We start from the raw sequence: 57671 nt of genomic DNA on the forward strand, positions 1-57671 counted from the left end.
CTCGTACAGGAATTCCTGAAGCATTTTAGCCGTTAACCGCCGGTTCGCCTCCTCCCAGTGCAGCTGTTGGACAGATTCCGCGGACTCCGCCGTATATGAATTCATCTGCTTTCTTCCTTTCTTTTTAATATTATGGCGCTCAGCTTCACACGATAGCCCCGGCCGTTTTTCTCTTAAACTCCTGAAAGACATTTTCAGACCGGACGGGGTAAACTTCCCGGTTTGCGATTTGATTAATAATAACCGCGTTCCGGTGCGCTCCAAGCCCGAGGTCCGGCGCTCCAACACCATGCGTGTGCATCTCGCCGTTTTGAATAAAAACATAGCGGTTCTGCTCAGCCTGCACTGCACGGTACTTTTCATCAATTTGCATCCGCCCGTATTCATCACGCTGCAAATAAGCTTCGATTCCTCTTAGAAATGGCTGAGGGGATGGCTGGTAGCCTGTCGCAGCGATCAGTGCTTCTGTTTCTTCTGTATGCTCTGTGCCGTAGTTAATCTCCTTCAAAAACAGCTTTATATCGCCAGCCGGCGTACTATCCATACTCGTAAGTTCCGTATTTGCCTGAAGCACTATGCCCTGGCTTTCCCCTCCGATTGTCTGCTCATACAGCTCGTCGTATACGGCCGCAATCGTATCAGCGCTGATCCCTTTATACAGCAGATCCTGCTTCTTGAGCAGCTGCTCCTTTGTGTAAGGGTCAAGGTGGTAAAAATAACCAGTATAATCCGGCGAAAAATGTTCAAGTCCGAGCTTGGAATATTCCATCGGGAAAAATCCCGATGACCTCGTATACCAGCGGAGGCTGTATCCATATTCCGGCCGTTTCTTTAACAGATCGAGAAAAACTTCAGCGGCGCTCTGACCGGAGCCTGCCACTGTGATGCTCTGCTTTTGGAGCAGTTCCTTCCGGCGGTAACGGTAGTCTGCAGAGTGGCAAACATCTCTTCCGCTTTCCATCCATGAGGGAAGCGCCGGCTTCGTACCGGTACCCATTACCACATGCCGGGAATAGAAGCACCTACTTTTCCCTGTGCCAGTATTTTCTGTTTCTACTTTATACAGCCCGTTCTCCTTCAAAAATTCCATCTGGACAACCCGCTGCCCAAACCGGCAGGAGGAAAGCTTTTCAGCTGCCCACCGGCAGTAGTCATTGTATTCGCGGCGCGGAATATGAAATTTCTCATAGAAATAAAAATGATATAATCTTTCCTTTTCCTGCAAGTAATTTAAAAAGGAATAAGGACTCTTTGGATCAGCCAGCGTGACCAAATCCGCAAGAAATGGAACCTGAAGGCTGGTGCCTTCGAGCAGCATACCGCCGTGCCATTCAAATCTATCGTTTTCATCCAAAAATAGACCCTTCACTTCCGGTACATTTTCCACAAGTGCCGCCATCCCCAGGTTAAACGGTCCAATTCCTACCCCTAATACATCGTATATTTCCTCAGCCATCGCGGTCTCCTCCTTCATATGTCCCGCGGGTGCAGACCATTAAAAGTCCACGTTTGTCAGGCAGATCCACCGGCTTTACAGGCTCAAATCCCGCTTTTTTAAACACATGAATCATTTTGCCGTTGGTAATATCGGGCTCAGCGATCACCCGATTTGTTCCAGGATGGTTAAACTGCATCGAAAGCATAGCTTTTAAAAGCGGCAAGGCAAGTCCCCTGCCTGTTTCTTCAGGGGGCCCAATCAAAAGGTGAACGCCCTGATCCTCCGGCTCCGCTTTGTAATAGGAACCAATTATGTCGTCTGCTGCCCAATACACCTCCCAGTAGCTGATCGGGCGGCCATCAAGCTCCCCGACATATAGCGATTGATGATTATCCGCCAGTGCCTTTCGAAGATGCGCTTGATAGCTGCTTTTACTTATATTCAGCTGCCAGAATGGTACGACATGCGCCTCGTGCATCCACCCGTGCAGAAGATCCAGATCAGATTGTTCATCCACATCACGAAACTGAAGACGTTCATCCATCTCTTCTACCGGATCCCGGCTAAAAATATGGTAATTAGATTGCCTCGTTTTCATGCTGCATGCACTCCTTTGCAGTCAGTGGATTTGAAATATGAATATAGACAGACTGTTCGGCCAGGGAGCCGACCAATTCGTCCATGTCGAAAAAGCGGGTCAGCAGATTGCCCTTGGACAGGATGCTTTTGTATTCAAGAAGACTTTGGGTCAGGCGGGAACGGCCGAATGCTTTTTCCGCATCTTCAAGCTCCTCTCGGAGTATTTGCAGCAGTTCCGCTTCTTCAATCAGGCCTGAAGCTCCGAAGCCGTTAATCAGCCCAAATAAATGGTTGATGAAAAAGTAATAGCGGAAGCGTTCATCTGCAATATCATCTGCGCATACAGTGTCGCTTGAAGCATTCAGCTCCGGCACATACTTTTTCAAGTGCGCTTCCTTTGAGTGGGCAAAATAGTAGCCCTGATTGTCCCGGTAATAAAACACTTTCGGATAGCCGCCGGTAAAACGAACGACAGAATTCTGCTGGTGGGCTTCAAGCGCAATGCCGTGAGTCATATACAGCCAGAGCATAGGATGCAGGGATATTGATAAGTACCGCCGGAACCAGTCCCTGCTTACTTCGGCAGTGCTCCGGTTTTCCGCCCGGGCGAGACCTCGAATCATGTTGCTGAGCATACTGCCTTCCCCGTACGCGTCGTGGACAAGCCCTGCGGCCAGTGACACCTGGTCATCCATATTTTCCTGAAAAGGATTGCGCCGGATAATCGTTTCCAGGCCTGTTTCTTCTTCACCTTTAAGGGTGATATATGCTGGATCACGTATAATTTCAAACCCCGGGAAAAACTGTGCTGCATCTTTTCCAATCCGGCTCTGCATCAGCTTTTCCACTTCTATGCCGCGAGCCAGTTCTTTTTTTTGATTGGCACGCAGTGAATTAGTAACCTTCACCGGAATTGAAACTTTAAACATATACGGTGACTGCTCGTGATAAAGGGTCCGGATCGAGGAAGTCGCTGTGAAGCTTCGGCCTGCCGGGCCAAGATAATCTAATTCTCCGTGTTCCATTTTCCGTTGAATCGACTCCTCGCAGAGCATAGCTTCTGCCTGAAGCGGATGTACCGGCAGCAGGGCATATCCATCATCCAGACGGCAGTAGTGTTTTTTAAATAATTCCTCTGTCTCCGGGGCATTTTGAAGATCTTTTTTTACGATATCTGCCGCTTTTTCTTCTTCCATCGAGGCTTCCTCTACCTGGGCTGACGGAGCCCGGAAAAAATGCAGCTGAAAACGTCCTTTTGTTTCCGGGGAATACAGTTCAGTTTCCTCCTTACGTTCCATACCCTGCCGGCTTTTAGGGGTCGGGTGCAGCAGGTGCCCGAGCAAAAGGCTCTGCTCTGAATCAATGTAGCGGGAGATAACTTCTCCTTTATCCTCCCTGCGTGCTTCTAAAAACAGCTCTATGAGTTCAAAGCTTTGGAGTACACGCTGCATCATTTCTTCCTGCCCTCCCTTATTAGCGTATGCAAGCGAAAGTTCCTTCAAAAGCAAAGCCCCGGTGGTCAGCACATCCAGTTCAACTAGAGAACTGCTTTCGCTGGTTCTATAATAAAGTGGAAAACGGAAAAGATGACGATGTGTCAGGGACCGGTATTTAACCGGGAGTATCAGCTCTATCTCTTGATGAGAAAGCTCCACACGGCATTCCTTCTCTCCCCAGGCACCGCTTCCGGTCTCGCGCAAGTAACAATTAAGAAGGCTCTGCATCGAAGCCTCTGCTGCTGTTTGTTTAGTATTCACTTCTTCTGCCCCTTTCGTATGGTTTCAATTTCCCGGCCCATTTCAATCACGGCCTGAATCACGTGATCAATATCCTCCTCTTCCGCTAAAGGATTGATCAGCGTGCACTTTAAAAACTGCCTGCCGTCTACTTTCGTTTTGGCAATGACTGCTTCACCTGAAGCATACAACCGCTGCTGAATTTCTTTATTGACCTCGTCTTCTTCCCTTTCTTCAAAGGAGCTTTCTGTGCAGTATTTAAACACTACTGCATTCATTTCTGGTTTCATTACTAGATACAGGTTCGGCTCATCGTTAATTTTTTCCGCGAGACGCCCCGCCTGTCTTAAGCCCTTCCCGATCATTTCCGCCCATTTTTCCGTGCCCAGGGTCCGGAGCGTCATCAATATTTTAAGTGCATCAAAGCGCCGGGTCGTCTGCATCGAATAGTCCACGAGGTTAGTAAAGCCCTCCTCGCTGTCGTCTTCTGGGTTCAAATAGTCCGCCCTGTGTCTGATAAAACGAAAAGTGTCCTGGCTCTTAACCAAAAAAGCCCCGCAGCTGACTGGCTGATAGAATAATTTGTGAAAATCCACCGCCAGGGAATCTGCTTTATGCACCCCGTCGAGCTTTACAGCCTGATTGCTGCTGAGCGCCAAAGCTCCGCCGAAGGCGGCGTCCACATGCATCCATAGATTTTCTTTGTCTGCTGTACGTCGAATCTCCTGGAGTGGGTCAATGCTTCCAAAATCAGTAGTGCCGGCTGTAGCCACTACGGCAATGGGATGGTTACCGGACTCCCTTGCCTCCTGAATGAAGGCTTCAAGCTTACCGGCGTTCATTTTTTTGTGCTCATCTGTCGGCACCCCTACTACTGACCGCTCTCCGAGGCCAAGCTGAACAGCCGATTTTTTGATGGTAAAGTGCGCCTCCTCTGAACAAAAAATCTTGAATCTGGATGCTTCCGGAGGAAGGCCATCGGCTTTCACATCATGTGACAACTCCCGGGCGCAGTATTGGTCTCTTGCAAGCAGCAGCCCCATAAAATTCGACTGAGTCCCTCCAGTCGTAAATGTTCCTGCAGCGGTTTGAGGCAGCTGATACAATTCACACAGCCAGTTCACCACCTCTGTCTCTACTGTTGTCGCTGCCGGGCTTTGATCCCAGGAATCCATCGATTGATTTAGAGCGCTCACGATCAAATCTGCACACACCCCGGATAAAAGCGGCGGGCAGTGCAGATGTGCCATCGCATGAGGATGGCTGATGTTTAAGGAGCGTTTCATAATATGCTCCATTACTTCGTCAAGCACACTATCAAAAGTATGTTCATGCTCTATGCCGTGAAAGAATTGTTTTACCTGCGGTTCTTCTTCTGCGGCCACAGGGCTTTCATTTTCATTAAAAAAATCCGCTATATAGGCAGAAGTCTGGGTTAACATTTCGAGCGTTCTTTGCTTATCACCGATGTTTGTTAGAAATTCATTATCAAATGCGGTGTGCGACCCTTCCTTTACAACCGGCATATCGTCTCCTCCATGATCTGTTATTTATAGATAATGAAAATCATTATCAATTAATCTGAAAAAATAAAAGCTCTGTTTCAAGCTGTTAATTACAATGTACACACTAATTGAAAATGATTATCAAAGTCAACAACTGCTGTGGAATTGATACAAAGGTTGGTATCGGCCCGTTGAACGGTTTAGGTCTATTACCCTTTCTCCCATCCAAATTGTGACTTAATATTCACCCGCTTTTAAGAGCTAACGTCGTTAGTTTAAAAACACCCCTATGAGGTAATAAGCCGTATATCAACAACTATCATCAGGAGGTGCAGCAATTGCTCGTACGCACAAAAGATTTTCAGGCATTTTGGATCTCAGCCACCGATGAAGAAGCAATCGGCTCCATTTCCGACGTCTATTTCGATTCCAGAGGCGAATGGAAGGTACGGTTTCTCGTCGCTGATACCCGCACGTGGTTTGTGGGAGGAAAGGTTCTGCTCAGCCCCCAGCTGATCAGCCGTCTCGACCTTGCCGGCCAGGCCATTCAGATGAATGCCTCGAAAGACCAGATTAAAGACAGTCCGAAGCCGGATGAACACGAACCTATTTCCCGTTCCTACGAAGCTTCTGTTTTAAATTATTACAACTTAGAGCCTTACTGGATTCCAACAGCCGGAAGTACCGGAACCGGGCCGGTTATGCCTGTAGGCGGCCCGTTCGCCCCTAACGATGATGACGATAATAACGCACGTCCCGCCCATGACACTGCCGTTACCGGTGCGGAAGAAAACGAAATGGAAGCTGCCCGGAACAAAGAAGACTACTACCTGCAGAGTACGAAGGATCTTCGCGGCTATGATGTCGATGCAGGAGGTGAAAGTATCGGCACGATCTCTGACGTGGTTTTTGACACAAACGACTGGAGCGTTCAGTTCATCGAGGTTGATACTGCCGGTGCACTGTCAAGTGACCACTCTCTCGTTCCAGTGGAATGGTTTAATCAGTTCAGTGCCATGGACGAAAGTGCCACCACCAGTGTGAGCCGCGAAGCGGTGGAAAATTCACCTGATTACGAAGCATCCATGACATTAACCGATGATTACGGTGAAGAAATCCGCCGTCACTTCGGCAGCCCCTCGAATAGATAAATGAAAGTTGTCCGCTGTTTAAAAGCAGCGGGCTTTTTTATATCTGCCGAATCCGGAACCGCTGTAATATGTTAAAATAAATAAGCTAATAACCCTTCAAACAGCTCAAGAGTGGACTACCTATGGATAAAAAAGATATTGCCGACCTTCGAAGGCAGTTAAAAACAGACAATGATCTGCTCACGATCTCCGACATCTTTAACGTTTACATAATGAAAGAAACGACCGATATTTATCACCATCAGAGTCAGCCGTTCGAAATGCTCGACAGCGACCAGCAGGAGCTGTTTATGGCCAATTTTAAAAAAGTTCTCACCGGGCAGCTGGATGAAAAATTATTCGAGCTGAAATTTCAGCAGGACGTTGAAGATTCCAGCCAGCTCATTCTCCACAAAGGTCTTTTAAGCCGTAATGTTGAAGACTGGAAGGAACAGATGCTTCGCATGACCGAAAAAATGATTGAAGACCACCCGTATGAAAAAGACACCGTAATCACCTTTATCCGTGCCGATTATTTAAAACCGGCCAAACAGCGGAATGAGGAAGCAGAAACGAGCGACCGCGATGCAGTATATTCCAATTCCTTTATTCTCTGCAGCATCAATAAGACAGAAGAGCCGAAAAAAGAAATGCAGTTTGATTACATTGAGAAGGAATTCAAATACAAGGTCGAGGCCGATCCGGTCATTGATCTTAAACATCCATTGGCCGGCTTTTTGTTTCCCGCGATGACGGAAGGGGCCGCTGACGTCAATCATGTGCTCTATGCAGCTTCAAAGCCCAACGAACCCGACTACCGGTTTATCGAAGATGTGCTGAACGGCGAAGAGATCGTCACCGCCAAAGAAAACAAAACAGTATTTGAGGATATAGTAAGAGACGTGGTCGGCGACCAGATGAACCCCACCACACTTGCGAACGTCTACGGCGAAATTCACCGGGTCGTCGAAGAAAATGAAGAGGATACCCCGCCGACGCTCGACTATAAAGATGTCGAACGGGTGCTTCAGCAGAGCGGCGAGCAGGTGGAGACCGACAAAGTAAAAACAGCGTTTCAGCGGGTGACCGATAACGAAACCTATGAGCTGAAAGCAAACAGCATCGTGCCGAAATACAATTCCAAATCCATTAAAATCAACACGAAAATCGCCAATATTGCGATCAGCCCGCAGGACCTCGAATACGTAAGACAGGTCAACTATCAGGGAAAACGCTGTATTATGATTGAGATTGAAGAGGACGCAGAGATCGAAGGCTTTAAAATGCTGCCGGAGGCTTTTGGCGAAGATACTCAGTAATAACACAAGGAAGGCCCCGGGCGGGACCTTCCTTGTTTTTAATATACAGCTGGGCCGGAGGCTTTTTTTTGCATACTCCCTCTTACTTTCGCACTAATTTTGTGGCCACTTCCACATGCGTTGTCTGCGGGAACATATCCACCGGCTGGGCTTCTACGACCTCGTATCCGCCCTCCACGAGGTGCTTTAAATCGCGGGCGAGTGTCGCCGGGTTACAGGAAACATATACGATACGTTCGGGAGCAACCTCAAGCATCGTATCAAGTAACTGTTCGTCGCAGCCCTTCCGCGGCGGATCCACAACAACAACGTCCGGTCGCAGCCCGTTTGCTTTTACCCACCACGGCATCACTTCCTCTGCTTTTCCTGTCGCAAAGGTTACGTTATCAAAATGATTCAGCTGGGCGTTTCGCTTAGCGTCACTCACGGCCTGAGGAACTACCTCCACGCCGTACACTTCACGCGCTTTTTCTGCGAGAAACAGCGAGATGGTTCCGATGCCGCAGTAGGCATCAATAACCGTTTCATGACCGCGCAGGTCCGCGTACTCCAGTGCTTTGTCATACAGCGTTTTTGTCTGGACCGGGTTCACCTGGTAAAAGGAACGCGCGGAGATCGCAAACTTCACATCGCCAATGTGGTCGTAAATGTAGTCTTCGCCCCACAGCGTCTTCGTGCGGTCACCGAAGATGACATTCGTTCGTTTCGTATTCACGTTTTGAACGATGCTTGCCGTATCCTTAACTTCACTGCGCACAGCCTCGATAAAAGCCTGCTCGTCCGGTATTTTCTTGCCGTTTGTAATAAGGACAATCATCAGCTGGCCGGTAGTCGGGGCGTACCGCGTCACGACGTGGCGGAGAAAGCCGCGTCCGCTTTCTTCATCATAGGCGCTCATGCCAAATCGGTCGGCAATGTCTTTTACCTGCTGAACGGCAGCGTCGTTTTCCTTCTGCTGAATGATACACTCATCCATATCAATAATGTTATGTGTCCGTTTTTGGTAAAAGCCCGCTTTTAACCGGCCGTCCTCTTTTACACCAAGCGGCACCTGGGCCTTGTTGCGGTAGCGCCACGGTTCCTCCATCCCGATCGTATCGTGGACCACTGTTTCGTCGAGGCCGCCGATCCGTTCAAACGCATCCTTCACCTGTTTATGCTTATAGCGGAGCTGGGCATCGTAGGTCATATGCTGCAGCTGGCAGCCTCCGCATTTCACATAAATCGGGCACGGCGCTTCCGTTCGTTCGCTGCTTTCTTCAAGAACAGTAATAAGCTTGCCAAAGCCGTAGCCTTTTTTTGTTTTAATAATCTTTGCCTGAATACGCTCACCGGGCAGGGCATACGGGATAAACAGCGCATACCCGTCGATTCTTCCGACCCCGTGACCTTCGTGAGTTAAATCCTCGATCGTCGTCTCTATTAATTCATTTTTTTCTACCGGGGCTTCCGGCTTATTTTGCTTGCTCATTATTTCGTTCCTTCCGTTCATTCTAGTCTGTCAAAAAAATTGTAACACAGGAGTGGTTTGGCGTCCGTCTGTTCGCACGCTATAATATAGGAATACTATAAGCAAATGAAAAAGAACGGAGAGATACATATGGACATCCGTCTGATTGAACCATCGGATGCGAAGGTTCACCTGGCGTTCAGTCAGCAGCTCGATAATGAAACATCTTATATGCTGATGGAGCCAGGAGAGCGAAAGCCAACAGCCGAGCAGCATCAGCATATGGTGAACGAGTTTATTATGAAGGATCATCTTGTGCTTTTTATTGTGGAAGATGCGGGTGTGGTGATTGGCCACGCGATGGGCGTCGGCGGCAGCACCATCCGCAACTGCCTGACCGCCTCTGTCGTTATAGGGATCCTGCCCGCTTATCACCGCCTGGGTCTTGGAAGACGGCTCCTTGAGCATATCGAAGCATGGGCCGGAAAGCGCGGGCTTCACCGTCTGGAGCTGACCGTAATAGAAGAAAATACCGGGGCGCGTGTACTCTATGAACGCTTCGGCTTTCAGATTGAAGGCGTTAAACAGGAGTCGCTTTTCGCCCACGGGACATACGTCAATGAAATTATGATGGCTAAGCTGCTGTAGAAAGGAGCACCAACCTTGCGCATTTCATTTGAAGCAATTTATGAGCTGATTCTTGCCGCTCTCTTAATATTTTCCTTAACGGTAGATCTGCCGCCTGACCAATCCAGGGCGCTTGATATATTTATTTATGTTTTATTTGTAATTGATTTCAGCGTCCGCTTTTTTGCGAGCGACAGCAAGTGGCAGTACATCAAAAGCAATCCGCTCGAGCTGATCGCCATTTTGCCGCTAGGGGAAATCTTCCGGGCTGCCCGTCTCATCCGTCTGTTGAAAATTCTGCGTCTGATCGTGCTGTTCAGCCGTCGGCATTCCCTGCTTGATGTCTTTTTCTCTAAATATCAGGTGGACCGGGCAGTGATCATTGTCGGCGTGCTGCTGTTTGCGGCCAGTCTCTCAATGCGCTGGATTGAACCTGACTTTCATACATACGAAGAAGCGCTCTGGTGGGCCGTCGTGACAACGACTACGGTCGGGTACGGCGACTTTTATCCGGTAACGACTGCCGGCCGGATTATTGCAAGCATCCTGATGATCGTCGGCATCGGACTAATCGGCATTGTTACCGGTACTGTAGCTGCCTTTTTCTCTCATGATCACCGTACGCTTCCGCCGGAAGCCCGGCACGTACAGGAAACGCTGAACCGCTATCCGGAGCTTACAGCAAAAGAGATGGATGATATGATCGCTTCGCTTGAAAAGTGGAAGGAACGCTACAAAAAAGAGGAAGATCAATCATCGTAATTGTCTTCCTCTTCCACGCCCACCACCTGGCTGCGGCGTTCAAGCAGCACCACGTCGCGCCAGCGTCCCTGCATCTTGCCGATACGCTCCCGTACACCTACCTCTCGGAACCCTTTGCGTCGATGAATACGCAGGCTATAGTCATTTTCAGGAAAAATGCCGGCCTGCAGCATCCAGTAGCCTTCTGCTTCCGCTTTTTCAATTAATGCTTCCAGAAGCGTTCCACCCACACCGCGGCCGCGTTCATCCTGGTGAATATAGACACTCGTTTCGCCTACGCCTTCATATACTTCCCGGCCGGAAACCGGGGCGAGCGCTGCCCAGCCGATTACTTTTTCAGTTGTAGTGTCGATAGCAACGAGACGGCAGGCCAGATCGTGCGTCGCTGACCAAAGCTCCCATGACGGCGCCTCCGTTTCAAATGTCGCATGCTCACTCATAATTCCCATTTCGTATATGTCCCGGACTTCAGGCCAATGCTCCTTTTGCATTCTCGCTATGTAATAGTCCACGTGCATCTACCCCTTATCCTGCTTTTTTTCCTAGAATAACATACCTGTTTTTCTTTTGTTTATTTCAGCGTCCGCCTGCAAATTGTTTACAATTTAATGAACAAAGGAATACCTTTCACGTAACCTATCTCTCTGCCGCAGGGAATTATACTTATGAAAAGGACGTGTTCGCATGAAGTACCGTCGATTAGGGAACTCCGGCGTAAAAGTAAGTGAAATAGGCCTTGGCAGCTGGCTTACCTACGGCTCCTCCGTGGAGGACCAGACTGCTGGTAACATTATTCACCATGCGTATGAAAATGGCATTAATTTCTTTGACACGGCGAACGTCTACAATAAAGGAGAAGCGGAAAAGGTCGTAGGCAAAGCTTTAAGCTCCTACAACCGGGACAGCTACGTGCTGGCTTCGAAGGTGTATTTTCCAATGGGAGACGGTCCGAACGACCGCGGACTCTCCCGCAAGCACATCATGGAGCAGTGCGATGCCAGCCTGCAGCGGCTCGGTACGGATTACATGGATCTGTATCAATGCCACCGCTATGATCCCGATACTCCGCTGGAGGAAACGCTGATGGCGCTTGATGACCTTGTGCGCCAGGGCAAAATTTTGTACTATGGCTTCAGCGAATGGTCAGGTGCCCAGATCAGCGATGCGGCACATATTGCTGATAAACGAAATCTTCACCGGCCGGTATCGAACCAGCCCATCTACAATATGCTCGTACGCTATATTGAAAAAGAGGTCCTTCCGATCAGCGAACGTGAAGGGCTCGGACAGGTCGTCTTTTCCCCGCTTGCCCAGGGCATTTTAACCGGCAAATACCGTCCGGGCGAGCAGCCTCCGTCCGACAGCCGTGCTGCCAATTCAGATATTAATTTCGCTATGGAACGCTTTATGGATGACCGGATTCTCGAAAACGTCATAAAACTGGAGAATTTAGCCCGTAACGAGCTCGGCGTTAAGCTTTCCCAGCTCGCCCTCGCCTGGATTCTCCGAAAGCCTGGCGTAAGCTCTACCATTGTTGGAGCGAGCCGTCCCGAACAGCTCGAAGAAAATTTAAAAGCTGCAGAGCTTGAACTTCCGGACAATCTGCTCGATGAAATCGACAGCACCCTTCAGGAAATCGAAGATGTGACCTCCAGGCTTCATTAAACACTATCCCGCCGCAGCCGGCGGGATTATTTTTATATTCAGAACTTCTATATTTTCATTATTTTTAAATGGTGCTATAATGAACTTGTGTAAGCGTTTCCAATTTTTCTCTAAAACGAAGGAGGATTTTGCATGAGATACGATGCACCAAACACCCCCGAAAGCCTCGTACATTTTAAAAACAAATACGATAACTTTATTGGAGGCGAATACAGAGCGCCGGCCCAGGGCGAATATTTTGATAACGTCAGTCCGGTTACCGGTACCGTTTTCTGTCAGATTGCCCGTTCAACGAAAGAGGACGTTGATGCGGCAGTGGAAGCAGCCAATAAAGCAAAAGAAGCGTGGGGCAAAACGTCCACGACCGAACGCTCCAATATTTTAAATAAAATGGCGAACCGGATGGAAGAAAACCTTGAAATGCTGGCCGTTGCCGAAACATGGGAAAACGGCAAAGCTGTCAGGGAAACACTGAATGCTGATATCCCTCTTGCCATCGATCATCTTCGCTACTTCGCAGGCGTTATTCGTGCCCAGGAAGGAACAATCGGCCAGATCGACGATGACACTGTAGCATATCATTTCCATGAGCCGCTCGGCGTTGTCGGCCAGATTATTCCGTGGAATTTCCCGATTCTTATGGGGATCTGGAAGATCGCTCCTGCACTTGCTGCCGGCAACTGCATCGTTCTCAAACCGGCCGAACAGACACCAGCGTCGATTTACAAGGTGCTTGAGCTCGTTGAAGACCTTCTGCCGCCAGGCGTTCTGAACGTAGTGAGCGGCTTTGGGGTTGAAGCCGGCAAACCGCTTGCCCAGCACGAAGGCATTGATAAAGTGGCATTCACCGGGGAAACGACGACCGGACGACTGATTATGCAGTACGCTTCGGAAAATATAATTCCGGTAACGCTCGAGCTTGGCGGCAAATCACCGAATATTTTCTTTGAAGACGTAATGGCCGAGGACGATTCGTATCTCGACAAAGCAATCGAAGGCTTCGTCATGTTCGCCTTGAACCAGGGGGAAGTGTGCACGTGTCCATCCCGTGCTCTCATTCAGGAATCCATTTACGATAAATTTATTGAACGGGCTATTGAACGCGTTAAAGCCATCAACGTCGGTCATCCGCTCGACACCGACACGATGATGGGCGCCCAGGCTTCCAAGGAACAGCTCGATAAAATCCTTTCCTACCTGGACATTGGGAAACAGGAGGGTGCAGAGGTTCTGGTCGGAGGCGAAGCAGCCCAGGTCGACGATGAAGACCGTTCACAGGGATATTATGTGCAGCCGACCGTATTTAAAGGCCATAACAAAATGCGCGTGTTCCAGGAAGAAATCTTCGGACCTGTGCTGAGTGTGACTACCTTTAAAACGAAGGAAGAAGCGATGGAAATCGCCAACGATACGCTGTACGGACTTGGGGCCGGCGTCTGGTCGCGTGATATGAACACCGCATACCGGTTCGGACGCGCGATCCAGGCCGGCCGTGTATGGACGAACTGCTTCCATGACTATCCGGCGCATGCTGCGTTCGGCGGCTATAAAAAATCAGGTATTGGCCGGGAGAACCACAAAATGATGCTCGACCATTACCAGCAGACGAAAAACCTTCTGGTCAGCTACAGCGAACAGCCGAAAGGATTCTTTTAAGCGGCCGGAAGCATTAAAAAGGAGGATGTCTCATGGCAGTAGAGCGTGTAACCGCTACTGACGCTGCCCTTGAACTAATCAACAGATTGACAAAACGGCACGGTCCGTTAATGTTTCACCAGTCCGGCGGCTGCTGCGACGGCAGCGCCCCGATGTGCTACCCGGAAGGTGACTTTAAAACGGGCAACAGTGATATGTATATGGGAGATATCGGCGGAGCACCGTTTTATATGTCGAAGGATCAATTTGAATACTGGAAGCACACACAGCTGATTATTGATGTTGTCGACGGCCGGGGTGGGATGTTTTCTCTAGAAGGACCGGAGGGTAAACGGTTTTTAACCCGCTCCCGGGTATTTTCCGAAGAAGAACGCACAGAGCTCGAACACAATTCTACTGTTTAAACATTCAGGCATTCTGCATTTGCGCAGAATGCCTGTTTTCTGTTCAGTGTGCCTATTGTCATTTTAGGTATTTCTTATTATTCTATAATTAACAAAGAAATAAGCACCGTTTGAGGGCGCGCTACAGTAAAGGATGAAGGCCTATGCATCATTCATCAACATCACCGTTCAGACCCTTCCCCACCCTGGAAACGTCAAGGCTCCGGCTACGGGCCTTGCGTTATTCAGATCTTGAAGATATTTACGAATACGCCTCCAATCCGCTGGTCTCACGCAACGTTTTGTGGGACACCCACAGAAGCCGCGGAGAAACAAAAGATTTTCTGGATATCACGATGAACTCCTATAAATACGGCGACCGGGCGCCATTTGGCATCGAACGAAAGGACTCCGGCAAAGTAATCGGCACCATCGATTTTGTGCATTGGGACCGGGGCCATGCCGCCGGGGAAATTGGCTACACGCTCGCTCCGGATCATTGGAATCAGGGGTTCGGGTCGGAAGCGGCACGGGAAATTATCCGCTTCGGCTTTGAAGATATGGGCCTGCATCGGATTGAAGCCCGGTGTTTCACCGAAAATACAGCCTCTGCCAAGGTGATGGAAAAGGTTGGCATGGTGCATGAAGGCACACTGCGCCGCTCACTGTTGATTCAGGGGGTACGGCGGGATGTGATGATTTACGCTATTTTAAAAACAGAATGGAAAAGCTATTAAAAAAACAGCCGGCAATTCGGCTGTTTTTTTATGGGCAGAACAGTTCAATATGCTGGTACAAATTTTCAAACGTCGCCGGCAGATGGCCGCCGTATTCCCCGTCAAGATTCAGCTGCATGTCTTCTTTTGCCTCAATACGAAGCTGTTTTGCTTTAAAATATTTAATTTTGGGATTTTCCAGATGCCTCCCGCGCAGAGCCTGGCGCAGCAGCTGGCTGAATTCAAACATCGTCATTTTCTGTACGATCAGCACATCAAAATAACCGTCGTTGTATTCTGCCTGTGGTAGAAGTTTTTCAAAACCACCGACGGAGTTAGTGTTGGATACGAGAAACATTGTAATTTCTTCCTCGAGAAGCTTTCCATCGTATTCAACAGTCGTCATCTGCGGGTGCAGAGACCAGAATTTCTCAAATCCTTTAATGAAATAGGCGGCCTGCCCCAGCGCCGTTTTCAGCCCCTTCGGAGTGTCATAGGTGAGCTCCGTCAGCTTTCCCCCTGCAGCAATATTAATAAAGTACGAGCCGTTCGCCTTTCCTACATCAATGCCCTGGGTGCGCCCGCGCGCAAATACGTCGCAGACCTCCTTGATTTCTTTCCCCTGCAGTCCAAGGGCTCGGGCAAAATCATTCGTCGTTCCGGCCGGAATAAGGCCTACTTTGGGGCGCCACTCCTGTTCAGCGATCCCATTAATGACCTCAAAAATCGTTCCGTCCCCGCCTGCGGCAATTACAGCTTCGAACCCATCCTGTGAAGCGCGCCGTGCCTCATCCCGGGCGTCACCCTCTCCCCGGGTCATAAAGGCTGATGTTTCGTAACCTGCCTGCTCCATCCGGTCTAATATATAAGGCACCTGCCGCTCCATCTGCTCTCTTCCAGACGTTGGATTGTAGATTACTCTCGCTCGTTTTCGCATATTATAACCCCTATTACATCGAAGATTTCAATTCATTTGGCTAATATATAAAAGAACTATCTTTGTCCGTCATTGTTACATGCATTACTAATTAATTGTATACTATTGTTAATTCATTAAACAGTAGCGGCTGTGGGGTCGATACTGCCCGGTTGAAAATATGGCCGCTGTGCCAGGGCTGCACGCTGAAAACGTAAATAATTTTGAAGAATAAAATCATAGAAAATTGTCTGGCCTTTTTCTTCTAAATAAAATAAGGATTTCTCCATACAACGCAACGCTTCTTTTATATTACCTAAATAGTACAAACATATTCCTTTTTGATAATATAATTCTCCTAATAAGTATAAGGATTCCTGCTCATATACGTTTTTGATTCCTTCATCAACAACTTTTAACCCTTTTTTAAATTTATTAGAGTTTGCATAAACTACACATGTATTGAAATATATTTTTGTTTGCATCGGCCCCCATTGATCTATCGGTAGCTTTTTATATAAAGTTCGCGCTTCATCAAAATATTTAACTGCTTTATTAAATTCCTTTGTGTCCATAAAAATAGTACCAAAATTTATAATAATGCCTACGTCTTCTTCTGTAATACTCAAGGTTTCTGTCTTAAGATCTCGGGCTAATTGCAATAATTCTAAAGCTTCTTCTTTTTCATTTGTTAATTTAAAATGTAAAATAGCTCTTTTCCACAATAAAAACTTTTTATGCACTGGCTTCCTAAAAAGAGGATTTTTTAACTCTTCTCTTATGATATTCATCGCCTCAATAAAGTCATAGTCGCGGATTAACTTATCAATTTTATCTTTAGTGTCTCGAATGTAATTAAATCGTGGAGCTTCATGATCGTCAAAAAAATAACTTATCTTAACCCCTAATTTTATAGCTATTAAATTTAAAATTTCTGCAGTCGGTTGCATTTCATCTCTTTCAATTTTGGAAATAGCTTTTTGTGAGCATATACTTTTAGCTAGTTCACTTTGGCTAATTTCATAGTATTGTCTTAAATCTTTAAGTTTTGTACCTAAAGTTAATATTTCCATAGCAACCTCCTGTTTAGTACTATAGTTCTTAACATTTCTATTGTAGCATGAATACCGGACCTTAAGACAGTTAATCTCTTCTAAAGCCCGAATTCTCGGAATACACTTTTTTATTAATTGTGTAATAATATGGATAGAGCTTGATTAACTAGTCTTTAGGAGGTATGCAGTAATGTCCAAAGCTTATTTATTTAGAATAGCAACTTTTGCCGTAATGGCATCATTTGCAGCTGCTGCTGGGGATTTCCAAACTCTAGTCAACCTGCCTGGAGTAGCTTAATATCTAAGTTCTAAGTGTAAACCGTCACCCTCGACACACGTTTCACACCATTAACCAAGCTTACCCCTGTTATATTTTTTGTATCCCTTGCAGTTTAGCTGGCAGGGGATTCTTTTTTTTACTTATTAACTGACCATTTATCGGCATTGGAGGAGCAGCCATGCATCCGGATCAACATATTGCTTACTTTGTAGATCAATTTTTGTACCAGCTGGATCATGCAGATGATCCAGCCGAGCTCTGCCAGCTCCGCGATCAGGTGTTTGAACAAGTCGCCTTTATTGGTGTTCGTCTCCCTTATATTGAAATGATGGGTACACTCTGGCACAAACACCCTGCCATCCTTAAGGAAGCACTAGAGGAAGAGCCTGTTTGTTATGGTCTTTTAATTGATACGTTTCAGCACGTTTCTCCGAATCAGTTTGTGTACATGCGCTGGCGGCTGCACGAATGGGCCAGGCTTTCTGCGTGAACAGAAAATGGGTTATATTCGGCAAAATATCGGGAAAATACTCTCCACCTATAGTTTACGGAGGGGATAAAAAATGGCTGAGTTTACCGTGGATTCCCAAATATACCTTCGTCCGTTTAAAGATAAGGACGCTGCCGATTATCTGCAGCTAGTGGATGATAATCGTTCATACCTGCGTCATTGGCTGCCCTGGGTGGATAAGACACGCGAGCTGCGCGATGTACTCCGTTTTTTTGAACACCGGGCTAAACTTGCCCGCCGGGGCACCTCCTACACGTTTGGTATCTGGTACGAAGGCAGGCTCGCCGGGGCGATCAGCTTCAACCACGTGTACCGACTCACCCGGCGCACTGTCATTGGCTACTGGCTCGCCGCCCCCTTTCAGGGAAGAGGCATTATGACCCGGGCGGTACAGACATTGACTGATTATGCCTTTCGGGATATTCATCTCCGGCGTGTGGATATTTGTGTCGCTCCAAACAACCGTCCCAGTCGTTCAATTCCGGAGCGGCTCGGCTTTGAAAAATATAAATATGTGCGCAATGCTGAATGGCTTTACGACCATTATGTCGATCACGTTGTCTATACGATGCGTTCGCGCTTCTGGCTTCCAGCTATTCTCGGTCCCGGAATGGAGCATACAAAAACCCCGCAGGTTTAAATCTGCGGGGTTTTCTGTTTAGCGCTGTTCCATGCCTTCAAGAATTAAAGAGTTTACCATCTGCGGATTGGCTTTCCCTTTCGTTTCCTTCATCACCTGGCCGACTAAGAAGCCGAGCGCTTTGTCTTTTCCATTTTTGTAGTCTTCAATCGACTGCGGATTGTTATCCAATATGCCGTCAACTACCTGCTTCAGCTCTCCTTCATCAGAGATCTGCATAAGTCCTTTATCTTTTACGATCTGTTCCGGATCGCCGCCCTGCTCCATTACATCTGCAAAAACCTGCTTGGCAATTTTGCTTGAAATGGTGCCTTTTTCAATGAGTTCAATCAGCTTGGCAAGCGACTCCGGCGTGAGAGCCGTCTCATCGATATCCATATCGTTGTTGTTTAAATAGCCGCTTATCTCGCCCATCAGCCAGTTGGCTGTAAGCTTGCTGTCCGCTCCGGCATCAACAGTTTCCTGGAAAAAGTCTGCGATGGCCTTGGACTGCACCAATACTGATGCATCGTATTCGGAAAGACCGAAGTCCTCGATATAACGCTTCTTCCGTGCGTCGGGAAGTTCAGGAATTGATGACATGATTCGTGATTTCCAGTCTTCGTCGATATAGTACGTGACCAGATCCGGTTCCGGGAAGTAACGGTAATCATCCGAGCCTTCTTTGATACGCATCAGAATTGTTTCTTTTTTCGCGTCATCCCACCGGCGCGTTTCCTGCAGTACTTCCCCGCCAGAAAGCAGTTCTTTTTCCTGACGTTCTTCTTCAAATGCCAGTCCTTTTTGCACATTCGTAAATGAGTTCAGGTTCTTCAGCTCAGTTTTCGTGCCAAATTCCTCCTGGCCTGCCGGACGGATGGAAATGTTCGCATCACAACGGAGCGATCCTTCTTCCATTTTGCAGTCGGAAACGTCGGTATACTGCAGAATCGCTTTTAATTTTTCCAAATAAGCGTAGCCTTCCTCCGGCGTCGTAATATCCGGCTCTGACACAATTTCAATCAGAGGTGTGCCAACACGGTTAAAGTCAACCAGAGAGTGGCCGCCGTCTTCGTCGTGCGTGAGTTTTCCGGCATCTTCTTCCATGTGAATACGGGTAATACCGATACGCTTCGGTCCGTTTTCTTCTGTTTCAATGTCAATCCACCCGTTTTCTCCGATTGGCTGGTCAAACTGGGAAATTTGATAAGCTTTCGGATTGTCGGGATAAAAGTAGTTTTTACGGTCGAATTTCGTTTCTGCGGCGATATCGCAGTTTAATGCAAGCGCTGCTTTCATGGCATAGTTGACCGCCTGCTCATTCAAAACCGGCAGCACTCCTGGATGGCCCAGGCAGACCGGGCACGTATGCGTATTCGGAGGAGCACCAAATTCGGTTGAGCAGTTGCAGAAAATCTTTGTATTTGTTTTTAACTCTGCATGGACTTCGAGTCCAATGATTGTTTCAAAGTTCATGGTCCTGGTTCCTCCCCTATAATTCCGGTCTGGCTTTATGGTGTTCAGTTGCCTGTTCAAAGGCGTGGGCAACTGTATAGATCGTTTCTTCAGCAAACGGCTTGGCTATAATCTGCAGGCCAACCGGCATATTGTCCGAGAAGCCGCACGGCACAGAAATCGCCGGAATACCAGCCAAGTTTACAGGAATGGTTAGAATGTCGTTGGCGTACATCGTGAGCGGATCATCAAGCTGCTCCCCGAGTTTAAACGCAGTTGTCGGCGCTGTCGGCCCGACAATAACATCATAGTCGGCAAACACTTTTTCAAAGTCCCGTCGGATGAGTGTACGTACCTGCTGGGCCTTCTTGTAGTACGCATCATAATAACCGGCGCTCAAAGCAAAGGTTCCAAGCATAATCCGGCGCTTCACTTCTTCGCCGAAGCCTTTGCTGCGGGTTTCTTTGTACATTTCCACCAGGTCCTTCGCGTTTTCATCGCGAACGCCGTAGCGGACACCGTCAAAGCGGGCCAGGTTGGCTGAAGCCTCTGAAGAAGCAATTAAATAGTACGCAGCGACTGCGTATTTTGAATGCGGAAGGGAGACTTCCTCCCATACTGCTCCCTGTTCTTCGAGGACTTTCAAAGCTTCAAGCACACGCTCTTTAACGCCTTCATCCACGCCTTCCCCGATGTATTCGGACGGCACGCCAATTTTCAGGCCTTTGACGTCCCTGCCGAGTGCCTCCAGATAATTTGGCACCTGCACATCTGCGGAGGTCGAATCATTTTCCGAATGACCGGCAATCTGCTGCAGTACGTAAGCATTATCTTCAACCGAACGGGTAAGCGGTCCGATCTGATCCAGGGAAGAAGCAAAAGCAACAAGACCGTAACGAGATACGCGTCCGTAGGTAGGCTTCAAGCCGACAACTCCGCAATAGGAAGCGGGCTGGCGGATGGATCCTCCTGTATCAGAGCCTAACGAAAACAGCACTTCGCCGGCTGCCACAGAGGCTGCTGAGCCGCCGCTCGAACCGCCCGGAACGTAATCGGTGTTCCACGGGTTTCTCGTTTCCTGCACGCCGGAGTTTTCCGTCGAGGACCCCATGGCGAATTCGTCCATGTTCAGTTTCCCGACGGTGACCGTTTCTGCTTCTCCGAGTTTATCCATCACGGTCGCATTATGAACCGGATCAAAGTTTGCAAGCAGCTGACTTGCGCAGGTGGTCCGAAGGTCCTCGGTGATAATATTGTCTTTAATACCTGCCGGCATGCCAAACAAAAACGGCACCTCGCCACCGTTTTGAATAAGCTTGTCGAGCTTTTCAGCCTGCTCGAGTGCCCGTTCTTCATTTAACGTTAAAAACGCTTTTACGTCTGTATCTACTTCACGGATACGGGCAAATGAAGCTTCCACCAGTTCGGTGACAGTTACTTCCTGGTTTTTTATCTTCGTATGTAACGACGCTACACTTTCTTCCAAAATGGACATACGTTATCTCCCTTCTTTTACTCCAGCACGGATGGTACTTTCACCTGGCCGTCTTTTTGGTCCGGCGCATTTTTTAATGCTTCCTCCCGGTCAAGCGATGGTTGAATGGTATCTTCACGCAGTACGTTGTGAATATCCAATACGTGGGATGTCGGCTCCACGTCAGTCGTGTCGAGTTCATCAAGCTGTTCAGCAAATCCAATGATCGCATCAAGCTCTTCGGTCAGTTTTTCCAAATCCTCATCAGAAACGGAAAGTCGTGCGAGATGGGCCACGTGCTCCACATCTTCTTTTGAAATATGAGCCATCAGTTTTTCCTCCTTTAAATGCTTCTATCGGTCTTCTGTTGGGACAATACTTTGATCATATCAAAGAAAAAGGAAAGCGGGCAACTGTGCCCACTTCCCGCGCTCACAAATTACTCATTGTATACGTGAACGTACATATCTTCTCCCGGTTCATTCGTAATTAACGCTTCCTGACCGGAGGAGGAATTAATATTCACTTCCACTTCAAGACCATTTGGAAAAATGTCTTCTGTCTTATCCGCCACGTGCTGGGTGAAGGCAATAATTTCTGTTTTACTGTAAAATTGAATTGGAATATCAATCGTCAGGCTGTCGAGTTCACCATTAACGTAATGACCTTCTCCAACTACACCGACTGTATTGTCAAAAAAGCTGTTCACTTCATTACTAAACTCATCGAACATTTCGGAATCAGAACGGTTATTTTCTTCTGCTTCCGAAGACGGGAACAAATAGTTTGATTCATTTAATTCATTCCAGTTTCCGGGCTCCTGTCCCGGATCAGCCATACCGGTTGCAATAAACGTTCCCGGCACGCTCGAGTCTCTCGGTGCCTCCTGGAAGACGGTAAACATGATCGGCACTTCTTCAATCTGGTCTGCATTATCGCGTTCGTCGTTTCGCAGGCGCTGGGTAATTTCCTCTGCAATACGCTGCGCGTCCTCAAGAGCGTTTTCTTCACTGATGGACTCTTCAAGCCACGGGCCGTATGTACCGTCTTCATATTCCTCGCGGAAGTAATATGTTTCATTCATCGACAGCCCAATGACAATACCGCCAAGTTCAAGGCCGTCGCTTCCCTCTTCCATGTAGTTATGTTCAAGCAGGTTGGACATTGTTCTCGGTTCACCGCGTTCGCGCTCCTCAAACTCGTCTCCTTCACTCCCGGCAAGCGGCGGATTCAGCCCTCTCGGTCTCGTCGTTGGTTCCCCGTCGCCTTCTTCGCCTTCCCGCAGCAGCCAGTTATTTAACTCACTGCGTTCAATGACCTGGCCTTCCCGGAAATAGTAGTTATCCTGACTGAACTCTTCCGAAGCAAGCTCCTGCATGCCTATTTCCATCCGCTCCAGATCAAAGCGGTTATAAACAATGGAATTACTGAGCCCCCGGGATTCCCCTGTGACGTACTGGCCATCGTCAGTGAGCACCGCCCGGTAGTACTCATCCAGACTTGGAATGCCGGCGCTCAGCGACAGTTCTTCCTCTGATTCCGGCTGAGAATTCTCTGATTCTGATTCACCCCCGCCAAACAACCCGCATCCTGATAATGCAAACACGGAAGCAGCTATAACAAGGCCGGCTCTTTTCCGCATAATATCATTTCCTCCATTCCCGGCGTTTCCTTCCAGATATTTTTCCTCTTTTGTGCGTCCAGAGGCTTACATTTTTTTCTTTCCCATCTCTATCTTAGAAGGTATGCCCGAGTGAAACAAGCTACTTTTATCTTCTTTTTATTCACTTGTCTGCTCAATTAACTGCTGTTCGTTCCAGACGGTCACGTCCAGTTCTCTCGCTTTTTCCAATTTAGAGCCGGCTTCTTCTCCTGCCACCACGATATCCGTATTGCTGCTGACGCTGCCGGTAACCTTTCCACCCAGCGCCTCAATACGTTCCTTGGCGTCCTTGCGGGTTAATTCCTGCAGCTTGCCGGTAAGAACGACCGTTTTACCGCTGAACACTGTATCTGTTGCCTGTTCAGATTTCCGCGGGCCTTTATATTCCATATTCAGCCCGAGCCGGCGCAGCTCGCCGAGCAATACCGAAACGTTTTCCTGTTCAAAATAACTGACAATGGAATCTGCTACCTTCTCACCAATATCATAAATGGCAAGAAGCTGGTCTTTATCTGCCTGTTCAAGTGCCTCCATCGTACCGAATTCTTCCGCCAGCGTCCGGGCCGCTTTGGAGCCGACAAATCGGATGCCAAGGCCGAACAGCAAGCGTTCCAGTGAATTTTCCTTGGACGCTTCAATCGCTCTCAAAAGATTATCAACGGATTTTTCTCCCATGCGTTCAAGCTCAAGCAGTTCATTCCGGTCGAGCTTATAAATGTCTTCAATCCCAGAGACTAATTGATGCGAAAACAGCTGTTGAATCACCTTTTCTCCGAGGCCATCGATATTCATCGCCCCCCGGGAGACAAAATGAATCAACGCTTCCTGCAGCTGTGCCGGGCAGTTTGGATTCATGCAGCGAAGAGCCACTTCCTCTTCGAGACGTACAAGCTCTGTCCCGCAGGAGGGGCATTCTGTGGGCATTTCAAATTCCCGTTCATTTCCTTCGCGGAGCTCGGTTAGCACCCGCACGACCTCCGGAATAATATCTCCGGCTTTTTTAACGACAATCTGGTCTCCGAGTTTGATTCCCTTTTCCCGTATCAGATCTTCATTATGAAGCGAAGCCCGCTGCACTGTCGTTCCTGCCACCTGAACCGGCGTCAGCTTCGCCGTTGGGGTCACTACTCCGGTACGTCCAACGCTTAAAATAATATCCTCGAGCGTCGTCACCTTTTCTTCTGCCGGAAATTTATAGGCCGTCGCCCAGCGTGGACTTTTTGCTGTAAAGCCCAGGTCCTCCCGTTGGCCTAGATCGTCCACCTTGATAACGATGCCATCGATTTCATAGGAGAGCCCGTTGCGGTTTTCCGTCCAGTAGTCTACAAATTCCAGTACTTCTTCAATGGTTCGGCATTTTTTCGTTTCCGGGTTCACTTTGAATCCGAGCTGATCCATAAAATCAAGCGATTCGGCGTGCGTATTCACGTCCAGCTCATCATCGTTGCCGGCACCATACAGAAAAATATCCAGGTTTCGCTTGGCCGCAATTTTCGGGTCAAGCTGCCTGAGGGAACCCGCAGCTGCGTTGCGCGGGTTGGCAAACGGCTCTTCTCCATTCTTTTCCTTGTCTTCATTCAGACTGAGAAACGAGCGCTCCGGCATAAACACTTCTCCGCGCACTTCAATATCCACTGCTTCTTCAAGACGCAGAGGGATCGCCCGGACCGTTTTCAGGTTATGGGTAATATCCTCTCCGGTTGTGCCGTCGCCCCGGGTCGCCCCGAGCACAAAGCGTCCATCCTCATAGGAAAGCGATACGGCCAGGCCGTCTATTTTCAGCTCGCACACGTATTCCACATTGTCACCGGTCACCTGGCGCACCCGCCTGTCAAAGTCACGCACATCCTGTTCGTTGAAGGCATTTCCGAGGCTCAGCATCGGAATCCGGTGCTGCACCTTGCGAAAGCCTTCCAGGGGCGCTCCTCCAACCCGGACCGTCGGAGAATCGGGAGCCTGCAGATCCGGAAAATCATTTTCAAGCTGGATCAGCTCCTGCAGCCGTTCATCGTATTCAGCATCCGGCACGATTGGATTATCTTTGACATAGTAATAATAGCCGTATTTATCCAACAGCTCACGGAGTTGTTCTACACGTTCTTCTGCTTGCTTTCTCTCCATCGGCTTCGTCCTTTCTACGCTTTTTCAATTGGGGCAAACGTGGCCATCAGCCGCTTGACACCTTCGCTCGGAAAAGCAATATCGAGTTCCATGTCGTTGCCTTCACCTCGTACGCTGACAACGGTGCCGGTTCCCCATTTTTTGTGCTTAGCCTTGTCGCCAATATTCCAGGAAAGGTCACTGCCGCCGCTTGGCGTCGGTGCTTTGCTTTCCCGGGGTGCAGCCGTCGCGGCCTGGCGCTTCCGTTCAAACGGGGAAGCCGTTTTCCCGCCGGCGGAATTCTGCTGCTTTTCTTCACGCCCGGAAATCAGCTCCTGTGGGAGCTCCTGAATGAACCGCGACATTGGGTTTGCCTGCGTTCGTCCGTACTGCATCCGCATGGAAGCGTGGGTCAGGTGAAGCTCCTGCTCGGCCCGGGTCATTCCAACGTAGGCGAGCCTGCGCTCCTCTTCCATCTCTTCGGGCTCAAACAGTGAGCGATTGTGCGGGAAGATTCCTTCTTCCATCCCAATAAGAAATACGGTCGGGAATTCCAGTCCCTTGGCGGAGTGCAGGGTCATCATAGCTACCTTGTCCCGCACGTCGGTGTCATCATTTTCATTTAGGTCAGCCACAAGTGCCAGATCCGTTAAAAAGGAAATTAACGATTTGTCCTCGCTCCGTTTTTCAAATTCCTGGGCGACTGTCATAAATTCTTCGAGGTTCTCGAGGCGGCTCTGCGACTCCAGCGAGCGTTCATTTTTCAATGCTTCCCGGTAGCCGGTTTTCTCCAGCAGTTCTTCGACCAGTTCGGTGACCGAAAGGTAGTCCTGCATCTGCATCCAATGCTTCATCTGCTCGGCAAAGGACTGCAGCTTTTTGACCGGCCCGGCGCCGAGACCAATCTGATCGGCCTCCTGCAGCGCATCAATAAGGGAAATATCCTGACTCGCAGCATACTTTGTCACCTTTTCCATCGTGGAAGCTCCGATGCCTCTTTTAGGCACATTTACAATCCGCCCGAGGCTGATGTCGTCATCCGGATTTGCCACCGTCCGCAGATAGCCGAGCAGGTCTTTGATTTCTTTTCGGTCATAGAACTTGGTGCCGCCAATCATGTTGTACTCCACGCCTGATTTTACAAACATTTCCTCAATCACGCGGGACTGCGCGTTTGTCCGGTATAAAACGGCAATATCACCGTGGCGTATATCCTTCTTTCTCGTAATTTCTTTGATTTTATCCACTACGTAATACGCTTCGTCGCGTTCGTTGGAGGCCTGAAAATAGTAGATATTTTCCCCGTCCGGATTCGACGTCCAAAGCGTTTTTTCTTTACGCCCGGCATTATTTTTAATCACTTCATTTGCCGCGCGCAGAATCGTTTTCGTCGACCGGTAGTTCTGTTCGAGGAAAATAGTGACTGCTTCCGAATAGTCCCGCTCAAAGGAAAGGATATTTTGTATATCCGCCCCGCGCCATTTGTAGATGGACTGGTCTGAATCCCCTACAACGCAGAGGTTGTGACGCTTTGCTGCGAGCATATTCACGAGCATGTACTGCGCCCGGTTGGTATCCTGGTATTCGTCCACATGAATGTACTGGAATTTCCGCTGATAAAACTCCAGCACCTCCGGCACGTCTTCAAACAGCTGGATCGTTTTCATGATCAGATCGTCAAAGTCAAGGGCGTGGTTGTTCCGGAGCCGCCGCTGGTACTCTTTATACACATCCGCTGCAATTTCTTCGAACGGCCCTTCTGCTCTTTCTGCAAACTGATTCGGTGTTTCAAGCACATTTTTATTGGACGAAATCATGCCAAGGATCGCCCGTGGTTCAAATTTTTTCGAGTCGATATTCTGATCCTTTAAGATTTGCTTGATAACAGACAGCTGGTCGCTTGAATCCAGTATCGAAAAGTTCCGGTTATAGCCGATCCGGTCGATATCCCGGCGGAGAATGCGGACGCACATCGAGTGAAAGGTCGACATCCAAATATCCTCGGCCACCGGTCCGACGAGTTTGCCGACACGCTCCTTCATTTCTTTGGCAGCTTTATTTGTAAAAGTAATCGCAAGAATTGCGTAGGGCGGGATCATTTTTTCTCTAATTAAGTAAGCAATCCGGTGGGTCAACACCCGGGTTTTTCCGCTTCCTGCCCCGGCCATAACCAGAAGCGGACCTTCTGTGTGCTGCACCGCTTGTTTCTGCGGCTCGTTCATTCCGGATAACATGCGCTCAATGATTTGTCGCTGCATGATGCCACCGCCTTTCATAAGTATTCAGGAACATATGTTCCTGTTTTAGTATACCGAATATTTTTGATTCACGCTACGGCCTGACCGCTTTGACGGTCTGCACTGCTCTCTTTACATCCTCATACACAATATCTCCGACTACGATGGTATCTGCGTAAGCAGCCATTTCCGCTGCCTGCTCTTTCGAACGGATACCACCGCCGTAAAAGAGCCTTGCTTCGTGTAACGCTTCCCGTGCTTTCTGAACCATTCGCACGTCGCCATATGTGCCGCTGTATTCTATATAAAAAATTGGAAGATGAAACAGCCGGTCAGCCATCGCGGCATATGCTTCAATATCTTCGTCCGTCTGTTCCGTCCTAGCCTCTGTTAATGCTGCTGCCTTGGCATCCGGATTTAAAATACAGTATCCTTCCGCGAGTACTTCCTCCTGCTCGAGCGCGGGGCCCATTTCCTTAAGTGCCTGCTGATGCAGCCCAGTAATCCAGCGGGCATCTCCTGCGTTTAACACCGTCGGCACGAGGTAGCAGTCAAAGCCGGGGGTCACCGCTTCTATATTTGAGATTTCAAGCGCACAGGCAACTGGAAACCGACGCACCCGGGCCAGAAGATTCAATGTATTATCAAGGGTAACCCCGTCGCTTCCTCCCACAATGACCGCATCTGTTCCCGACTCACATATTTTTTCTAAATTCTCGTCGCTGATCGCTTTCGCCGGATCCAGCTTAAAGACATGTTTCCATTCTGAATATGATAGCATCCTGACGTACTCCCTTTATGCAAATAGATAAGCCCAGAGAGGCTCCGATTTGAAGCTGCTAAGATTTGAAACGGCCAAACCTTCCGGGCCTTTCCGCTTTTCGTTCCTCAGTCTTTCATTATACCAAATCCACCGCTGTTCCTAAATAAACTTATTCCGTTTCCCCCGCAAAAAAACTCCCATCCGGCAGTCCGGCGGGAGTTTTATACGCGTCTGTCTGTACGCTCTATTGTGAGTCCTGTTCCTGTTTTTCATCATGCACACGGTCGAGAGTCATTTGATAACTGTCGTTTCCATAATTCAGGCACCGTTTCACCCTTGATATGGTTGCGGTGCTTGCACCGGTTTCCAGTTCAATTTTGTGATACGTATATCCGTGCTGAAGCATTCTTGCTACTTCAAGCCGCTGGGCAAGTGATTGAATTTCATTAATCGTGCATAGATCGTCAAAAAATTCATAGCACTCATCGATATTTTTTAACGAAAGGATCGCCTGAAAGAGCTGATCGAGCTCTTTCCCCCTTAATTTGTCAATCTGCAACACACTACACTCCTTTTTGGCTACGTGACAGACGAAGGTATTTATTCATAAAGCGACGCGCAAAACAGTTTCATCCAGGCTGAAACTAGCTGATATCAGTACCTACTTTTACAGTTTAACGCATAATGGCAGGAAAGAGTACCATTTTTTTATGAACGTCATATATACCTTTTTGCGTAACCCTGATATACGGGAGATGAGTCGCTGCAAAAAATAAGAGAGAATAAACCGGATCCTCATGCGGATAGCCCCGGGTTTTCAGCGCGGCTACCATTTTTTCATGCTCAACAATAACCTCTTCCATCGGCTTCGAGGACATCAGGCCGAAAATATCCAGGGAAATATGCTCCACTACTTCCCCCTTCTCGACGAGAAAAATCCCGCCTTTATTTTTGATGAGTTCTTCGGCTGCTTTTTGCATATCTTCCTTATGCTTGCCGATCATAATAATATCACCATTGTTATTAAAGGAGGACGCGAATCCGTCCACCTTGGTTGCAAACCCTTTTAAGATCGTATTAACGCGCCATTTTCCGTACCGGTCAACGACCATGAAAAAGGACTCGTCGTGGGTTTTCCACAGCTCATCATTGTTTGCTTCAATACCGATATGGTAAGGCTTTAAAATAACGGAATTCATCAGCTCGATTCCCATCGGCATCGAAAAGTGAAAGTCGCTGTCCTTTAATTCCCAGTCAATTTCAAGCGGGGTCACCCCGTACTTTTCCCATTCGAAGGGCTTTTTCGGATACAGGTTCGTTTCATTCCTGTATACCCACTGGCCTTTAGCAAGCACAGCTTCAGGCTTAGGCTCGCGTTTATCCGATAAAATATTCAGATGGGCAAGCCGCCCCGGGGCAATCATGCCGATCAAATTATCGAGACCCAGGTGAACCGCCGCATTATACGAGCCCATTTCATACGCATCGATTTCGGGCACGCCCTTGTCCAGGCAGATTTGAATGGTCCGGTCAATAACACCTTCTTTATAAAAGGCCGGGGTGGACCCGTCAGTATTCAGCGTAAAACGGCGAAAGTCCGTGATTCCGGCCTCAAGCAGCCCTTCGATCATGTCCGGAAGGTCCGGCCGGATCGAAGAGTAGCGCAGCGATGTGACGAGACCTGCGTCCAGCCGGCGAAGCGCTTCCTCTGCTGTCATCGCTTCATGCTCGCCGTCCACGCCGAGCAGTGCCATCTGCGTAATCGTCGATACCGAGGAGCCCGGAAGGTGTCCTTCAATCGGCTTATTCAGTTCCTTCGTGTATTGCATCCAGTGCAGGATCGTATCGTTACCCGTCATCACTTTAGGCCACGAGGTCAGTTCTCCCCCCTGGACGACGAGCGGATGCTCCAGCCAGTCCTTCATGTTCGACGGCGAAAACCACCGGTCTTCTTCCTCCAGCTCTGTCTGGGAATCGTACCGGGCCCACCAGAACATGGACGTAGGAAGCTCCCCAAGATCTTCAATGGCAGAAAGCGCCTGGTATTTCTCCATATTTAAAAACAAAAACAAATTATCGTTCACAAGTGTAGTCGTTCCACGCACGGACGCATACTCCGCCAGTGTCTGCGGGCTGTACAGCTGGAATGGGTGGGCATGTGGTTCAATATAACCCGGCACCACCCATTTTTCGCTGCAGTCGACGATTTCCGATCCGTCTGTTTTCTCCGGCCATTCAGGCCCGGCGTACATAATACGGTCGTCATATATCCATATGTGACCGCGGCTCCAGCTTTTGCGGGCACTATTTAAGTATGTTGCATCTTTTAAAATAATAGAGGGAGCTGTTTCGCCCCTCATCACGGAAAGATGGTCTCTCAATGTTGATTTGCTCCAATGATACAGCTTATTTGCCATCCAAACATCTCTCCTCCTGCACACAGTTCGTTGCTCGATTTCATTTTCCCTATCATATCACAAATGTAAACGCTTTTTTATATTTTCAGGTGACAATTTTGAAACGTTTTCCTTTTTTACAACTGTTTTCATGATTTCACAAAAATAGTGAAACAGTTTCAGTTAATTGTCAGAATTCACTTAAAATATTAGGAAATTTTATTAAAAGACCGATAAAACTGTACTAATATTTTTATCCTGCTCATTGTAACAGAATCCTTTGCCCGGGAGAAAGAAAATGACAGGAAATATAACATAAATTTCATATTCGCTTTGCAAAGCTCATAAAAAAACTGTTTCTGCTGACGGCAGAAACAGTTTTGCTTTTCAATATTGCAGAGCCCGGAAACCAATATCGGTGCGGTAAAATAAATTACTCGTATCAAGTTCCTTCATTTTTTCATATACCTGCGCCTTCGCTTCCCCGAGGGTCGCAGCTTTCTCTGAAAGCAGCAGCACCCGGCCGCCGCTGTTTACATATACGCCGTTCTTTTTTTCCACTCCAGCGAAAAAAAGAAGAGGGCTTTCCGGCACATGATGGATGGGACGGTTCTTTTCATAGGTGCCCGGATAGCCTTTAGAAGCAGCCACTACTCCGAGTACCGCTTTTTCCGACCAGACTGGCTCCGGCCTGCCTCCATCGAGGAGGGTTACCAAAAGCTCCGCCAGATCCGATTCGAGTCGCGGAAGCACGACCTGCGCCTCCGGGTCACCAAACCTCGCATTAAACTCAATCACTTTCGGTCCTGCAGACGTCATCATTAATCCGGCATACAGGACACCGGTGAACGGCGCGCCTTCCTCCATCAGGCCGGAGGCTGCCGGCTGGAGTACTTTTTCCACCGCTTCATCGATGTCTTTTTGAGTAAATTGAGGAACGGGACTGTAAGCACCCATTCCTCCGGTATTGGGCCCTTCGTCGTTATCATATGCACGTTTATGGTCCTGCGCAGCTACCATTGGCACGACCGTTTCACCGTGTACAAAAGCCATTAAAGACAGTTCTTCGCCCTCTAAAAATTCTTCAATGACTACTTCGGCTCCCGCTTCGCCGAACTTGTGGTCTTTCAGTACTTCTTCGAGCGCCTGCAGCGCTTCGGCTTCGGTCATCGCCACGGTGACCCCTTTCCCGGCAGCCAGACCGTCTGCTTTAATAACAATCGGCGCTCCCTGGCGGCGTACATAAGCCTCTGCTTCTTCATATTTTGAAAATGAAGCATAGGCGCCGGTCGGAATATGATAGCGTTCCATGACTTCTTTCGCGTAGGATTTACTTCCTTCAATCATAGCTGCTTTCTCACCCGGACCAAACACACGCAGCCCTTCCTGCTCAAAACGGTCGGCAAGCCCGGCCAAAAGCGGGGATTCCGGCCCGATCACAGTCAGCTCCACCTTCTTTTCCTTTGCGAAGGCAACCAGGCTTTCCTGATCACTTTCCGCTATGTTCACGCATTCCGCATAATTCTCCATACCGTCATTACCCGGTGCTGCATACACGCGGGTCACACTCGCACTTTTTGCAAAGGCATAAGCGAGGGCATGCTCCCGGCCGCCTGCTCCTACTACTAAGACATTCATCGCCATCCTCCTGTTCGAAAACCGTTATATTCATGCTTCACTGGTTTCAAATAAAAGCCCGGGAAGCCATTTCCCGGACCTTTCTGCCGATTTTAATGCTTAAAATGGCGCATACCGGTAAACACCATAGTGATTCCCAACTCGTTGGCCCGGTCGATGGACTCCTGGTCCCGGATCGAGCCGCCCGGCTGAATAATCGCTGAAATCCCCGCTTCCCCGGCTGTTTCCACCGTATCCTGCATCGGGAAAAAGGCGTCGGAGCCAAGTGCGCTTTGCACCGCTTCTTCCCCAGCCTGGTCAATGGCAATCCCCGCCGAGCCGACCCGGTTCATCTGACCGGCCCCAATGCCTATCGTCTGGACATTTTTCGTCAATACAATCGCGTTGGATTTAACATGCTTTACTACCTTCCAGGCGAGCTTCAGGTCTTCCCATTCGGCCTCTGTCGGTTCCCGCTCCGTTACCACCCGCACGTCTGCGTCCAGAAATCCTCCGGTATCCTCATCCTGCACAAGCAGACCGCCGTGAATGGATGTTAGCTGCGAACGCGGCTCTGCAAATCCCTCGAGCGTTACCGTCAGCAGACGGATATTTTTCTTCTGCGTCAGCAGATCAAGAGCTTCCTGGGAAAAACTCGGGGCGATGACAATTTCAAGGAATATTTCCTTGAGCTTCTCTGCGATGGCCTCAGTCACTTCACCGTTAAACGCAACAATGCCGCCGAATATCGAGACTGGATCTGCGGCATACGTTTTGTCGTAAGCTTCTTCGAGTGTTTCCCCAATCGCGACCCCACACGGATTCATATGCTTCACGGCTACCGAAGCCGGGTGCGTAAACTCACGGATCATGCTGAGCGCTGCTTCAGCATCATTAATATTGTTGTAGGAGAGCTCTTTGCCGTGCAGCTGGAAAGCATTTGCAATCGAGCTGAGCGGCCCGATCGGCTCCCGGTAAAAGGCTGCCTCCTGGTGAGGATTTTCGCCGTAGCGCAGATCCTGCTTTTTCTCATACGTCACGGTATACATTTCGGGATGCTTTTCTCCGGCTTCCCGGGTTAAATAATCCGCAATTAACGCGTCATAGGAGGCAGTGTGCCGGAAAACCTTAGCCGCAAGTTTTTTGTTCGTCTCAGCTGACACCGCTCCGCTGTCGTTTAATTCTGTAAGCACAAGCTCATAATCATCCGGATCCACGACGACCGTAACGTCTTCGAAGTTTTTCGCCGCGGCCCTGAGCATCGTCGGGCCGCCGATGTCGATGTTTTCAATGGCGTCCTCAAACGACTTGTCCGGGTTTTCGATCGTTTTTTTGAACGGGTACAGATTTACTACCACCAGGTCAATCGGTTCGATGCTGTGCTCCTTCAGCTGGGCTGTATGAGCATCATCGCTGCGGCGGGCAAGCAGTCCGCTATGTATGTTCGGATGCAGCGTCTTCACCCGGCCGTCAAGTATTTCCGGAAAGCCGGTAACGTCTGAAATACCCGTGATCTGCACACCACTTTCCTCAAGTACGCGGCTCGTTCCTCCTGTGGAGATAATTTCAATTCCCTGCTTTTCAAGGCTTTTGGCCAGGGGAACAATGCCCTCTTTATCTGACACACTAATTAATGCTCGTTTCATGAATGGTTGGCTCCCTCCGTGTTGGTTTGCACTGTTTTAAGGGGACGGGCAATCCACTGCTGGACAATTTCCGGATAGAGCCGGTGTTCGACAGCCTGGATACCGGCTGTGAGTGTCCCCAGCGAATCCGTCTCTTTTACATGCAACGGTTCCTGCGCAATGATGCTTCCAGTATCCATGCCTTCATCGACATAATGAACCGTGACCCCGGTCACTTTTACTCCGGCATCCCACGCCTGCCTGATGGCATCTTTTCCAGGAAAAGCCGGAAGCAGTGACGGATGAACATTAATCATACGCCCGCCGTATTCCGTAAGCAGCGTATCGCCGATTAACCGCATGTAGCCTGCAAGCACGATCCGCTCCGCCCCTTTAGCATATAATTCCTTTACGATTTCAGTTTCAAACGCCGCCTTGTTTTCGTATTCCTTCGGCGAAAAAGCGAACACCGGAATGTCTTCTTCTTCGGCAAAGGCAACGACCGGGGCTTGAGGCTTGTCACAGACAATCAGCACAAATTCCGCTTCGAGCCTCTGCTCCCGGGCTGCACGAACCAATGAACGGGCATTTGAGCCGGTGCCAGAGGCAAATAAAGCGAGCTTCATCAGCAAGTCGCCCCCTTCACCTGCACACCACCGCCATCAGTCACTTCCCCGATGGCCCACGCCTCTTCCCCGGCCTGCTTCAGCGCCTCGAGCATGCTTTCTTTTTCCGCAGCTGGTACAACCGTCATTAAACCGATGCCCATATTAAAGGTGCCAAACATGTCTTCCGGAGACAAATGACCCTCGTTTTGAATGAAGAGAAAAATCTCCGGCTGTCGCCAGCTGTTAACGTCAAACATCGCGCCGCAGCCGTCTGGAAGCATTCTCGGAACATTTTCAAAAAAACCGCCGCCGGTAATATGAGCCATACCTCTGGCTGTTCCTGCCTGCTTAATTACCTTCGCAGCATTCACGTAAATCTTTGTTGGCTCGAGAAGCTCTTCTCCGAGCGGACGCTGAAACGGCGGTACCGTGTCGTTCATCGTAAACAATCCCTCTTCAAACAAAACCTTTCGCACAAGGGAAAACCCGTTACTGTGCACGCCTGAGGAAGCCACCCCGATAATTGCGTCTCCGGGTTCCGCTTTTGATTCAGCCAGAATATCCGCTTTCTCCGCCGCACCTACGGCAAACCCGGCCAGATCATATTCTTCTTCGCTGTACATTCCCGGCATCTCGGCGGTTTCTCCGCCGATAATGGCACAGCCTGCCTGCGCACAGCCATCTGCTACACCTTTCACGATCTGCTCAATTTTTTCCGGGTCTGCTTTTCCCAGTGCCAGATAGTCCAGGAAATAGAGGGGATCGGCCCCCTGGACGGCGATATCATTTACACACATCGCCACTACATCCTGGCCGATCGTGTCGTGCTTATCCATTTGAAAAGCAAGCATTAATTTCGTACCGACACCGTCTGTGCCCGATATGAGCACGGGCTCTTTGTAAGGAAGTCCGGAAATATCAAACATACCGCCAAAACCACCGAGAGCCCCCATCACTTCCGGGCGGCCAGTACGGGCAATGTGTTTTTTCATCCGCTCTACCGCCTGGTATCCTGCTTCAACGTCTACACCGGCCCGCTTGTAAGCTTCAGACATCCGTAGGCCCTCCTTTGTTAACCATTCATAATTTTATCGTGCGGGTGGAGCGTATCGTCATAAATTTCTGTAGGGTATTTGCCGGTAAAGCAAGCGAGACACTGACCGCAGTTCGGCTCGCTCTTGTCCCGGCCGATGCCGTTCTGCAGGCCTTCAATGCTGATAAAGGAGAGGGAATCCGCCTCCATCAGATCGCGCATTTCATCGACGGTGTAATTCGAAGCAATCAATTCCGCTTTCGTTGACGTATCTATTCCGTAAAAGCATGGGTGCGTAATCGGAGGTGACGTAATGCGTACGTGCACTTCGGTGGCTCCCGCATCTTTCAGCATGCGGACGATCCGTTTGCTTGTCGTTCCGCGGACAATTGAATCATCCACCATGACAACCCTTTTGCCTTCCACGACCCCACGGACGGCCGAAAGCTTCATTTTCACACCCTGCTCCCGCAACGCCTGCGAAGGCTGGATGAACGTCCGGCCGACATACCGGTTTTTAATCAGCCCAAGTTCATATGGCGTGCCGGTAGCTTCGGCATATCCGATAGCGGCGGAAATCGAAGAGTCCGGCACTCCGGTCACTACGTCCGCTTCCACCGGTGCTTCTTTAGCCATTTCTTTACCAAGATTTTTTCTGGCCGTATGCACATTAATATTGTCCACATTGGAATCCGGACGGGCAAAATAGACATATTCCAGGCTGCAGATCGCCCGCGACGTAGAGGCTGAAAACAGCTCTGACCGCATGCCCGAGTCGTCAATGCTGACAATTTCTCCCGGCTGCATGTCCCGGACGTACTCAGCACCGATCACGTCAAACGCACACGTTTCCGAAGCGACCACGTACGTGTCTCCAATTTTCCCAATCGTAAGCGGACGGAGGCCGTTCGGATCCATGGCGCAAAGCAGCTTGTCCTCGGTCATCACCGCAAAAGCATATGCTCCTTCAATATAGGAGAGGGCATCCTTCAGCTGATCCTCAAAGCGGGTTTCATCGCTTCTCTTGATCAAATGGGCAAGCACCTCGGTGTCTGAGGTGGATTGAAAAATGCTTCCTTTTCTCTCGAGTTCCTCTTTCACGTGGTTGGCATTCACAAGGTTTCCGTTATGCGCAATCGCAAGTCCCGTCGTCTGTGACTGAAAAAGCAGCGGCTGGCAGTTCACAAGACCGCCTCCGCCTGCCGTAGCGTAGCGTACGTGTCCGACAGCTGAGCTTCCCTGCAGCTGTTCAAGGTCTCCTTCTTTAAAGGCTTCCGTAATAAGACCGAGTCCTTTGTGGCTCGACAGTTTATCGCCGTCGCTGACGACGATGCCTGCCCCCTCCTGGCCGCGGTGCTGCAGACTATGCAGCCCGTAATAGGTCAGCTGTGCCGCCTCCTCGTGATTCCAGACAGCAAACACACCACATTCTTCGTTTAAGCCTTTGATTTCACCAAGCATGGAATAGCTCCTTTCCAGGCGTTCTCCAACTCCTTGGCAGAAGCTTGAAGAATCGTCTCTCCCGATTCTTTGAGTAAGTGTAATGTCGCTTCTTCTGTCACTCTGCCGGCGTATCTTGCGTCTGGCACTGTCTGTTCAAAGGCTTTCCGGTTTTCCGGTGTTACCGAAATCACATAGCGTGACTGCGTTTCAGCAAACAATTCATTGACAACATCCCCGGCAATTACTGCTTCCGCTCCGAGTCCTGTGCCAAATGTGCTTTCCGCAAGGGCAACGCCGAGACCGCCTTCGGATACGTCATGCGCCGACTGAACCAGTCCTTCCTGAATAGCCTTTAACACGTCGCGCTGTCGCCTGTCTTCGGTGTCAAGATCAAGCTCCGGAGCCCGGCCGTCAATAGACCCGGTCTGCATTTCCTGAATCTCGCTGCCGCCAAAGTCTTCCCCTGCTTCCCCGATAATATATACAGCATCTCCCGGTTGCTTAAACTCCTGGGTTGTAATATGGGCAAGCTCTTTAATCAGCCCTACCATGCCAACGACCGGCGTCGGATAGATCGCGCCGTTCTGCGTTTCGTTGTAGAGGGATACATTGCCACCGATAACCGGTGTTTCAAGGGTTTTGCACGCTTCAGTCATTCCATCAATCGACTTCTCAAACTGCCAGTAGATTTCCGGTTTTTCCGGATTGCCGTAGTTCAGGCAGTCAGTTAGACCGAGCGGAAGCCCGCCTGAGCAGATGATGTTGCGGGATGCTTCTGCAATAACGATTTTCCCGCCCTGCTCCGGATCAAGTCCGAGGTAGCGTGCATTGCAGTCAGTCGTCATCGCAAGCGCTTTGTCTTTACCACGCACGCGGAGTACCGCTGCGTCAGATCCCGGCAATACGGCTGTGTTGGTGCGGACCATGTAATCATACTGGTCGTAAACCCATTCCTTGCTGGCGACCGTCGGCTGCTTTAACAGGTTCGTGAGCGTTTCCTTCGCATCATTCACGTCCGGTCTCCACGCTTCCTGCTGCTGGCGTTTGCGGAATGCTTCGGGTTCCCGCGACTCAGGATAATACACCGGCGCGTCTTCAGCCAGCGCATCCACGGGTACGTCCGCCACCTTCTCCCCGCCGTGCCAGAGCACAAGGCGCTGATCATCAATCACACTTCCGATTTCCGCTGAATGAAGCCCCCAGTGGCTGCAGATATCATGAATTTCTTTCTCTTCTCCCTGCTTGACGACCAGAAGCATCCGCTCCTGGGATTCGGAGAGCATCATTTCATATGGGCTCATGTCGAGCTCCCGCTGCGGTACCGTATCAAGGTTCATTTCGATCCCTGACCCCGCCTTGCTGGCCATTTCTGCTGAAGAAGAAGTCAGCCCTGCCGCTCCCATGTCCTGAATCCCGACAAGCGATTCACACTTCACGAGTTCGAGGCATGCCTCAAGCAGCAGCTTTTCCATAAATGGATCACCGACCTGCACGGAAGGACGCTTGCTTTCCGATTCGTCGCTGATTTCTTCCGAAGCAAAAGTAGCTCCGTGGATACCGTCTTTCCCGGTGCTTGCACCGACATAAATAACTGTATTTCCGGCGCCGCTTGCAATACCTTTCTGAATATCCTTATGATCAATGAGCCCGACGCACATTGCGTTGACGAGCGGGTTGCCCTCATAGCTCGGGTCAAACTGCACTTCGCCTCCGACTGTCGGCACGCCGATGCAGTTCCCGTATCCGGCAATCCCGGCGACAACCTCTTCAAATAAATATTTTACCCGCGGCTTGACGAGTTCTCCAAAACGAAGCGAATTCATAATGGCGACCGGGCGCGCCCCCATTGAAAATACGTCCCGGAGAATACCGCCTACTCCGGTGGCTGCACCCTGGTAAGGCTCAATCGCTGACGGATGGTTGTGGCTTTCCATTTTAAACACAACCGCCTGCTCGTCGCCGATGTCGATGATGCCGGCGCCTTCCCCGGGCCCCTGCAGCACGCGCTCTCCCTCTGTCGGAAATTTTTTCAGCTGGGCTTTGGAATGCTTATAGCTGCAGTGCTCCGACCACATGACTGAAAACAGGCCAATTTCTGTATAGTTTGGCAGGCGCCCGAGAATTTTTTTAATCATTTCGAATTCTTCGTCTTTAACGCCCATTTCCTGATAGATTTTTTCCTGTTCAATCTGCTCTGCGGAAGGCTCAAGTAGTAAGGACATGGGATTTCCTCCATTGCTTCAATATTGACTGAAAGATTTTCAATCCGTCGTCACTGCCGAGAATCTGATCGGTTGCTCGTTCCGGGTGCGGCATCATGCCCATCACGTTGCCCTGTTTGTTTACAATGCCGGCAATTGCCTCTTTAGAACCGTTAAAATTATCTTCATAGGTGAATACAATCTGGTTGTTAGCCTGCAGATCCTTTAGGGTCTCGTCGTCGCAATAGTAGTTTCCTTCACCGTGAGCGACCGGGATCGTAATTCGCTCGTCCCTCGCGTATTCGGAGGTAAAGCCGGTTTCATGATTCGCCACCGCTAGGCGGGCCGGGCGGCAGATAAACTTCAGCGACCGGTTCCTCTGCATAGCTCCCGGAAGCAGTCCTGCTTCAAGCAGCACTTGAAATCCGTTGCATACGCCGAGAACCGGCTTGCCTTTTTCCGCCTGCTCCACGACGCTCGCCATAACCGGAGCAAAACGGGCTATAGCCCCGGAACGAAGGTAGTCTCCGTAGGAAAATCCACCAGGCAGAAGAATACCGTCATAATCCGCGACGCTTTCTTCGGTGTACCAGACTTTATCCACCGGCTCCCCGAGACCTTCCTGGATTGCATAATACATATCGTCATCACAGTTGGACCCTGGAAACACGATCACTGCGAACCTCATCAGGACACGCCCTTTCCGATCGTATACGTGTAATCTTCAATCACCGGATTGGACAGGAGCTTTTCACACATTTCTTCGATCCGGGCTTCAAGGTTGCTTCCTTCCTCTACTTCGAGCTCAATATACTTGCCGGTCTGAACAGATGCCACTTCATGGTACCCCATTGTCTGCAGGGCATTTTCAATCGTACTTCCCTGCGGGTCAAGTACTCCCTCTTTTAATGTCACATACACTTGAACGTTAACCATGTGCAGCTCCTCCTAATCGCTGTAATATTTCGGTATAGCCTTCCTGAAGAGAACCAATCCCGTAACGGAACAAATCTTTATCAAACTTCTGGCGGGTTTCTTTATCCCACAGCCGGCACGTATCCGGAGAGATTTCGTCGGACAAAAGCAGCTTTCCGTCCTCTGTCATGCCAAACTCAATTTTAAAATCAACAAGCAGCAGGCCGTGGTCGGAGAAATGCTTCCAGAGCGTTTTATTCACATGTTCGGCCCTCTGCTTCATGTCCTTAACCTGCGACGGAGAAGCGGCCTGCAGCAGCCGGATATGATCATCGTTAATCAACGGGTCCCCAAGCTCGTCATCCTTGTAGTAGAATTCCACTACCGGCTGATCGGTTTCAGTACCTTCTCCGATACCAGTGCGGCGGTGGAGACTACCGGCGACAATATTACGTACTACAACCTCAAGAGGGATAATCGTCGTCTTCCTGACCGCCTGTTCGGTTTCAGAGAGCCGGTCCACGAAGTGGTTATTTATGCCTTCTTCATGAAGCTTTTGAAACAGCAGGGAAGAAATTTCATTATTCAGCTTGCCCTTCCCAACCAGCACTTCTTTTTTCTCCCCGTTAAACGCGGTGGCATCGTCTTTGTATTCTACCCAGAGCGTATTTTCCACGTCTGTTTCATACAGTTTTTTGGCTTTTCCTTCATACAATAGAGCGCGTTTTTCCATCGCAGGCTCCTCCTTTGGACTATCCCTTATTATTCGATGCCGGCACGGGCGAAGATCGTATCGACTTCCTTCATGTGATGACGGTGGTCAAAGCAGTCCTCGATTTCTTCACTGCTTAAAACATTCGTGATGGCGGGTTCATTTTCTACAAGCTCCCGGAATGGGATGCCTTTTTCCCAGGCCTCCATCGCTTTTGGCTGAACCGTGTCATACGCTTCCTCGCGCACCATGCCTTTGTTGATCAGTGTAAGCAGCACGCGCTGCGAGAAGACAAGGCCGAGCGTTTTATCCATGTTTGCTTTCATATTGTCTTCAAATACTGTCAGGTTTTTCACGATATTGCCGAAGCGGTTCAGCATATAATTAAGCGCCGTGGTTGCGTCCGGAATAATAATTCGTTCGGCCGAGGAATGGGAAATATCTCGTTCATGCCAGAGCGGCACATTCTCATAAGCGGTCAGCATATGGCCGCGGATGACCCTGGCCAGGCCGGTCATGTTTTCCGAACCGATCGGATTGCGTTTATGCGGCATCGCTGATGAACCCTTCTGTCCTTTGGCGAAGAACTCTTCTACTTCCCGGGTTTCACTTTTTTGCAGGCTGCGGATTTCGACAGCCATTTTTTCAATCGAGGTGGCAATTAAAGCGAGAGTGCTCATGTAATCTGCGTGACGGTCCCGCTGCAGCGTCTGCGTCGATACCGGCGCTGCCTGCAGGCCGAGCTTTCGGCAGACTGACTCTTCAATAGCCGGCGGGATATTGGCAAACGTTCCAACCGCTCCCGAAAGCTTCCCAACGCGGATGCCTTCGGCCGCTGCATCAAAACGTTCGAGATTGCGCTTCATTTCCTGATACCAGAGCGCAAGCTTGATGCCGAAGGTAGTGGGTTCTGCGTGCACACCGTGGGTGCGTCCCATCATAATCGTATGCTTATGCTCTTTTGCTTTGTTTTTTAAAATTTCGAGAAACTGCTCCAAATCTGAGCGCAAAATATCGTTGGCCTGCTTAATCAGGTAGGAAAGAGCGGTGTCCACAACGTCGGTGGAGGTCAGGCCGTAATGAACCCATTTGCGCTCATCGCCGAGCGTCTCCGACACCGCCCGGGTGAATGCCACAACGTCATGACGTGTTTCCTCTTCAATCTCCTGGATCCGTTCGATGTTAAAGGAAGCATTGTCTCTTATTTTTTTCACGTCTTCCTTTGGAATGTCCCCAAGCTCCGACCAGGCTTCGCAGGCGCAGATTTCGACCTCGAGCCAGGCGTTAAAGCGGTTCTCTTCGGTCCAGATGGCACCCATTTCCGGGCGTGTGTAACGATCGATCATAATCAGGTTCCTCCACTCTTCTCTTTAATAATTAACTCTCTATGTACTGCTTCCAAACGTCCGTGGACCTATCAAGCGCGTCCTGAAGATCCTCGCGGAGCACCGTCCAGTGCCCCATTTTCCGGCCGGGCTTGGCTTCATCCTTGCCGTACAGATGCACATGGTCCTTGCTCCACTCTTCCATATGCGCAGTTACCGCTTCGACGTGTTCACCGAGAATGTTGGTCATAACCACCGGCTGCTTCAGTCCAGCAGGTCCAAGTGGAAGACCGCAGACAGCGCGGATATGCTGTTCAAACTGGGAGGTTTCACATGCCTCAATCGTATAGTGACCGGAGTTGTGCGGCCTCGGCGCCACTTCGTTTACATAAACTGTTTCATCATCTGTAACAAACATTTCCACTGCCAGGGTGCCGACAAGATCCACATGTTCGGCAAGCCGGTGGGCAATACGGATAGCTTCTTCATTCACAAAACGCGATATTCTTGCCGGTACAATGGTCTGGTGCAGAACATTATTAACATGGATATTTTCTCCGACCGGAAACACGCCGGTCTCCCCGTGCACGCTCCGGGTGACAATGCAGGAAATTTCTTTTTGGAACGGAATCCACGCTTCAAGTACGAGCTCTTTGCCTTCGCTTCCCCCAAGGGCTTCAAACGCTGCTTCTGCATCTTCTGCTGCTTTTAACACTACCTGTCCCTTGCCGTCGTAACCGCCGCGGCATGTTTTCAGCACGCTCGGCACACCAATCTCTTTTACCGCTGCCGATAGCTCTTCGCGGGAGGTCACCTGATGGTACGGAGCTACTTTAATATTCGCTGCTTCAATGGTCTGTTTTTCGCGAAGGCGGTGCTGCGCCGTATGAAGCAGCTGGCTGCCCTGCGGAAGATAAAGAGTATTTTCCAGATGTCTGGCTGTCTCTGCGTCAATATTTTCAAATTCATAGGTTAATACATCACACGCTTCTGCCATTTTGTCCGCCCCGGCACGGTCGTCATAAGATGCTTCAATTTCAACATCTGCCACCTGTCCGGCGGGCGAGTCTGTTTTTGGTTCAAGAACGGCCACACGGTAGCCCATTGGCTTGGCCGCAAACGCCATCATCCGTCCGAGCTGTCCTCCTCCAAGTATTCCGATTGTCTGTCCGGGTTTCATTACTTTCCCCATAATTCATCTCCTGACTGCATGACCTGCTCACGCATTTGCTCTCTACGCTGCTGCAGCTTATCTGCCAGCTTTTCATCAAAGGCTGAAATCATCTGAGCGGCCAGAAGTCCGGCATTTGTCGCTCCAGACGTTCCGATGGCCACAGTTGCTACCGGCACACCGCCGGGCATTTGAGCGATGGATAAAAGCGAATCCCATCCGCTTAAAGCCTTGGACTGAACCGGGACCCCGATGACCGGCAGCGTCGTTTTCGCTGCTATCATACCCGGGAGATGAGCTGCTCCCCCGGCACCGGCAATAATCACTTTTATTCCTCGTTCTCTTGCCTCTGCCGCGTACTCAAACATATAATCCGGCGTCCGGTGGGCGGATACGATGTTCTTTTCAAACGGTACTCCGAGCTCATCGAGCACCTCGCATGCCTTCTGCATTGTGTCCCAGTCGGACGTACTGCCCATTACTACTCCTACCTGCGGTTCCACTTGCGCCACCCCTTTGCTTTTTCCTCACGTGCTTTTTGACATAAAGAAGCCCCGGTGCCAGATCCATCCCTAAAAAAGGATAGTCTTCCGCACTCCGGGGAAGGTCTCGTGAACGTATATGCTCTACTATAGAAGAAAAATTCAAGCCGAAGCTTCCACTATTTCAGATAAAGGCTTCGTTTGATCATTCTCCTCATAGTCCAGCAATTTACGGTTGCCGGGTAGAGACGCTCGAGCCTTATTCCCGAAAGTATATGAGGATTGTCATCGTTCTGCTTTTCTTGCTTACGTGTTACAGCTTAACAAGTTGTTATATTATCTGTCAATCAAAATTCGAACGATTAGAATAAACTTAGATTAAATGTTCGTTTATTTCTTTTTTGCTTCAAAACTGATTTCCTGCCTCACCGGCACATACTGTGTTTCTCCGTTAATAGTCTGCTCTTCAAATACAGGCTTTTCCATTCTGCGCACCGGCATAAAACCTTCTGCAGCAATCCGGGAGAGACACTCTTCCACTGTTTCTTCTTCCTGTACGTAAAACGTCTGTTTATTTTTCTTTTTAGCCATTCGTGTCGCTGCTCCTTATTTCTTTACTTCTATGCTTCCAGTATAACAGGTTCTTTCTAAAAAAAACGAACGAAGCAGAATTTCATTTCCCGCTTCATTCGCCTATTTATCGTCCGTTTTCTGTGCCTATCGTTCGTATGGTCTCTTTTAGGACTGCAACACCATTTACACAGTCTTTTAATTCAGTAAACTCTTCCGGTGTGTGGCTTTTGCCTTCAAAGCTCGGCACAAACAGCAGGCCAAATGGCACGTAGGCTCCAAACATCATAGCGTCATGGCCAGCACCCGATACGAGGGATTCTGTAGCTAAGCCGATGCTCCGGGAGGCCTCCTCAATCGAACGCCGGATCCATTCCGGGACCGGCACCGGTTTTACTCTGAAGGCCACTTCATGAGAAACAGTAAGCCCGCGGCGACCGGCTATTTTTTCTGCTTCGCTTCGCGCCAGGCTGATCATTTGATCCCGGACTTCTTCGTCGAGGTCCCGGATATCCGCTGTCAGCCGGGCCTCTCCGGCAATTACGTTTGAACCGTTCGGCTCAAGCGAAAGCCTCCCTACGGTAGCTACTGCGGTGTCACTGTGCATAGCCGGAAGCTGTTCCAGATACAGAATAAATTCTGCTGCTGCAGCAGCTGCGTCTTTCCTGATGTTCATCGGAGTGTTACCGGCGTGATCCGTTTCTCCCCAAAAATGAACGTCAAGCCAGGAAGGGCCGGCGATTCCTTCTACCACCCCGATACCCGCCTCCTGCTGTTCGAGCTGTTTTCCCTGCTCCACATGCAGCTCTAAATATGCCCGCAGCCGTTCACGCGGATAAATATTTTTCTCGGGCTTGTTCGGCGAATAATCCATCAGCTTCATCGCCTCCGCCGCCGTCACTCCCTCATCATCACGCATTTGAAAAAAATCATCCTTTGAGATATCGCCAACGGCCGCCCGGCTTCCGAGCATCCCGCTCCCAAAACGTGCCCCTTCCTCATCGACGAAAACAGCAATTTCTATTGAACAGTCCAATTCGGCTCCTTCGGCCTTCAATGCTTCTACAGCCATCAGACTCGATACACAGCCGAGAGCCCCGTCAAAAGCACCGCCGTTTTTTACAGTGTCGAGATGAGATCCGGTAAGGATAATCGGGGCCCCGGCCCGACCTGACTCCCACAGTCCGTAAATGTTTCCTACACCGTCCTCCCGTACACTCAGGCCCGCTTCCTCCATCCAGGAACGAAAAAGATTTTTTGCCTGCTGCTCCTCTTCTGTATAGACATAACGTGTAATGCCGCCCTCTTCCGTGCGGCCCACAGCCGCCAGTTCCTCCAGGCGGCTGGCCAAAATCTCGGGGTCAATCGACGGAAAACCCCTGCTTTCCTCAATGGTCTGGAGGAGGCGCTCCCTGCTGAATCCCTTGTTACCCAAAGCATCATCACTCCTTCTCTTCTTTCAGACTAACACACCGGCACAGACGTTACACTTCATTAAAGGAAGGAACATACACTTCCCCCTGGCTATCTGCCTGCTCAATGATACGGCGCACCTGTTGGGATAAGCTGTTTGGAGGATACGGCTTAGTCAGGTAATGCCGGACGTCCATACGGGCCATTCGCTCCTTATCCTCGTGCAAAGCCGAGGAAATAATAATTGGCACGTCTTCGGTATGACGGAAGGATTTCAGCTGTTCAATAAAAGCCCATCCATCCATTTCTTCTCCAAGCATCAGATCCACCACAAAAACCTCCGGCCGCAGCCCCCGTTTTAATGCATTCAGCGCTTTGTAAGGATTGAAGTAGTGCACTACTTCGTATTTGGCGTGGCGAAGTTCTTCTGAAAGAAGCATTCCCAGGCTCCGGTCGTCCTCGAGTATAAGCACCGAGTGAAGATCACTTTCTTCCGGCAGTTCTTCAATGTCGAAATCGACTCCTGAGATTGGGAAAAATAAGCAGAAGCTGCTGCCTTCCCCTTCTATCGAATCAACCTCTATTCTGCCTTTATGGTCTTCAACAATTTGCTTCGTTACGGCAAGCCCGAGACCAGTGCCGCGGATTTTCCTCCGCTCTTCATCATTAATACGGTGAAACTTTCCGAAAAGACGGGGAAGCTCTTTTTCCGGAATCCCAAGACCTTCGTCTGTTATTTTTACTCTCACCATATCCTGCTCATTGGCAAGCTCAATTTTTACCTCGCCGCCGTCTGGGGAGAATTTTACTGCATTGCCAATAATATTGGTGACGCCCTGCACGATTTTACTTTTATCTGCATAAATTCGTCCATACTGAAGCCGGTCCTTTACAACAAACGTGTGGTCCGGCTGGTTCGGTTCAAAGGTATCCACGACCTCAAGCATCAGGCTGCTGATATCAACTTCTTCCATGCCATATTCCTGACGGCCGGACTCCATCCGCTGCAGATCGAGAAAATCGTTAATTAACGAAGTTAACCTTTCCCCTTCCCTGTGAATGGTTTCTATATATTTTTTTTGGCGGGCCGGCTTTAAATCTTTGACGAGAAGAAGCTCTGCAAAGCCTAAAATACTCGACAGCGGTGTCCTGAGTTCATGACTTACAGTACTGACAAGATCTGATTTCATCTGATCAAGCTCAAATTCCTTAGTCCGGTTGCGGTGAACAAAGATAGTTCCCTTTTCTTCGGATTCCATCTGCACATTTCGTCCATATAACTCGTAAACGTTCACGCCGCTCTCTGACGTAATTTTATATTCGATACTGTAGTCTGGAGAGTCTCCGCCACCGATAAAAGCTTTAAAATAGTTTTCCACTTTTTCCCGGCAGTCTTCATCAATTTGCTTGATCCACCCTGACGTCCATTCCGAAAACGGGAGGGTTTGTTTCTCATTCTGAACCCCCGTATTAATCATACTCCACGTCCAATGATTCGCATGCTCAAGCTCTCCATTTTCGTTGATATACTGGATTCCTTCATCAACACTGTCGATAATACGCTGATACAAAAATCGCTCCTCCTCCGTTTCCTCAAACAGAAGAATACGGCTGAAGGAAATGGAAGCCTGACGGAGAATGCCGCGCATCGTCTCGCGCTCCTGCACCGAAAAGCTTTGTCCGGTCCTGGTGAATACCGCTGCGCCAATCATTTCTTTTTTACTGCTGAACACCGGCAGATACATTTCGTACACTGCCGTTTCTACGCCGCTCAATCCTTCTTCCCCGGCTCTTGTTTTCCGCTCGGTGACATGAACCTTTTTCGTGTCCGCGATTAAAGCAAGCGGGCTCCCTTCAGAATGATCTTCGAAATGCTGTTTTTCTTCTTCACTTACCCCGTACCAGGCAGCCTGCCAGAAAGGCTCCATCGCTGCCACCATTCCCTTTTCGAAATGAAACAGATCATACATTTTGGCAAGCAGCTGTTCCATTAATGCCTGCTTTCCCATCGAGCCGCTGAACGTTTCATTTAATTCGTTTAATGTCCGCAGGTATTCCTGCTGCTCCTGCAGCTCATTCTGCTGGGTAACAAGCTCTTCGTTCCGGTCCATAATCGCGTTTTGATTCTGTTGAATACTTGCTGCCATTAAATTAAAGGAACGGCTCAGCTCTCCTATTTCATCGCTGCGGTGGCTGTCTGAGACCAATATTTCTTCGCCGCCTCCCACCCTCGCCGCAGCGTCCTTCATTTCGACCAGAGGACCGGTAATTTTCCGAAGAAGCAGCCAAACAACAGCGCCGAGCGCTATCAGTATCGCAATCAGATACAGCAGATAGGCAAAATGCGAATTCTCGTTTACCTCGAAGTACTGCTCATTCACACTCATCCTCTCTGCCTCTGCCTGATCGTGTCCACTCGATAAGCTGTTGACGAGGGCCCCGACCTGGGAACTGACCTCCGCGCGATTTTCAATAGTCGTACGCCCGGATTCTACCGCCTCAGTCAGCTGTGGAAGCCATTCGTTTTCATAGTCATCGAGAAACTGTTCCGTCTGAGCGACCAAATCAGTTTCTGCTTTGTTCAGGCTCCTGTATTCCTCGAGCTGCGTTCTCGCGGCGCTTAAGTTTCTTTCTATATCCTCCCGTTCACTTTCATCCCCAAAAGCGAGGTAGCCGCGACCGGCAATAATAATCTGCTGAGTATAAAACTCCAGATCCGCCAACACATTCTGCGTATCCCGCCACTGCCTGGACTCGTTCTCAAGCTCCTGCTGATTGGAACTCATGTAGGCATGCTGCCAGATACCCCCGGCGGCAGCAAGCGTTAGTACTAATAGAAAAATAATACTAAACCTACGGTGGATACGTTTCTTTATGTAGTTAAGCATCTAATAGATCCTCCACAATTGTGATAAGCAGGGCCGGGCTGAACGGCTTGGATACGAACTCCGTCACGCCTGCTTTTCTCGCTTCTTCTTCGTCTTTTTCCTGAGACTTTGCAGTAATCATTAATGTTTTCATGTTTTCAAGCCTGCCGTCTTTCCGGAGCATAGAAACAACCTCCACTCCGTTATACTCAGGCATCATGTTATCGATAATTAAAAGGTCATAGGAAGCAGCGCTTGCTTTTTCATAAGCTTCCTTTCCATCCTTTGCTTCGTCAATTGTGTATTCTTCTTCGTCCTCCAACGTATCCACCACAAGCATTCGAAGTACTTCCGCATCATCAGCTACCAGTATTTTGTACATTTCTTTCCGCCTTTCTGTTTACAGCACCCGCTGAATTAATCGCTTCGCACGTGCGACCAGCTCTTCCTTTCGAAACGGCTTCATCAAATAATCGTCCGCTCCAAGCTCAAGCGCATGAACAATATCCCCCTCGTTCCGGTTGCCTGTGAGCATTAATACGATCATGTTGCTCGAAGGATACTTTCCCCGAAGTTTTTCAAGCACTTCAAACCCGTCCATGCCGGGCATAGTAACGTCCAGCACAACAAAGTACCGCTGTCCGCGTTCATAGTTTTCTTTTTCAAAAAATGATTCTCCAGAAGGGAAATACTTTGTCCGTATCCGGTACCTCGCTATGTTTAACTGGTGAAACTGGTCAGCGACAAAGGAAGCCATCGCTTCATCATCGTCAATAATAAATACATTTATGTATGGAAGATCGATAGTTGTTTCACCAGAATAGGAAACCACGGCGTTCCGGCCCGAATCCTTTGCTTCAAGCATGGCTGCATCTGCTTCATTGATCAGCTCCTGCAGAGAAGCGTGATTAGTAGTGGCGGTGGACGTTCCCGCCGTAAACCCGAGCCGGTACGGCAGGCGTCGCTCTGAGACGAAGTCGGCAAAAGAGTGCTGCAGGCGCTTCATGATTTTTTCTGTTTCCTCCGAAAATGTCTGCTGGAAAATGAACAAAAATTCGTCCCCGCCCAGGCGGATCAGGTGATCGCTCGGACGTTTCCGGGAGAGCATATGGCTGACAAACCATTTGAGCACCTGATCCCCTTCATCGTGTCCGTAGCTGTCATTAATCTGCTTGAAGTGATCAAGATCCGTCAGCGCTACAGAAAAAGGCTTACCGCTCCGTTTAAACTCCGCCCACAGACGCCCTTCTTCCATTTCGAGCATTTTACGGTTATAGGCTCCCGTCAACTCGTCCACCGTCAGCGCTTCTTTCATCGGAGCCTGCCACTCCAGGTGGCGGTGAATGACCTGCACCATTTCAACCGTGGAATATGGCGGTTTGATCACAAAGGAAGCCCCGTCTTCATAAAGTTTATCTGCTCTCTCTCTATCTATTCCGCCACTGCAGAATACCACGACAGGCAGCAGAGCATCTCTCGCTGCATCTTTGATACGTTCAATAATCGTTTTCTCTCCCCGTACGGCCAAATCTTCCGAGAGAAGAACCATTTCCGGATGGAATTCCTCTATTTTTTCCATAAGCTTTCTTCGATCAGAAGCAAGCAGCACGTGATGGCCAAGCATCTCAAGCTGCTCCTTCACTTCATACAAAACGTAAAGCTCAGTATGCCCGAGAAGCACAAAAGAAGATTCTTCTTCGGAATTGTCATAGGAAATGGAAAGTTTCTCTGGCTCGCCTTCCTCCCCAAGCACGTTCATGATTTTTTCGGCATACATCTTCCGGGCTTCTGCGGGAGCTTCTGTATCGAGCGCCCGCATCGCTTCCTCCGCCATTTCAGCTGCCCGTCCCAGCCCGATGGTGGCTCCGGTGCCTTTGATCGTGTGAAGCCATCTGTACATTTCGTCAAAATCTTTGTACCGCTTATGTTCTAAGTATTCATACTGCTTTTTAATATTTGCAATAAAGGTTTTCTGATACTGTTTTACCATAATAATATCCCTTCTAACCGTTATTATCTATTTTCCATTATATACTATTTTACCGTGTCAAAAGTAGCTTAATATAAGAAAAAATGCCATATTTTTAAAAAGTAGAAAATATTTCATCTTTCTATACAGACGCGGAAAAGATACGCATCTGCAAATCAACATAAAAAACCGCCCCGGCAATTGCCGGGGCAGCTTCTGTATAAAAGCATCTATGAAACGTAATTTGTCGTAATGATGGAGCGTTCCATTTGATACAGCTGCTCCTGGGAGTACAGGGGCGCATTTTGGGAAAACTGCTCATGAAAGAACGCCCGCAGTGCTGCTTCTGTCGTAAAACGATGCGTATAGGCATCCACCGACACGTCCTGGACAAACCGGTCATCCTGCGTGTTCGAATGGCCAAAGAAAATAATTGGCGTCACTTCGCCCGGATTGTGCTTTTCCCTGCGCAGAAAATCTTCTGTAATCGAAGCCGTCGCTTTGGCATGTTCAATCGGACTGTCGTGTACTTCAAATGTTCCGGACCGAATATGCCCCCGGCTTGTGTTTTGAAAAACCATTGTCGTTTCCACGTCTTCTTCAAGATCCGGGTACAGCGTATCAAGCACAAAATCAAGTGTCCCGGCATTGTGTTTACTGACGCCATGAATAATATGGCCTTTCCATTTTTGTGTTTCAAGCACATACAGTCCGCGGCTCGTCAAAACGACGTGGTCCACCTGGCGGGTCGAAAGCTCCGTCCGGTCATCGAGCGGAACGTACACGTGTCCGGAAATTAACATTTCATCCACAGCAATCTGATTTGCTTCGACAAGATCATTTTTAATGCTTCGAAGCAGTTCATGTGTTTTCATTTCTTCCGGTTCCCGTGAGATTTTCTCCAGATGATAAATGTAATCCGTCAGCTTCCCTTTTTCTTCCTCATATTTACCGCGTATTGCCTGGATATCCTCGCGGTACTGCGAGCTCTTTCCCTCAATTTCCTCTTCCATTTTTCTATCGTACTGCCGGACTTTTTTCAAATACTGATCCCGCTGAATTAAAATAACTGCTCCAATGATGATTAAAGCTATAATAACCGTGACTGCTATACCCATATAAGCACCTCTTCCATCTCCTGTCTTAATATTTTTACTATGACCCGGAATTTGGTACACTAAAAAACGCTTCTCATTCGCTATGTAAAACTATATACATTATATTTCTATCATAATCAATATATTCCTTTTCGTATACACCTAAAGAAAGGATTCTTCCCTATGACACTTTATTCTGTTGTTCCAAAGGATTTTTACGAAAAACCGACACTCGAGCTCTCCCGGGCCCTGATCGGCTGTGTACTTGTGCATGAAACGCCGGAAGGTCCTGCAGCCGGCAGAATTGTTGAAACGGAAGCCTATATCGGCCCGGTGGACCGGGCTGCCCACAGCTACAATTACCGCAGAACAAAGCGGACGGATGTAATGTTTTTTCCCCCGGGTTACGTATATATGTACACGATGCATACCCATGCGCTTCTAAATATCGTCAGCGGGGTGGAGGAATCTCCGGAGGCTGTCCTCATCCGTGCTGTCGAGCCAGTAGCGGGCCTTGAGCTTATTCAAAAACGCCGGCACCGTGTCCGCGGCATTCAGCAGACAAACGGTCCCGGCAAGTTAACAAAAGCTCTTGGCATTGATATGAGCTACTACGGCCATGAACTTGACCATCCGCCGCTGTATCTGTCACCAAAAGACTATGAACCTGTAGTTGAAAACGGCCCGCGCGTCGGTATTTCCGGAAGCGGCGAAGCGCGCCATTACCCATGGCGGTTCTTTGAAACCGGAAATCCTTACGTATCCAAATGGAGGGCCTGAGTTTTGTTATTTCAAAGCGACGATCCGGCGGCCCTGGATCCGGCTTTCCAAAATAGCGTCAAGGTCCTCAGCCAAATCATCCAGGGTGGTCTCGCTTGCAATCGTATCAAGCAGTGATTGTACTTTCAGGTCGCTTGCGAGACGGTTCCATACATACTGTCTTTTTTCTGCCGGGCAGTACACCGAATCAATCCCGGCCAGATTTACACCACGTAAAATAAAAGGATGTACTGTCGTAGGCACGTCCGTCCCTCCGGTAAGTCCGCTGACTGCTGCAGTGCCGTGATACTTCATTGTACTCAGCAGGTAAGCGAGCGTCTCTCCCCCAACTGGGTCGACGGCCCCGGCCCACATCGCTTTGCCGAGCGGCTTGCGGTTGTCAGGATTTACATCTTCGCGGGAGAGAATACGGCCTGCCCCAATATTCCGAAGATAATCATGGGCTTCGGCGTTCCCGGTAACAGCTGCCACATCATATCCGAGGGAGTGAAGCATCGCTACAGCCATGCTTCCAACGCCGCCAGTAGCACCGGTTACAACAATCTCGCCCTGATCCGGTCTGACTCCTTCCTCTTCCAGGCGCACGACCGATAATCCTGCTGTAAACCCGGCAGTTCCAAAAATCATGGCTTCTCTCGGAGTCATCCCCTCCGGAAGTTTTACCACCCAGTCAGCAGGCACTCTTGCTTTTTCTGCGTAACCGCCGTGATGGGCAACACCCAGTTCATATCCTGTAACGAGCACCTCGTCGCCCTCCTGGTACCTCGAATCACTGGATGAAGCGACAACGCCAGCGAGATCGATGCCCGGAATCAGTGGATATCCCTGTGCAATCTGGCTTTTAGGTACTGCTGCCAGGCCGTCTTTATAGTTGATGCTTGAATAGTGTACATCAATGGTGACGTCGCCTTCAGGCAGATCCTTTTCCTCCAGTGTACGTACTTCTTTTGTAACTCCTCCCTGATCGTTTTTATCCACGACCAGCGCCTTAAATGTGCTCATACTTTCCACCTCCATAAAATGATCTTCTGCCCTATTCCCATAAAAGTTTTATTTTATGCGGGGGAAACAAAAAGCACGCGCCTCCTTTTGGAAGCACGTGCTGCTTGCTACGGTGTTAAAAACAGGAAAAAGATGATAAATACAAAAAACAGAGCGTACATAATCGGATTCAGCTGTTTCCCTCTTCCCGTCAGCACCATCGTGATCGGATAGAAGATAAAGCCCATGGCAATACCGGTCGCGATACTGTAGGTGAGCGGCATCGAGACGACGGTTAAAAAGGCAGGCACGGCAATTTCGAGACGCTGCCACTCAATTAAGCGAAGCGACGATACCATCAGCGCCCCTACAATAATAAGAGCGGGAGCCGTTACAGCACTTGTTACCACGCCGAGAAGCGGCGAGAAAAACAACGCGGCAAGAAACAGCAGTGCCGTAATAATCGAAGCAAATCCGGTGCGCCCTCCGACAGCTACGCCCGCTGAGGACTCAATATATGCTGTTGTTGTAGACGTTCCAAGAATCGAGCCGATCACGGTAGCAGATGAATCCGCCACCAGGGCTCGCCCGGCACGCGGCAGTTTGTTATCTTTTACGAAGCCGGCCTGGTTGGCTACTGCAAACAAAGTTCCAGCAGTATCAAAAAAGTCGACAAACAAAAATGTAAGAACAACTACGATAAACCCAATAATGAAGCTTGAATCCCACGAAAAGTCTGTAAGAGAGGTGAAAGCAGCCCCGAATGTCGGTGCGATGCTGGGCACCCCGGAGACAATCTGACCCGGAGGCTGAATCTGACCCACCAAAATGCCAGCCAGAGCTGTAATCACCATCCCGTAAAAAATACCTCCACGGATACCAAGGGTCATCAGTATGACGGTAACCACCAGTCCGAAAGCCGCAAGAGCAGCCGGTCCGGAAGTAAGTGTGCCAAGCGTGACAAGAGTAGACTCATCAGCCACCACAATCTGCGCTCCCTGCAGGCCGACAAAAGCAATAAACAGCCCAATACCGGCAGAAACCGCATATTTCAGTTCCTCCGGAATTGCGTTAATAATTTTTTCTCTAATGCCAAATGTCGTTAAACCAATAAAGATCATTCCGGAGCAGAATACCCCAAATAAAGCAAGCTCCCAGGGGATCCCCATTGTCAGCACAACGGAATATGTAAAAAAGGCATTGAGCCCCATCCCCGGTGCCAGAGCAATCGGATACCTGGCAAGCAGCCCCATGATCAGTGTCCCGATGGCTGCTGCCAGGGCTGTCGCTACAAACACGGCGGCCTCATTCATTCCGGCTTCGGCTAAAATACTGGGGTTGACGAATAAAATATACGCCATCGCAAGGAAAGTCGTTAAACCGGCTAACGATTCTTTCTTGTAGTTCGTCTCATTCTTTGTAAATTCAAAAAAACGATCCATCCTCTTATCTCTTCCTCTCTTTGCTCTCCCCAGGCAAAACTCTCTCTGCTTCTATTATATACTTACTAAGTGCTTACCGCACAAGCCCCTACTCCCATTCAATGGTCGAAGGCGGCTTAGACGTAATATCGTACACGACACGGTTGACGTGCTGCACCTCATTGACAATTCTGGTGGAAATTTTTTCAAGAACGTCATATGGAATACGGGCCCAGTCCGAAGTCATACCATCAATTGAAGTGACCGCGCGGATTCCGACAGTGTAATCATATGTCCGGCTGTCTCCCATTACGCCAACGCTCCGCATATCCGGAAGCGCCGTAAAATACTGCCAGATTTCCCGGTCGAGACCGGCATTCTTGATTTCCTCCCGTAAAATATAATCCGATTCCCGGACAATTTCGAGCTTCTGCTCCGTAATTTCCCCGAGTACGCGAATGCCAAGTCCCGGTCCAGGGAATGGCTGGCGCCACACGATTTCATCCGGCACTCCGAGCTCCGTTCCGAGCTTGCGGACTTCGTCTTTAAACAGCGTATTCAGAGGCTCGATCAGATCGAATTTCATATCTTCCGGCAGTCCGCCGACATTATGGTGTGACTTAATCGTCTGAGCTGTGTCCGTACCACTTTCAATGACGTCAGTATAAAGCGTGCCCTGGACAAGAAAATCCACGTTTTCAAGCTTTCCTGCCTCTTCTTCAAACACGTAGATAAATTCATTTCCGATAATCTTCCGTTTTTGCTCCGGATCGCTCACTCCTTCGAGCTGATCGAGAAAACGTTTGGCCGCGTCTATTTTCACGATATTCATCTGGAATCCGCGTCCGAGAGACTCCATGACGCCTGTCGCTTCCTCTTTACGCAGCAGGCCGTGATCAATAAACATGCATGTAAGCTGATCTCCGATCGCTTTGTGTACAAGCGCCGCAGCTACCGAGCTGTCCACACCGCCGCTCAACGCACACAGCACATTACGGCTGCCTACCTGTTCCCGAATAATTTCTACCTGCTCATCGATAAAGTTGGCCATTGTCCATTCATTCGAGCATCCGCAGACCCGGTAGGCAAAGTTTTTCAGGATATCATCGCCAAACTGGGTGTGGCGTACTTCAGGATGGAACTGAACGCCATACATTTTCTTCTCCGGAGCACTCATGGAAGCTACCGGGCATGACGGGCTGGTCGCGTCGACCGTAAAACCTTCTGGTGGCTCAACAATTAAGTCGCCGTGACTCATCCACACGCTCTGAGCTTTCGGCAGTCCTTCAAATAATACTGGATTCGCCTGCACATGAATATCCGCCTTGCCGTATTCCCGATGCTGGGCTTTTTCCACTTTTCCGCCGTAATGCAGCGTCATCAGCTGCATCCCATAGCAGATACCCAGTATAGGAATGTCAAGGTCAAAAATAGCGGGATCACAGGTGAGCGCGCCTTCAACATACGCGCTGTTCGGGCCGCCGGAAAAGATAATTCCCGCTGGATTTAATTCTTTAATTTTTTCTGCACTGACCGTGTTCGGATGAAGTTCACTAAAAACACCGAGATCTCTGATTCTGCGTGTAATCAATTGATTATACTGGCCGCCAAAGTCCAGAACAATAATCGTTTCACTGATATTTCCTACGCTCATCGCTTCTACCCCTAACTGTTTTCAAATATGTACTTGCAAGGTTCACTTTAAAGGAATGCCTGCTTCCGGGCAACTATCTGTTTTCGATTGCCGGGCGTACGTCAAACACTTTAATGAAAGTCTTTTTTTTACAGACTAAAAAAGCTGCTTTCGCATTATACGAAAGCAGCTTTTTAACTGGGGACAAACGGCGGCGCTTCGGCCGCTTTCTGTCCTTCACTGCCCTCGTAGTCCAGCCATTTTCCGGCGGCCGGGTAGAGACATTTGGGCCTGATCCCAAACTATACGAGGTATTCACCTGTAAACATGAAATAAATTTTAACAGCCCGTCATGAGCCGGTCAAGAACGGATTTTCTTTACCAGTCGTTTCCATGCAGCAACTGTTTCCGGTTCGGCTCCGTCTCCGGTTTTACGTCCGTAATACAGACGTTCGTATTTTTCAGTCAGTGGCTCCATATCACTGCTACCGTAGATGTCATTCACCCGCCCGGAAAATTCCCGCAGTGTTTCCCCATTGGTTCGTTTCACGCGCGCTGTCCGCAGCAGCCTTATCAGTGCCTGATAGGCACTTTGAAACTCTGCATCGGAGTGCATATGCCGGTATTTGAAAAGAAGATAGCTGGCCAACAGCTTCCTCCGGAAAAGCCAGCCGGCTCCAAGGAGGAGGACAACCGCTGCAAAAAAGGGCCACAGCGGAAGTCTCCAGTCAATGCCGGCGCCCCCGGATGTATCCTCCTGCTCTTCTTCGTTCTCTTCTTCTGATTCAGGAGTTGTTTCCTCTTCTTCGGGTGCTTCTGCTTCTTCCTCCGTCGGCTCATCTTCAATTTCAGGTGCTTCTTCCGAGGCTTCATTGTTTTCATACGTGTAATTAAACTCTGAAGAAAAACCTTTCGTCGGTTCAAACGGGACCCATCCGACCTCCGGAAAATACACTTCCACCCAGGAATGCGCATTTTCATTGGTGACCTCCACCTGGTTTTCATTTCCCGGAGCCTGGTCACCTTCCGTGAACCCTTTTACCCAGCGTGTCGGTATATCCAGCGTCCGGAGCAGCACTGCCATCGAAGTCGAGTAATTGTCGCAGTACCCGGTCCGTGATTCAAACAAAAACTGGCTGACATAATCCCCGCCTTCCGAGGGAGCCGGGATGTTTGTCGTTTGATAGGAAAAATCCGGACCGCGCAAATACCTTTCCACCGCTCTTGCCTTTGCATAACGGTTATCATCTTCCTCGGTAAGGTCTTCGGCGAGCTCCTGAATTTCTCCCGGGAGATCGTCCGGAAGCTGTGTGAAGTATTCTGTTACTTCCTCCGGGTCTTCTGAGTCATCAGTAACAGCACTCATCTGCTCT

General features: G+C 49.3%; 51 protein-coding genes and 2 riboswitches (2 of these 53 cut by a window edge). Of the genes, 11 read left to right on the plus strand and 40 right to left on the minus strand.

Features of this window, described 5'->3' with window-relative positions:
- The 5 genes in view from ACTRXH_RS08800 to ACTRXH_RS08820 are tightly spaced (at most 40 nt apart) and all read right to left on the minus strand, a layout consistent with a single transcriptional unit that may run on beyond the window.
- Positions 1 to 105: the beginning of an IucA/IucC family protein gene (locus tag ACTRXH_RS08800; RefSeq protein WP_474281725.1), read on the minus strand. The gene continues 1695 nt to the left of window position 1, outside the view; 105 of the gene's 1800 nt are visible here — the first part of the coding sequence; it begins with the start codon at positions 103 to 105; its stop codon lies beyond the left edge, outside the window.
- 40 nt (positions 106 to 145) lie between these two features.
- Entirely contained in the window at positions 146 to 1456 is a 1311-nt protein-coding gene (locus tag ACTRXH_RS08805) for a lysine N(6)-hydroxylase/L-ornithine N(5)-oxygenase family protein (RefSeq protein WP_474281727.1), read from the minus strand.
- Positions 1449 to 1982 carry a GNAT family N-acetyltransferase gene (locus ACTRXH_RS08810; protein WP_474281866.1) on the minus strand — a complete coding sequence of 178 codons (534 nt, stop codon included), beginning with the start codon at positions 1980 to 1982 and terminating at the stop codon, positions 1449 to 1451. Before ACTRXH_RS08810 ends, ACTRXH_RS08805 begins: the two co-directional genes overlap by 8 nt.
- Before the next feature lie 34 nt (positions 1983 to 2016).
- Positions 2017 to 3774, minus strand: a complete 1758-nt coding sequence (locus ACTRXH_RS08815; protein ID WP_474281729.1) for an IucA/IucC family protein — start codon at positions 3772 to 3774, stop codon at positions 2017 to 2019.
- Positions 3771 to 5279 carry a pyridoxal phosphate-dependent decarboxylase family protein gene (locus ACTRXH_RS08820; RefSeq protein WP_474281731.1) on the minus strand — a complete coding sequence of 503 codons (1509 nt, stop codon included), beginning with the start codon at positions 5277 to 5279 and terminating at the stop codon, positions 3771 to 3773. Before ACTRXH_RS08820 ends, ACTRXH_RS08815 begins: the two co-directional genes overlap by 4 nt.
- Positions 5280 to 5596: 317 nt before the next feature.
- On the opposite strand from ACTRXH_RS08820, the gene ACTRXH_RS08825 reads away from it, so the two are divergent.
- Both ACTRXH_RS08825 and ACTRXH_RS08830 read left to right on the plus strand, forming a co-directional pair.
- Entirely contained in the window at positions 5597 to 6409 is an 813-nt protein-coding gene (locus ACTRXH_RS08825; protein ID WP_474262438.1) for a PRC-barrel domain-containing protein, read from the plus strand.
- Positions 6410 to 6531: 122 nt separating this feature from the next.
- A complete protein-coding gene (locus ACTRXH_RS08830; protein ID WP_474281733.1) occupies positions 6532 to 7707 on the plus strand; it encodes a DUF4317 domain-containing protein in 1176 nt (391 codons plus the stop codon).
- An 82-nt stretch (positions 7708 to 7789) separates the two neighbouring features.
- Here ACTRXH_RS08830 and rlmD read toward each other — a convergent pair whose 3' ends face one another.
- Positions 7790 to 9178 (minus strand): 23S rRNA (uracil(1939)-C(5))-methyltransferase RlmD, encoded by a 1389-nt coding sequence (gene rlmD / locus ACTRXH_RS08835; RefSeq protein WP_474281735.1) that lies wholly within the window; start codon positions 9176 to 9178, stop codon positions 7790 to 7792.
- A 105-nt stretch (positions 9179 to 9283) separates the two neighbouring features.
- On the opposite strand from rlmD, the gene ACTRXH_RS08840 reads away from it, so the two are divergent.
- Together ACTRXH_RS08840 and ACTRXH_RS08845 are read left to right on the plus strand one after the other, a co-directional pair.
- Positions 9284 to 9805, plus strand: a complete 522-nt coding sequence (locus tag ACTRXH_RS08840; RefSeq protein ID WP_474281737.1) for an N-acetyltransferase family protein — start codon at positions 9284 to 9286, stop codon at positions 9803 to 9805.
- Between the two features lie 15 nt (positions 9806 to 9820).
- Positions 9821 to 10546, plus strand: coding sequence for a potassium channel family protein (locus ACTRXH_RS08845; RefSeq protein WP_474281739.1), 726 nt, complete (start codon positions 9821 to 9823; stop codon positions 10544 to 10546).
- Here the strand turns inward: ACTRXH_RS08845 and ACTRXH_RS08850 are convergent.
- Positions 10534 to 11058: an N-acetyltransferase family protein gene (locus ACTRXH_RS08850; protein ID WP_474262443.1), complete on the minus strand. Its 525-nt coding sequence runs from the start codon at positions 11056 to 11058 to the stop codon at positions 10534 to 10536. The genes ACTRXH_RS08845 and ACTRXH_RS08850 overlap by 13 nt on opposite strands.
- Positions 11059 to 11230: 172 nt before the next feature.
- Here ACTRXH_RS08850 and ACTRXH_RS08855 point away from each other — a divergent pair, with 172 nt between their 5' ends.
- The 4 genes from ACTRXH_RS08855 (at position 11231) to ACTRXH_RS08870 (ending at position 14987) form a co-directional block, all read left to right on the plus strand.
- Complete coding sequence (locus ACTRXH_RS08855; RefSeq protein WP_474281741.1) at positions 11231 to 12211, plus strand: aldo/keto reductase family protein; 981 nt, start codon at positions 11231 to 11233, stop codon at positions 12209 to 12211.
- 132 nt (positions 12212 to 12343) lie between these two features.
- Positions 12344 to 13867, plus strand: coding sequence for an acetaldehyde dehydrogenase ExaC (gene exaC, locus ACTRXH_RS08860; RefSeq protein ID WP_474281743.1), 1524 nt, complete (start codon positions 12344 to 12346; stop codon positions 13865 to 13867).
- 32 nt (positions 13868 to 13899) lie between these two features.
- Positions 13900 to 14271 (plus strand): DUF779 domain-containing protein, encoded by a 372-nt coding sequence (locus tag ACTRXH_RS08865; protein WP_474278769.1) that lies wholly within the window; start codon positions 13900 to 13902, stop codon positions 14269 to 14271.
- Positions 14272 to 14414: 143 nt separating this feature from the next.
- Entirely contained in the window at positions 14415 to 14987 is a 573-nt protein-coding gene (locus ACTRXH_RS08870; protein WP_474262447.1) for a GNAT family N-acetyltransferase, read from the plus strand.
- Between the two features lie 28 nt (positions 14988 to 15015).
- Here the strand turns inward: ACTRXH_RS08870 and ACTRXH_RS08875 are convergent, their stop codons facing one another.
- Positions 15016 to 15903: a diacylglycerol kinase gene (locus tag ACTRXH_RS08875; RefSeq protein WP_474281745.1), complete on the minus strand. Its 888-nt coding sequence runs from the start codon at positions 15901 to 15903 to the stop codon at positions 15016 to 15018.
- Between the two features lie 116 nt (positions 15904 to 16019).
- Complete coding sequence (locus ACTRXH_RS08880) at positions 16020 to 16955, minus strand: helix-turn-helix domain-containing protein (protein WP_474262449.1); 936 nt, start codon at positions 16953 to 16955, stop codon at positions 16020 to 16022.
- Positions 16956 to 17395: 440 nt separating this feature from the next.
- Between ACTRXH_RS08880 and ACTRXH_RS08885 the strand changes: the two genes are divergently transcribed.
- Positions 17396 to 17707 carry a hypothetical protein gene (locus ACTRXH_RS08885; protein WP_474281747.1) on the plus strand — a complete coding sequence of 104 codons (312 nt, stop codon included), beginning with the start codon at positions 17396 to 17398 and terminating at the stop codon, positions 17705 to 17707.
- A gap of 73 nt (positions 17708 to 17780) precedes the next feature.
- Complete coding sequence (locus tag ACTRXH_RS08890; RefSeq protein WP_474262451.1) at positions 17781 to 18368, plus strand: GNAT family N-acetyltransferase; 588 nt, start codon at positions 17781 to 17783, stop codon at positions 18366 to 18368.
- An 18-nt stretch (positions 18369 to 18386) separates the two neighbouring features.
- On the opposite strand, the gene gatB is transcribed toward ACTRXH_RS08890, so the two are convergent.
- The 27 genes from gatB to ACTRXH_RS09025 all read right to left on the minus strand — a co-directional run bounded on the left by gatB (position 18387) and on the right by ACTRXH_RS09025 (position 51504).
- Positions 18387 to 19823, minus strand: a complete 1437-nt coding sequence (gene gatB, locus ACTRXH_RS08895; protein WP_474281749.1) for an Asp-tRNA(Asn)/Glu-tRNA(Gln) amidotransferase subunit GatB — start codon at positions 19821 to 19823, stop codon at positions 18387 to 18389.
- Positions 19824 to 19839: 16 nt separating this feature from the next.
- The gene (gene gatA, locus ACTRXH_RS08900) at positions 19840 to 21297 is read right to left on the minus strand and encodes an Asp-tRNA(Asn)/Glu-tRNA(Gln) amidotransferase subunit GatA (RefSeq protein WP_474281751.1); all 1458 of its coding nucleotides are present in this window, start codon (positions 21295 to 21297) and stop codon (positions 19840 to 19842) included.
- Between the two features lie 17 nt (positions 21298 to 21314).
- Positions 21315 to 21605, minus strand: a complete 291-nt coding sequence (gatC, locus tag ACTRXH_RS08905; RefSeq protein WP_091615876.1) for an Asp-tRNA(Asn)/Glu-tRNA(Gln) amidotransferase subunit GatC — start codon at positions 21603 to 21605, stop codon at positions 21315 to 21317.
- Between the two features lie 110 nt (positions 21606 to 21715).
- The gene (locus ACTRXH_RS08910) at positions 21716 to 22918 is read right to left on the minus strand and encodes a CamS family sex pheromone protein (protein ID WP_474262454.1); all 1203 of its coding nucleotides are present in this window, start codon (positions 22916 to 22918) and stop codon (positions 21716 to 21718) included.
- 138 nt (positions 22919 to 23056) lie between these two features.
- Positions 23057 to 25060 carry an NAD-dependent DNA ligase LigA gene (ligA, locus tag ACTRXH_RS08915; RefSeq protein ID WP_474281753.1) on the minus strand — a complete coding sequence of 668 codons (2004 nt, stop codon included), beginning with the start codon at positions 25058 to 25060 and terminating at the stop codon, positions 23057 to 23059.
- Positions 25061 to 25074: 14 nt separating this feature from the next.
- Complete coding sequence (gene pcrA, locus ACTRXH_RS08920) at positions 25075 to 27297, minus strand: DNA helicase PcrA (RefSeq protein WP_474281755.1); 2223 nt, start codon at positions 27295 to 27297, stop codon at positions 25075 to 25077.
- A 73-nt stretch (positions 27298 to 27370) separates the two neighbouring features.
- Positions 27371 to 28057, minus strand: coding sequence for a heptaprenylglyceryl phosphate synthase (gene pcrB / locus ACTRXH_RS08925; protein ID WP_474281757.1), 687 nt, complete (start codon positions 28055 to 28057; stop codon positions 27371 to 27373).
- A gap of 226 nt (positions 28058 to 28283) precedes the next feature.
- Positions 28284 to 28598, minus strand: coding sequence for a YerC/YecD family TrpR-related protein (locus tag ACTRXH_RS08930; protein WP_022793704.1), 315 nt, complete (start codon positions 28596 to 28598; stop codon positions 28284 to 28286).
- A 115-nt stretch (positions 28599 to 28713) separates the two neighbouring features.
- On the minus strand, positions 28714 to 30456 hold the full coding sequence (locus ACTRXH_RS08935; RefSeq protein WP_474281759.1) for an adenine deaminase C-terminal domain-containing protein: 1743 nt from the start codon (positions 30454 to 30456) through the stop codon (positions 28714 to 28716).
- A gap of 366 nt (positions 30457 to 30822) precedes the next feature.
- Positions 30823 to 32073 carry a phosphoribosylamine--glycine ligase gene (gene purD / locus ACTRXH_RS08940; RefSeq protein ID WP_474281761.1) on the minus strand — a complete coding sequence of 417 codons (1251 nt, stop codon included), beginning with the start codon at positions 32071 to 32073 and terminating at the stop codon, positions 30823 to 30825.
- A gap of 92 nt (positions 32074 to 32165) precedes the next feature.
- Positions 32166 to 33698 (minus strand): bifunctional phosphoribosylaminoimidazolecarboxamide formyltransferase/IMP cyclohydrolase, encoded by a 1533-nt coding sequence (gene purH, locus ACTRXH_RS08945; RefSeq protein WP_474281763.1) that lies wholly within the window; start codon positions 33696 to 33698, stop codon positions 32166 to 32168.
- On the minus strand, positions 33695 to 34306 hold the full coding sequence (purN, locus tag ACTRXH_RS08950; RefSeq protein WP_474278905.1) for a phosphoribosylglycinamide formyltransferase: 612 nt from the start codon (positions 34304 to 34306) through the stop codon (positions 33695 to 33697). Before purN ends, purH begins: the two co-directional genes overlap by 4 nt.
- Positions 34303 to 35340, minus strand: a complete 1038-nt coding sequence (gene purM / locus ACTRXH_RS08955; RefSeq protein WP_474281765.1) for a phosphoribosylformylglycinamidine cyclo-ligase — start codon at positions 35338 to 35340, stop codon at positions 34303 to 34305. Before purM ends, purN begins: the two co-directional genes overlap by 4 nt.
- Before the next feature lie 17 nt (positions 35341 to 35357).
- Positions 35358 to 36779, minus strand: coding sequence for an amidophosphoribosyltransferase (gene purF, locus ACTRXH_RS08960; protein WP_474278795.1), 1422 nt, complete (start codon positions 36777 to 36779; stop codon positions 35358 to 35360).
- Entirely contained in the window at positions 36755 to 38983 is a 2229-nt protein-coding gene (gene purL / locus ACTRXH_RS08965) for a phosphoribosylformylglycinamidine synthase subunit PurL (protein WP_474281767.1), read from the minus strand. Before purL ends, purF begins: the two co-directional genes overlap by 25 nt.
- Complete coding sequence (gene purQ, locus ACTRXH_RS08970) at positions 38967 to 39650, minus strand: phosphoribosylformylglycinamidine synthase subunit PurQ (protein ID WP_322526092.1); 684 nt, start codon at positions 39648 to 39650, stop codon at positions 38967 to 38969. The genes purL and purQ overlap by 17 nt, the downstream gene beginning before the upstream one ends.
- Positions 39650 to 39898, minus strand: a complete 249-nt coding sequence (purS, locus tag ACTRXH_RS08975; protein ID WP_474262465.1) for a phosphoribosylformylglycinamidine synthase subunit PurS — start codon at positions 39896 to 39898, stop codon at positions 39650 to 39652. Before purS ends, purQ begins: the two co-directional genes overlap by 1 nt.
- On the minus strand, positions 39891 to 40610 hold the full coding sequence (purC, locus tag ACTRXH_RS08980; RefSeq protein ID WP_474281769.1) for a phosphoribosylaminoimidazolesuccinocarboxamide synthase: 720 nt from the start codon (positions 40608 to 40610) through the stop codon (positions 39891 to 39893). Before purC ends, purS begins: the two co-directional genes overlap by 8 nt.
- A gap of 29 nt (positions 40611 to 40639) precedes the next feature.
- Positions 40640 to 41935, minus strand: coding sequence for an adenylosuccinate lyase (purB, locus tag ACTRXH_RS08985; RefSeq protein WP_474262467.1), 1296 nt, complete (start codon positions 41933 to 41935; stop codon positions 40640 to 40642).
- 31 nt (positions 41936 to 41966) lie between these two features.
- A complete protein-coding gene (purK, locus tag ACTRXH_RS08990; protein ID WP_474262468.1) occupies positions 41967 to 43106 on the minus strand; it encodes a 5-(carboxyamino)imidazole ribonucleotide synthase in 1140 nt (379 codons plus the stop codon).
- The gene (gene purE, locus ACTRXH_RS08995) at positions 43094 to 43588 is read right to left on the minus strand and encodes a 5-(carboxyamino)imidazole ribonucleotide mutase (RefSeq protein ID WP_474262469.1); all 495 of its coding nucleotides are present in this window, start codon (positions 43586 to 43588) and stop codon (positions 43094 to 43096) included. Before purE ends, purK begins: the two co-directional genes overlap by 13 nt.
- A 176-nt stretch (positions 43589 to 43764) precedes the next feature.
- Positions 43765 to 43866, minus strand: a riboswitch (purine riboswitch).
- Between the two features lie 91 nt (positions 43867 to 43957).
- Positions 43958 to 44158: an NETI motif-containing protein gene (locus ACTRXH_RS09000; RefSeq protein ID WP_474262470.1), complete on the minus strand. Its 201-nt coding sequence runs from the start codon at positions 44156 to 44158 to the stop codon at positions 43958 to 43960.
- Between the two features lie 106 nt (positions 44159 to 44264).
- Complete coding sequence (locus tag ACTRXH_RS09005) at positions 44265 to 45572, minus strand: allantoate amidohydrolase (RefSeq protein WP_474281771.1); 1308 nt, start codon at positions 45570 to 45572, stop codon at positions 44265 to 44267.
- Between the two features lie 49 nt (positions 45573 to 45621).
- A complete protein-coding gene (locus tag ACTRXH_RS09010) occupies positions 45622 to 48438 on the minus strand; it encodes an ATP-binding protein (protein WP_474281773.1) in 2817 nt (938 codons plus the stop codon).
- Positions 48431 to 48799: a response regulator gene (locus ACTRXH_RS09015; protein ID WP_474281775.1), complete on the minus strand. Its 369-nt coding sequence runs from the start codon at positions 48797 to 48799 to the stop codon at positions 48431 to 48433. The genes ACTRXH_RS09010 and ACTRXH_RS09015 overlap by 8 nt, the downstream gene beginning before the upstream one ends.
- Before the next feature lie 18 nt (positions 48800 to 48817).
- Entirely contained in the window at positions 48818 to 50407 is a 1590-nt protein-coding gene (locus ACTRXH_RS09020) for a diguanylate cyclase (RefSeq protein WP_474281777.1), read from the minus strand.
- Positions 50408 to 50616: 209 nt separating this feature from the next.
- Positions 50617 to 51504 (minus strand): nuclease-related domain-containing protein, encoded by an 888-nt coding sequence (locus ACTRXH_RS09025; protein WP_322526102.1) that lies wholly within the window; start codon positions 51502 to 51504, stop codon positions 50617 to 50619.
- A gap of 162 nt (positions 51505 to 51666) precedes the next feature.
- Between ACTRXH_RS09025 and ACTRXH_RS09030 the strand changes: the two genes are divergently transcribed.
- On the plus strand, positions 51667 to 52263 hold the full coding sequence (locus ACTRXH_RS09030) for a DNA-3-methyladenine glycosylase (protein WP_474281779.1): 597 nt from the start codon (positions 51667 to 51669) through the stop codon (positions 52261 to 52263).
- A gap of 6 nt (positions 52264 to 52269) precedes the next feature.
- Here ACTRXH_RS09030 and ACTRXH_RS09035 read toward each other — a convergent pair whose 3' ends face one another.
- From ACTRXH_RS09035 to ACTRXH_RS09050, 4 genes are all read right to left on the minus strand, one after another.
- Complete coding sequence (locus ACTRXH_RS09035) at positions 52270 to 53265, minus strand: oxidoreductase (RefSeq protein ID WP_474281781.1); 996 nt, start codon at positions 53263 to 53265, stop codon at positions 52270 to 52272.
- A gap of 107 nt (positions 53266 to 53372) precedes the next feature.
- Positions 53373 to 54686 carry an NCS2 family permease gene (locus tag ACTRXH_RS09040; protein ID WP_474262477.1) on the minus strand — a complete coding sequence of 438 codons (1314 nt, stop codon included), beginning with the start codon at positions 54684 to 54686 and terminating at the stop codon, positions 53373 to 53375.
- A gap of 88 nt (positions 54687 to 54774) precedes the next feature.
- Entirely contained in the window at positions 54775 to 56319 is a 1545-nt protein-coding gene (gene guaA / locus ACTRXH_RS09045; protein WP_474281783.1) for a glutamine-hydrolyzing GMP synthase, read from the minus strand.
- A 208-nt stretch (positions 56320 to 56527) separates the two neighbouring features.
- Positions 56528 to 56628: riboswitch (purine riboswitch) on the minus strand.
- Between the two features lie 31 nt (positions 56629 to 56659).
- Positions 56660 to 57671, minus strand: the final stretch of a protein-coding gene (locus ACTRXH_RS09050; protein WP_474281785.1) for a transglutaminase TgpA family protein. 1142 nt of this gene lie beyond the right edge of the window; the window shows 1012 of its 2154 coding nt (coding positions 1143–2154); the start codon falls outside the window, past its right edge; the stop codon is at positions 56660 to 56662.

Source organism: Marinococcus sp. LNHM5E3-2.1, from assembly GCF_056034365.1.

What these genes read in the sequence shown, in the direction of transcription:
- purC (WP_474281769.1), bottom strand. Translation starts at nt 40,610, where the DNA reads ATGGAAAAACGCGCTCTATTGTATGAAGGAAAAGCCAAAAAACTGTAT.
- purK (WP_474262468.1), bottom strand. Translation starts at nt 43,106, where the DNA reads ATGGGGAAAGTAATGAAACCCGGACAGACAATCGGAATACTTGGAGGA.
- exaC (WP_474281743.1), top strand. Translation starts at nt 12,344, where the DNA reads ATGAGATACGATGCACCAAACACCCCCGAAAGCCTCGTACATTTTAAA.
- ACTRXH_RS08870 (WP_474262447.1), top strand. Translation starts at nt 14,415, where the DNA reads ATGCATCATTCATCAACATCACCGTTCAGACCCTTCCCCACCCTGGAA.
- purS (WP_474262465.1), bottom strand. Translation starts at nt 39,898, where the DNA reads ATGGTTAACGTTCAAGTGTATGTGACATTAAAAGAGGGAGTACTTGAC.
- ACTRXH_RS09025 (WP_322526102.1), bottom strand. Translation starts at nt 51,504, where the DNA reads ATGGGTATAGCAGTCACGGTTATTATAGCTTTAATCATCATTGGAGCA.
- ACTRXH_RS08910 (WP_474262454.1), bottom strand. Translation starts at nt 22,918, where the DNA reads ATGCGGAAAAGAGCCGGCCTTGTTATAGCTGCTTCCGTGTTTGCATTA.
- purQ (WP_322526092.1), bottom strand. Translation starts at nt 39,650, where the DNA reads ATGAGGTTCGCAGTGATCGTGTTTCCAGGGTCCAACTGTGATGACGAT.
- rlmD (WP_474281735.1), bottom strand. Translation starts at nt 9,178, where the DNA reads ATGAGCAAGCAAAATAAGCCGGAAGCCCCGGTAGAAAAAAATGAATTA.
- guaA (WP_474281783.1), bottom strand. Translation starts at nt 56,319, where the DNA reads ATGAGCGTAGGAAATATCAGTGAAACGATTATTGTTCTGGACTTTGGC.
- ACTRXH_RS08875 (WP_474281745.1), bottom strand. Translation starts at nt 15,903, where the DNA reads ATGCGAAAACGAGCGAGAGTAATCTACAATCCAACGTCTGGAAGAGAG.
- pcrB (WP_474281757.1), bottom strand. Translation starts at nt 28,057, where the DNA reads ATGCTATCATATTCAGAATGGAAACATGTCTTTAAGCTGGATCCGGCG.
- ACTRXH_RS09000 (WP_474262470.1), bottom strand. Translation starts at nt 44,158, where the DNA reads ATGGCTAAAAAGAAAAATAAACAGACGTTTTACGTACAGGAAGAAGAA.
- ACTRXH_RS08820 (WP_474281731.1), bottom strand. Translation starts at nt 5,279, where the DNA reads ATGCCGGTTGTAAAGGAAGGGTCGCACACCGCATTTGATAATGAATTT.
- gatC (WP_091615876.1), bottom strand. Translation starts at nt 21,605, where the DNA reads ATGGCTCATATTTCAAAAGAAGATGTGGAGCACGTGGCCCATCTCGCA.
- ACTRXH_RS08810 (WP_474281866.1), bottom strand. Translation starts at nt 1,982, where the DNA reads ATGGATGAACGTCTTCAGTTTCGTGATGTGGATGAACAATCTGATCTG.
- ACTRXH_RS09010 (WP_474281773.1), bottom strand. Translation starts at nt 48,438, where the DNA reads ATGCTTAACTACATAAAGAAACGTATCCACCGTAGGTTTAGTATTATT.
- gatB (WP_474281749.1), bottom strand. Translation starts at nt 19,823, where the DNA reads ATGAACTTTGAAACAATCATTGGACTCGAAGTCCATGCAGAGTTAAAA.
- purF (WP_474278795.1), bottom strand. Translation starts at nt 36,779, where the DNA reads ATGCTTGGTGAAATCAAAGGCTTAAACGAAGAATGTGGTGTGTTTGCT.
- ACTRXH_RS08935 (WP_474281759.1), bottom strand. Translation starts at nt 30,456, where the DNA reads ATGGCAAATAAGCTGTATCATTGGAGCAAATCAACATTGAGAGACCAT.
- ACTRXH_RS08805 (WP_474281727.1), bottom strand. Translation starts at nt 1,456, where the DNA reads ATGGCTGAGGAAATATACGATGTATTAGGGGTAGGAATTGGACCGTTT.
- ACTRXH_RS09035 (WP_474281781.1), bottom strand. Translation starts at nt 53,265, where the DNA reads ATGAGCACATTTAAGGCGCTGGTCGTGGATAAAAACGATCAGGGAGGA.
- ACTRXH_RS08880 (WP_474262449.1), bottom strand. Translation starts at nt 16,955, where the DNA reads ATGGAAATATTAACTTTAGGTACAAAACTTAAAGATTTAAGACAATAC.
- ACTRXH_RS09015 (WP_474281775.1), bottom strand. Translation starts at nt 48,799, where the DNA reads ATGTACAAAATACTGGTAGCTGATGATGCGGAAGTACTTCGAATGCTT.
- purD (WP_474281761.1), bottom strand. Translation starts at nt 32,073, where the DNA reads ATGAATGTCTTAGTAGTAGGAGCAGGCGGCCGGGAGCATGCCCTCGCT.
- purH (WP_474281763.1), bottom strand. Translation starts at nt 33,698, where the DNA reads ATGAAACGAGCATTAATTAGTGTGTCAGATAAAGAGGGCATTGTTCCC.
- purM (WP_474281765.1), bottom strand. Translation starts at nt 35,340, where the DNA reads ATGTCTGAAGCTTACAAGCGGGCCGGTGTAGACGTTGAAGCAGGATAC.
- ACTRXH_RS08830 (WP_474281733.1), top strand. Translation starts at nt 6,532, where the DNA reads ATGGATAAAAAAGATATTGCCGACCTTCGAAGGCAGTTAAAAACAGAC.
- gatA (WP_474281751.1), bottom strand. Translation starts at nt 21,297, where the DNA reads ATGTCCATTTTGGAAGAAAGTGTAGCGTCGTTACATACGAAGATAAAA.
- purL (WP_474281767.1), bottom strand. Translation starts at nt 38,983, where the DNA reads ATGTCCTTACTACTTGAGCCTTCCGCAGAGCAGATTGAACAGGAAAAA.
- ACTRXH_RS09020 (WP_474281777.1), bottom strand. Translation starts at nt 50,407, where the DNA reads ATGGTAAAACAGTATCAGAAAACCTTTATTGCAAATATTAAAAAGCAG.
- pcrA (WP_474281755.1), bottom strand. Translation starts at nt 27,297, where the DNA reads ATGCAGCGACAAATCATTGAGCGCATGTTATCCGGAATGAACGAGCCG.
- ACTRXH_RS08885 (WP_474281747.1), top strand. Translation starts at nt 17,396, where the DNA reads ATGCATCCGGATCAACATATTGCTTACTTTGTAGATCAATTTTTGTAC.
- ACTRXH_RS08890 (WP_474262451.1), top strand. Translation starts at nt 17,781, where the DNA reads ATGGCTGAGTTTACCGTGGATTCCCAAATATACCTTCGTCCGTTTAAA.
- ACTRXH_RS09040 (WP_474262477.1), bottom strand. Translation starts at nt 54,686, where the DNA reads ATGGATCGTTTTTTTGAATTTACAAAGAATGAGACGAACTACAAGAAA.
- ligA (WP_474281753.1), bottom strand. Translation starts at nt 25,060, where the DNA reads ATGGAGAGAAAGCAAGCAGAAGAACGTGTAGAACAACTCCGTGAGCTG.
- purB (WP_474262467.1), bottom strand. Translation starts at nt 41,935, where the DNA reads ATGATCGATCGTTACACACGCCCGGAAATGGGTGCCATCTGGACCGAA.
- ACTRXH_RS08855 (WP_474281741.1), top strand. Translation starts at nt 11,231, where the DNA reads ATGAAGTACCGTCGATTAGGGAACTCCGGCGTAAAAGTAAGTGAAATA.
- ACTRXH_RS08840 (WP_474281737.1), top strand. Translation starts at nt 9,284, where the DNA reads ATGAAAAAGAACGGAGAGATACATATGGACATCCGTCTGATTGAACCA.
- ACTRXH_RS09030 (WP_474281779.1), top strand. Translation starts at nt 51,667, where the DNA reads ATGACACTTTATTCTGTTGTTCCAAAGGATTTTTACGAAAAACCGACA.
- ACTRXH_RS08865 (WP_474278769.1), top strand. Translation starts at nt 13,900, where the DNA reads ATGGCAGTAGAGCGTGTAACCGCTACTGACGCTGCCCTTGAACTAATC.